This window comes from Shewanella sairae, assembly GCF_023283535.1.
Lineage (GTDB): Bacteria > Pseudomonadota > Gammaproteobacteria > Enterobacterales > Shewanellaceae > Shewanella > Shewanella sairae.
This window is the reverse complement of the sequence record NZ_JAKILT010000008.1, coordinates 57672-115342: the sequence shown is the minus strand read 5'-3', so window position 1 is coordinate 115342 and position 57671 is coordinate 57672. Positions and strand designations below refer to the sequence as shown.

At 42.5% G+C, this 57671-nt stretch carries 55 protein-coding genes and 1 pseudogene (2 of these 56 cut by a window edge); 33 read left to right on the top strand and 23 right to left on the bottom strand.

The window, feature by feature from the left end; genetic code table 11:
• From yceD to L2748_RS05145, 11 genes are all read left to right on the top strand, one after another.
• On the top strand, window positions 1–473 hold the 3' portion of the coding sequence (gene yceD / locus L2748_RS05195) for a 23S rRNA accumulation protein YceD (protein WP_220781045.1). Its footprint begins 52 nt before the window's first position; 473 of the gene's 525 nt are visible here — the last part of the coding sequence; its start codon lies off the left edge, out of view; its stop codon occupies window positions 471–473.
• A gap of 17 nt (window positions 474–490) precedes the next feature.
• Complete coding sequence (gene rpmF / locus L2748_RS05190) at window positions 491–661, top strand: 50S ribosomal protein L32 (RefSeq protein ID WP_020913118.1); 171 nt, start codon at window positions 491–493, stop codon at window positions 659–661.
• Window positions 662–676: 15 nt separating this feature from the next.
• Window positions 677–1705, top strand: a complete 1029-nt coding sequence (gene plsX, locus L2748_RS05185) for a phosphate acyltransferase PlsX (protein WP_220781044.1) — start codon at window positions 677–679, stop codon at window positions 1703–1705.
• A gap of 10 nt (window positions 1706–1715) precedes the next feature.
• Window positions 1716–2675, top strand: coding sequence for a beta-ketoacyl-ACP synthase III (locus tag L2748_RS05180; RefSeq protein ID WP_220781043.1), 960 nt, complete (start codon window positions 1716–1718; stop codon window positions 2673–2675).
• A gap of 53 nt (window positions 2676–2728) precedes the next feature.
• The gene (fabD, locus tag L2748_RS05175; RefSeq protein WP_220781042.1) at window positions 2729–3655 is read left to right on the top strand and encodes an ACP S-malonyltransferase; all 927 of its coding nucleotides are present in this window, start codon (window positions 2729–2731) and stop codon (window positions 3653–3655) included.
• A 9-nt stretch (window positions 3656–3664) separates the two neighbouring features.
• On the top strand, window positions 3665–4411 hold the full coding sequence (fabG, locus tag L2748_RS05170) for a 3-oxoacyl-ACP reductase FabG (protein ID WP_220781041.1): 747 nt from the start codon (window positions 3665–3667) through the stop codon (window positions 4409–4411).
• A 159-nt stretch (window positions 4412–4570) separates the two neighbouring features.
• Window positions 4571–4804 (top strand): acyl carrier protein, encoded by a 234-nt coding sequence (gene acpP, locus L2748_RS05165; RefSeq protein WP_011496723.1) that lies wholly within the window; start codon window positions 4571–4573, stop codon window positions 4802–4804.
• Window positions 4805–5046: 242 nt separating this feature from the next.
• Complete coding sequence (gene fabF, locus L2748_RS05160; protein WP_220781040.1) at window positions 5047–6285, top strand: beta-ketoacyl-ACP synthase II; 1239 nt, start codon at window positions 5047–5049, stop codon at window positions 6283–6285.
• Between the two features lie 230 nt (window positions 6286–6515).
• Window positions 6516–6884: a hypothetical protein gene (locus tag L2748_RS05155; protein WP_220781039.1), complete on the top strand. Its 369-nt coding sequence runs from the start codon at window positions 6516–6518 to the stop codon at window positions 6882–6884.
• 64 nt (window positions 6885–6948) lie between these two features.
• Window positions 6949–7449: an acyl-CoA thioesterase gene (locus tag L2748_RS05150; RefSeq protein ID WP_220781038.1), complete on the top strand. Its 501-nt coding sequence runs from the start codon at window positions 6949–6951 to the stop codon at window positions 7447–7449.
• Window positions 7450–7584: 135 nt separating this feature from the next.
• The gene (locus tag L2748_RS05145; RefSeq protein ID WP_220781037.1) at window positions 7585–8460 is read left to right on the top strand and encodes an NAD(P)-dependent oxidoreductase; all 876 of its coding nucleotides are present in this window, start codon (window positions 7585–7587) and stop codon (window positions 8458–8460) included.
• Window positions 8461–8548: 88 nt separating this feature from the next.
• Here L2748_RS05145 and cdd read toward each other — a convergent pair whose 3' ends face one another.
• Both cdd and sbcB read right to left on the bottom strand, forming a co-directional pair.
• Window positions 8549–9439 (bottom strand): cytidine deaminase, encoded by an 891-nt coding sequence (gene cdd / locus L2748_RS05140; RefSeq protein WP_220781036.1) that lies wholly within the window; start codon window positions 9437–9439, stop codon window positions 8549–8551.
• Window positions 9440–9536: 97 nt separating this feature from the next.
• Entirely contained in the window at window positions 9537–10949 is a 1413-nt protein-coding gene (gene sbcB, locus L2748_RS05135; RefSeq protein WP_220781035.1) for an exodeoxyribonuclease I, read from the bottom strand.
• 366 nt (window positions 10950–11315) lie between these two features.
• Here sbcB and rlmA point away from each other — a divergent pair, with 366 nt between their 5' ends.
• Window positions 11316–12122 carry a 23S rRNA (guanine(745)-N(1))-methyltransferase gene (gene rlmA, locus L2748_RS05130; protein ID WP_220781034.1) on the top strand — a complete coding sequence of 269 codons (807 nt, stop codon included), beginning with the start codon at window positions 11316–11318 and terminating at the stop codon, window positions 12120–12122.
• Between the two features lie 304 nt (window positions 12123–12426).
• Window positions 12427–12633: a cold-shock protein gene (locus L2748_RS05125; RefSeq protein ID WP_012155714.1), complete on the top strand. Its 207-nt coding sequence runs from the start codon at window positions 12427–12429 to the stop codon at window positions 12631–12633.
• Between the two features lie 212 nt (window positions 12634–12845).
• Here the strand turns inward: L2748_RS05125 and L2748_RS24420 are convergent, their stop codons facing one another.
• The 5 genes from L2748_RS24420 to L2748_RS05105 all read right to left on the bottom strand — a co-directional run bounded on the left by L2748_RS24420 (window position 12846) and on the right by L2748_RS05105 (window position 16783).
• A complete protein-coding gene (locus L2748_RS24420) occupies window positions 12846–12974 on the bottom strand; it encodes a hypothetical protein (RefSeq protein WP_276516287.1) in 129 nt (42 codons plus the stop codon).
• Between the two features lie 313 nt (window positions 12975–13287).
• Window positions 13288–14187 (bottom strand): ABC transporter ATP-binding protein, encoded by a 900-nt coding sequence (locus tag L2748_RS05120; protein WP_220781033.1) that lies wholly within the window; start codon window positions 14185–14187, stop codon window positions 13288–13290.
• Window positions 14184–14993, bottom strand: a complete 810-nt coding sequence (locus tag L2748_RS05115; protein WP_220781051.1) for an ABC transporter permease subunit — start codon at window positions 14991–14993, stop codon at window positions 14184–14186. The genes L2748_RS05120 and L2748_RS05115 overlap by 4 nt, the downstream gene beginning before the upstream one ends.
• A 157-nt stretch (window positions 14994–15150) precedes the next feature.
• Entirely contained in the window at window positions 15151–15834 is a 684-nt protein-coding gene (locus tag L2748_RS05110) for a YceH family protein (RefSeq protein WP_220781032.1), read from the bottom strand.
• 115 nt (window positions 15835–15949) lie between these two features.
• Window positions 15950–16783, bottom strand: a complete 834-nt coding sequence (locus L2748_RS05105; protein ID WP_220781031.1) for a CvfB family protein — start codon at window positions 16781–16783, stop codon at window positions 15950–15952.
• A 609-nt stretch (window positions 16784–17392) separates the two neighbouring features.
• On the opposite strand from L2748_RS05105, the gene speA reads away from it, so the two are divergent.
• From speA to L2748_RS05070, 7 genes are all read left to right on the top strand, one after another.
• Complete coding sequence (gene speA, locus L2748_RS05100; protein ID WP_220781030.1) at window positions 17393–19306, top strand: biosynthetic arginine decarboxylase; 1914 nt, start codon at window positions 17393–17395, stop codon at window positions 19304–19306.
• Between the two features lie 195 nt (window positions 19307–19501).
• Window positions 19502–20422 carry an adenosylmethionine decarboxylase gene (locus tag L2748_RS05095; protein ID WP_220781029.1) on the top strand — a complete coding sequence of 307 codons (921 nt, stop codon included), beginning with the start codon at window positions 19502–19504 and terminating at the stop codon, window positions 20420–20422.
• 25 nt (window positions 20423–20447) lie between these two features.
• A complete protein-coding gene (gene speB, locus L2748_RS05090) occupies window positions 20448–21377 on the top strand; it encodes an agmatinase (protein ID WP_220767540.1) in 930 nt (309 codons plus the stop codon).
• 137 nt (window positions 21378–21514) lie between these two features.
• Window positions 21515–22153, top strand: a complete 639-nt coding sequence (gene pdxH, locus L2748_RS05085; protein ID WP_220781028.1) for a pyridoxamine 5'-phosphate oxidase — start codon at window positions 21515–21517, stop codon at window positions 22151–22153.
• A gap of 496 nt (window positions 22154–22649) precedes the next feature.
• The gene (locus tag L2748_RS05080) at window positions 22650–23225 is read left to right on the top strand and encodes a YceI family protein (RefSeq protein ID WP_220781027.1); all 576 of its coding nucleotides are present in this window, start codon (window positions 22650–22652) and stop codon (window positions 23223–23225) included.
• Window positions 23226–23882: 657 nt separating this feature from the next.
• On the top strand, window positions 23883–24236 hold the full coding sequence (locus tag L2748_RS05075; RefSeq protein WP_220781026.1) for a DUF3802 family protein: 354 nt from the start codon (window positions 23883–23885) through the stop codon (window positions 24234–24236).
• Window positions 24237–24946: 710 nt separating this feature from the next.
• Window positions 24947–25822 carry a putative ATP-dependent zinc protease gene (locus L2748_RS05070; protein ID WP_220781025.1) on the top strand — a complete coding sequence of 292 codons (876 nt, stop codon included), beginning with the start codon at window positions 24947–24949 and terminating at the stop codon, window positions 25820–25822.
• A 76-nt stretch (window positions 25823–25898) separates the two neighbouring features.
• On the opposite strand, the gene L2748_RS05065 is transcribed toward L2748_RS05070, so the two are convergent.
• Both L2748_RS05065 and L2748_RS05060 read right to left on the bottom strand, forming a co-directional pair.
• On the bottom strand, window positions 25899–28508 hold the full coding sequence (locus L2748_RS05065) for a PDC sensor domain-containing protein (RefSeq protein ID WP_220781024.1): 2610 nt from the start codon (window positions 28506–28508) through the stop codon (window positions 25899–25901).
• A gap of 185 nt (window positions 28509–28693) precedes the next feature.
• Window positions 28694–30183 (bottom strand): annotated as a pseudogene (locus tag L2748_RS05060) (methyl-accepting chemotaxis protein).
• Window positions 30184–30626: 443 nt separating this feature from the next.
• On the opposite strand from L2748_RS05060, the gene pheS reads away from it, so the two are divergent.
• The 4 genes from pheS (at window position 30627) to lpxM (ending at window position 35332) form a co-directional block, all read left to right on the top strand.
• Window positions 30627–31610: a phenylalanine--tRNA ligase subunit alpha gene (gene pheS / locus L2748_RS05050; RefSeq protein WP_220761390.1), complete on the top strand. Its 984-nt coding sequence runs from the start codon at window positions 30627–30629 to the stop codon at window positions 31608–31610.
• A 16-nt stretch (window positions 31611–31626) separates the two neighbouring features.
• On the top strand, window positions 31627–34014 hold the full coding sequence (gene pheT / locus L2748_RS05045) for a phenylalanine--tRNA ligase subunit beta (RefSeq protein ID WP_220781021.1): 2388 nt from the start codon (window positions 31627–31629) through the stop codon (window positions 34012–34014).
• A 4-nt stretch (window positions 34015–34018) separates the two neighbouring features.
• Entirely contained in the window at window positions 34019–34315 is a 297-nt protein-coding gene (gene ihfA, locus L2748_RS05040) for an integration host factor subunit alpha (RefSeq protein ID WP_220781020.1), read from the top strand.
• Window positions 34316–34393: 78 nt separating this feature from the next.
• On the top strand, window positions 34394–35332 hold the full coding sequence (gene lpxM / locus L2748_RS05035; protein ID WP_220781019.1) for a lauroyl-Kdo(2)-lipid IV(A) myristoyltransferase: 939 nt from the start codon (window positions 34394–34396) through the stop codon (window positions 35330–35332).
• 68 nt (window positions 35333–35400) lie between these two features.
• On the opposite strand, the gene L2748_RS05030 is transcribed toward lpxM, so the two are convergent.
• The 10 genes from L2748_RS05030 to hisG form a co-directional block, all read right to left on the bottom strand.
• Window positions 35401–36504 carry a phosphoribosylaminoimidazolesuccinocarboxamide synthase gene (locus L2748_RS05030; protein WP_220781018.1) on the bottom strand — a complete coding sequence of 368 codons (1104 nt, stop codon included), beginning with the start codon at window positions 36502–36504 and terminating at the stop codon, window positions 35401–35403.
• Window positions 36505–36677: 173 nt separating this feature from the next.
• Entirely contained in the window at window positions 36678–37457 is a 780-nt protein-coding gene (locus L2748_RS05025) for a type 2 periplasmic-binding domain-containing protein (protein ID WP_220781017.1), read from the bottom strand.
• Window positions 37458–37809: 352 nt separating this feature from the next.
• Window positions 37810–38451, bottom strand: a complete 642-nt coding sequence (gene hisIE / locus L2748_RS05020; protein WP_220781016.1) for a bifunctional phosphoribosyl-AMP cyclohydrolase/phosphoribosyl-ATP diphosphatase HisIE — start codon at window positions 38449–38451, stop codon at window positions 37810–37812.
• Window positions 38452–38487: 36 nt separating this feature from the next.
• On the bottom strand, window positions 38488–39261 hold the full coding sequence (hisF, locus tag L2748_RS05015; protein WP_220781015.1) for an imidazole glycerol phosphate synthase subunit HisF: 774 nt from the start codon (window positions 39259–39261) through the stop codon (window positions 38488–38490).
• Window positions 39243–39980 carry a 1-(5-phosphoribosyl)-5-[(5-phosphoribosylamino)methylideneamino]imidazole-4-carboxamide isomerase gene (gene hisA / locus L2748_RS05010; protein ID WP_220781014.1) on the bottom strand — a complete coding sequence of 246 codons (738 nt, stop codon included), beginning with the start codon at window positions 39978–39980 and terminating at the stop codon, window positions 39243–39245. Before hisA ends, hisF begins: the two co-directional genes overlap by 19 nt.
• Window positions 39977–40705, bottom strand: a complete 729-nt coding sequence (gene hisH, locus L2748_RS05005) for an imidazole glycerol phosphate synthase subunit HisH (RefSeq protein WP_220781013.1) — start codon at window positions 40703–40705, stop codon at window positions 39977–39979. The genes hisA and hisH overlap by 4 nt, the downstream gene beginning before the upstream one ends.
• Window positions 40702–41796, bottom strand: a complete 1095-nt coding sequence (gene hisB / locus L2748_RS05000; protein WP_220781012.1) for a bifunctional histidinol-phosphatase/imidazoleglycerol-phosphate dehydratase HisB — start codon at window positions 41794–41796, stop codon at window positions 40702–40704. Before hisB ends, hisH begins: the two co-directional genes overlap by 4 nt.
• Before the next feature lie 97 nt (window positions 41797–41893).
• Complete coding sequence (gene hisC / locus L2748_RS04995) at window positions 41894–42958, bottom strand: histidinol-phosphate transaminase (RefSeq protein WP_220781011.1); 1065 nt, start codon at window positions 42956–42958, stop codon at window positions 41894–41896.
• On the bottom strand, window positions 42958–44271 hold the full coding sequence (gene hisD, locus L2748_RS04990; protein WP_220781010.1) for a histidinol dehydrogenase: 1314 nt from the start codon (window positions 44269–44271) through the stop codon (window positions 42958–42960). The genes hisC and hisD overlap by 1 nt, the downstream gene beginning before the upstream one ends.
• A 4-nt stretch (window positions 44272–44275) precedes the next feature.
• Window positions 44276–45175 (bottom strand): ATP phosphoribosyltransferase, encoded by a 900-nt coding sequence (gene hisG, locus L2748_RS04985; protein ID WP_220781009.1) that lies wholly within the window; start codon window positions 45173–45175, stop codon window positions 44276–44278.
• Between the two features lie 587 nt (window positions 45176–45762).
• Between hisG and L2748_RS04980 the strand changes: the two genes are divergently transcribed.
• Window positions 45763–47688 (top strand): DNA repair helicase YoaA, encoded by a 1926-nt coding sequence (locus L2748_RS04980; RefSeq protein WP_220783537.1) that lies wholly within the window; start codon window positions 45763–45765, stop codon window positions 47686–47688.
• On the opposite strand, the gene L2748_RS04975 is transcribed toward L2748_RS04980, so the two are convergent.
• Complete coding sequence (locus tag L2748_RS04975; protein WP_248957668.1) at window positions 47681–48106, bottom strand: hypothetical protein; 426 nt, start codon at window positions 48104–48106, stop codon at window positions 47681–47683. The two genes, L2748_RS04980 and L2748_RS04975, sit on opposite strands and share 8 nt — an antisense overlap.
• Window positions 48107–48465: 359 nt before the next feature.
• Between L2748_RS04975 and tsaB the strand changes: the two genes are divergently transcribed.
• The 7 genes from tsaB (at window position 48466) to rnd (ending at window position 55420) form a co-directional block, all read left to right on the top strand.
• Entirely contained in the window at window positions 48466–49182 is a 717-nt protein-coding gene (gene tsaB, locus L2748_RS04970; protein ID WP_220780828.1) for a tRNA (adenosine(37)-N6)-threonylcarbamoyltransferase complex dimerization subunit type 1 TsaB, read from the top strand.
• A gap of 202 nt (window positions 49183–49384) precedes the next feature.
• A complete protein-coding gene (locus L2748_RS04965; RefSeq protein ID WP_220780829.1) occupies window positions 49385–49702 on the top strand; it encodes a hypothetical protein in 318 nt (105 codons plus the stop codon).
• Window positions 49695–50405: a M50 family metallopeptidase gene (locus tag L2748_RS04960; RefSeq protein ID WP_220780830.1), complete on the top strand. Its 711-nt coding sequence runs from the start codon at window positions 49695–49697 to the stop codon at window positions 50403–50405. The genes L2748_RS04965 and L2748_RS04960 overlap by 8 nt, the downstream gene beginning before the upstream one ends.
• Window positions 50406–50641: 236 nt before the next feature.
• On the top strand, window positions 50642–51484 hold the full coding sequence (locus L2748_RS04955) for a class I SAM-dependent methyltransferase (RefSeq protein WP_220780831.1): 843 nt from the start codon (window positions 50642–50644) through the stop codon (window positions 51482–51484).
• An 8-nt stretch (window positions 51485–51492) separates the two neighbouring features.
• On the top strand, window positions 51493–52362 hold the full coding sequence (locus L2748_RS04950) for an alpha/beta fold hydrolase (RefSeq protein ID WP_220780832.1): 870 nt from the start codon (window positions 51493–51495) through the stop codon (window positions 52360–52362).
• A gap of 182 nt (window positions 52363–52544) precedes the next feature.
• Window positions 52545–54218 (top strand): long-chain-fatty-acid--CoA ligase FadD, encoded by a 1674-nt coding sequence (fadD, locus tag L2748_RS04945; RefSeq protein ID WP_220780833.1) that lies wholly within the window; start codon window positions 52545–52547, stop codon window positions 54216–54218.
• 89 nt (window positions 54219–54307) lie between these two features.
• Window positions 54308–55420 (top strand): ribonuclease D, encoded by a 1113-nt coding sequence (gene rnd, locus L2748_RS04940; RefSeq protein WP_220780834.1) that lies wholly within the window; start codon window positions 54308–54310, stop codon window positions 55418–55420.
• Window positions 55421–55537: 117 nt separating this feature from the next.
• Here rnd and minE read toward each other — a convergent pair whose 3' ends face one another.
• Genes minE through minC form a run of 3 tightly spaced genes read right to left on the bottom strand, consistent with a single transcriptional unit; the run spans window position 55538 to window position 57303 of the window.
• Entirely contained in the window at window positions 55538–55798 is a 261-nt protein-coding gene (minE, locus tag L2748_RS04935; RefSeq protein WP_220780835.1) for a cell division topological specificity factor MinE, read from the bottom strand.
• Between the two features lie 2 nt (window positions 55799–55800).
• Entirely contained in the window at window positions 55801–56610 is an 810-nt protein-coding gene (gene minD, locus L2748_RS04930) for a septum site-determining protein MinD (RefSeq protein WP_220780836.1), read from the bottom strand.
• Between the two features lie 27 nt (window positions 56611–56637).
• Window positions 56638–57303, bottom strand: coding sequence for a septum site-determining protein MinC (minC, locus tag L2748_RS04925; RefSeq protein ID WP_220780837.1), 666 nt, complete (start codon window positions 57301–57303; stop codon window positions 56638–56640).
• A gap of 120 nt (window positions 57304–57423) precedes the next feature.
• Here minC and L2748_RS04920 point away from each other — a divergent pair, with 120 nt between their 5' ends.
• Window positions 57424–57671, top strand: the 5' portion of a protein-coding gene (locus L2748_RS04920) for a YcgL domain-containing protein (protein WP_220780838.1). It continues 34 nt past the right edge of the window; the window shows 248 of its 282 coding nt (coding positions 1–248); its start codon is at window positions 57424–57426; its stop codon lies beyond the right edge, outside the window.

Sequence of the window (57671 nt, the reverse complement as noted above, 5' to 3'; positions counted from 1 at the left end):
GCCAACTTTCTTATGAGGGCTTGGTTCCAGGTAAGCAGTTAAAGCGATTAAATGAATTATGTGCCGGCGACTGTTCTGATGTGGCAGTGTCGCTTGAATGTGGCGTCGATATACAGGGGATAGTCTACCTTAACGGGAAGGCTGTGACGGAGCTCACTCTGGATTGTCAACGTTGTATGACACTATTTACCACTGAGGTTACGGTCGAGTTTAGTTTCGGCCTTTGTAAGACTGAAACTGAAATCGATGAGCTCCCGGATGCGTATGAGCCTATTGAGTGCAATGAAATTGGCGAAATTCGTCTGCATCAATTGATCGAAGATGAATTGATAATCGCTATGCCTCTAATTGCCATGCATGAGAATGAAGATTGTCATCTTGGTAAGCAAGATATAGTGGTAGGCGAGATCGAACCCGCTCAAGAGGAGCGTCCAAATCCGTTTGCAGTGTTAGAAAAACTGAAGAGCAAGTAATCTAGGAGACAGGGCCAATGGCTGTACAACAGAATAAAAAATCTCGTTCAAAGCGCGGTATGCGTCGTTCACACGATTCTTTGAGCACAGCTCAACTATCTGTGGATGCAACGAGTGGTGAACTTCACCGTCGTCACAACGTGACTGCGGACGGTTTCTACCGTGGTCAAAAGGTTATCAACAAGTAATTTGTTGAGACCCTTATGACAAATCTGACGCTTGCGTTAGATGCGATGGGGGGCGACTTTGGTCCCCGCATCACAGTGCCTGCATCTTTGCAGGCACTTCGCTCAACCCCCTTTCTAAAAATTGTACTCGTGGGCGATAAGTCCCAAATTGACGTACATTTAGCATCAGCTGAACCCGATATTAGAAGCCGTATTGAGATCAAACATACAACTGAAGTGGTTGCTATGTCAGATCGACCTGTTCACGCGTTAAGAAGTCGTAAACAAAGTTCTATGCGAATAGCCATAGAGTTAGTGCGTGATGGTCATGCTCAGGCGTGTTTAAGCGCTGGTAATACCGGTGCGTTAATGGCGATGTCCAAGGTATTGCTTAAAACGCTGCCGGGTATCGATCGTCCAGCATTAGTGAGTTGTTTACCTGCTGTAAATAATACGCCTGTCTACTTGTTAGATTTAGGTGCTAATATTTCTTGTGACTCTGAAACCTTATTTCAATTCGCTGTAATGGGTTCGGTGCTCAGTGAAACGGTTGATAAAACGGTTTCTCCAAAGGTTGCTTTACTGAACGTAGGCATCGAAGAAATTAAAGGTAATGATCAGGTCCAACAGGCTGGTCAATTACTGCAACAAATACCTCAAGTAAACTATATTGGTTTTATTGAAGGTGATGAGATTTACTCTGGCAATGTAGACGTGATTGTTTGTGATGGTTTCGTTGGTAATATCACTTTGAAAACTTCAGAGGGTATTGCGCGTTTGTTAGTCCATCAACTTAAAAAAGGACTAGGAGAAGGCTTTTTTGTCCGTCTTCTCGCAAAAATCATCGCTCCACGTATACGTTCTTTGTTAAATCAGATGAACCCCGACCACTACAATGGCGCAAGTTTGATAGGATTGCGCGGAATCGTAGTAAAAAGTCATGGGGGCGCAGATGAAGCTGCTTTTTTGCAAGCCATAAATTTAGCAGTAACTGAAGCGCAACGTCGACTCCCACAGATGATTGAAGATCGTCTTGAGTCGATTCTTTTAGACATTAATAGCTGATAAATTCCTTATGCATACAAAAATTCTTGGTACTGGTAGCTATCTACCGGTACAGGTGCGCAGTAATCTTGATCTTGAAAAAATGGTTGAGACTACCGATCAATGGATCGTAGAACGTACTGGTATTTCAGAACGTCGAATCGCAGCAGCGGATGAAACCGTTGCGACTATGGGGTATCAAGCTGCATTAAAAGCCATCGAGATGGCGGGTATAGATGCAACTGAAATCGACATGATTGTTTGTGGTACCACAAGTGCTAGCAATGCTTTCCCTGCAGCGGCTTGTGAAATCCAGGCTATGCTAGGCGTGCACACTATTCCAGCGTTTGATATTGCAGCGGCTTGTTCAGGTTTCGTATATGCGCTATCTGTTGCCGACCAGTTTGTAAAATCAGGTGCAGCTAAGAATGTATTGGTGATTGGTGCCGATGTGCTGTCACGCTTATGTGAACCAGAAGACCGCTCAACCATCATTTTGTTTGGTGACGGTGCTGGTGCTGCGGTTATTGGACGCTCTGACGAGCCAGGCATTATTTCAACGCATATCTTTGCTGATGGTCGTCAAGGTGACTTGTTAAAATGTTCTATTCCACCGCGCAAAGGGGAAACCTCTGAAGCTGTTGGTTATATGACAATGAAAGGCAACGATGTATTTAAAGTTGCCGTGACTCAGCTATCTCATGTGGTGACAGAAACACTACGCCATAACAATGTTGATAAATCTGAAATCGACTGGTTAGTGCCGCACCAAGCAAACTTTAGAATTATTAAGGCGACTGCCAAAAAGCTGGATATGAGCTTAGATAAGGTGGTGTTAACGCTTGCTAAACACGGAAATACGTCTGCTGCATCTGTGCCAATTGCACTTGATGAAGCCGTTAGAGATGGACGTATTCAGCGTGGTCATTTAGTTTTACTTGAAGCCTTCGGTGCAGGATTTGCCTGGGGAAGTGCTTTAGTTCGTTTTTAATTAACGCTCGAATTTATTTTAATAAGTAGACGCGGATTTAAAGGTAGATAAATATGGAAAATACGGCTTTTGTATTCCCAGGGCAAGGTTCGCAAGCATTAGGCATGTTGGCCGAGCTTGCACAATCACAAGCAATTATTGGTGAAACCTTTGCTCAGGCAAGCGGTGTATTAGGTTACGATTTATGGCAATTGGTTCAAGAAGGGCCTGTTGAAACATTAAATGAAACTGATAAAACTCAGCCTGCTTTATTAGCTGCTAGTGTCGCCATTTACCGCGCATATTTAGCATCAGGCAAAGCTGCACCAAGCATTATGGCTGGCCATAGCTTAGGTGAGTATTCTGCACTAGTTTGTGCTGGCGTGATTGACTTTGAAGCTGCAATTAAACTTGTTGAGCTACGCGGTCAATTAATGCAACAAGCTGTGCCTGCTGGTACTGGCGCGATGTTTGCCATTATCGGTTTAGATAATGACGCGATTGCTAAAGCGTGCCTAGAGGCTGCTGAAGGCGCTGTCGTTAGCCCTGTTAACTACAATAGCCCAGGTCAAGTAGTTATCGCAGGTGAAAAGGCCGCTGTTGAGCGCGCCGCCGCCTTATGTAAAGCTAACGGCGCTAAAATGGCCGTAGCGTTACCAGTGAGCGTGCCTTCACATTGCCAACTAATGAAGCCTGCTGCCGATAAGCTTGCTCTAGCATTAGCGGAAATCGCATTTAACGCGCCCACGGTGCAGGTGATCAACAATGTTGATGTTGCCAGCCCTCAAACTGCAGCTGACATAAAAGATGCACTTGTGCGTCAATTATATTGTTCAGTACGTTGGTCGGAAACTGTTGAGTTAATGGCATCAGAAGGTACGACTAAGTTGTTTGAAATGGGACCAGGAAAAGTGTTAACTGGTCTGACTAAACGTATTAATCGCTCGCTTTCAGCGCAAGCTGTAAACGATGTTGCATCATTAACGGCGTTGACCGAATAAGGAAATCTGATGAGTATAAGTTTTGATCTGACTGGTAAAGTAGCCTTAGTTACTGGCGCGAGTCGTGGTATTGGCCGTGCAGTAGCAGAAACCTTAGTTTCAGCAGGTGCGGTGGTAATTGGTACAGCTACTAGTGAGCGTGGCGCTGAAGCGATTCAAGCTTATTTAGGCGATAAAGGTCACGGTCTTGTTTTAAACGTAACTGATGGTGATTCAGTTAAAGCTTTGTTTGAAACGATTAAAGAAAAAACGGGTGATGTTGATATTTTAGTCAACAACGCCGGTATTACTCGTGACAATTTGTTAATGCGTATGAAAGATGACGAATGGAATGATATCCTAGATACTAACCTAACATCTCTATTCCGCACCTCAAAAGCGGTGATGAGACCAATGATGAAAAAGCGTCATGGACGTATTATCAATATTGGCTCTGTTGTAGGCACAATGGGCAATGCAGGGCAGACAAACTACTCTGCAGCAAAGGCTGGTTTGATCGGATTTACAAAATCTCTTGCAAGAGAGGTTGCATCTCGTCAAATTACAGTTAATGCTATTGCTCCTGGATTTATCCAGACTGACATGACAGATGAGCTGACGGAAGACCAGCAAAAGGCTATTATGTCGCAAGTGCCAATGGAAAGGCTTGGTCAGGCGCAGGAAATTGCTAACGCAGTCCTCTTTTTAGCGTCAGACTCTGCTGCTTATATCACTGGAGAAACTCTTCACGTGAATGGCGGCATGTACATGGTTTAAAGGGAACGGCAGGCTGTTACCGCCTAGTTGGGGTGATCTGCATCAACTGCAAGCTTGATTGTGGTTAGACCACGAAAGTTAAGCTTGCAATGTCTGCCAAATTCAATAAACTACTCGCAATCTTGCGCAAGTGCGTAATTTGAATAGGAAAGAAAACTAATGAGCAACATCGAAGAACGTGTAAAGAAAATCATCATCGAGCAACTAGGTGTTAAAGAAGAAGACGTTAAATCAGCAGCATCTTTCGTTGACGATTTGGGTGCAGATTCTCTAGACACTGTTGAGTTGGTTATGGCTCTAGAAGAAGAGTTTGACACCGAGATCCCTGATGAAGAAGCTGAAAAGATCACTACTGTTCAAGCAGCGATCGATTACGTTTCTAAGAATCAGTAATCTAGAATTCTTGAAAACAGGCGGCAATTATGCCGCCTGTTTTTGTTTGTAAAGCCGCTGGTTGATGCAAGCTTTTACTCTTCGCTTTCTCAATACTTATTGACCCAAATAAAGTATTACTCCAACCAGAACTGGCTTATACCTCATGAACACATATGTTCACGTTATAGGTATGGTAATTGGTAGTTCAAACTCTTTGCAGCTATCATCGTTATTCATTTTTAAAGTAAAAAGGTGACCGCGTGTCTAAACGTCGAGTAGTCATAACGGGCTTAGGCTTAGTTAGCCCTGTGGGAAATACAGTAGACTCTTCTTGGAAAGCACTGGTTTCAGGCAAGAGTGGTATTGCACCAATCACTAAATTTGATGCGAGCGAATTTACGACTCGTATTAGCGGCTCAGTAAAAGACTTTGATGTTGAGCAATACATGTCTCGCAAAGATGCACGTAAAATGGATTTGTTTATCCAGTACGGCATGGCTGCAGGTATTCAAGCTGTCGAAGACTCTGGTCTTGAGATGGATAAGCTTGATCCTGCACGTGTGGGTACCGCTATTGGTGCTGGTATGGGCGGTATGCCACTTATCGAGCAAAACCATTCAGCTATGCTTAAAGGCGGACCTCGCAAGATTTCACCTTTCTTTGTACCTAGTACCATTATCAACATGATTGCCGGTCACTTGTCGATTAAATACGGCATGACAGGTCCAAATTTCGCGGTAACAACGGCTTGTACTACAGGCGTACACAATATCGGTTTTGCTGCGCGTACAATCGCTTATGGCGATGCTGACGTTATGGTTGCCGGCGGTGCTGAAGATGTCACTTGCCCATTAGCCGTTGGTGGTTTTGGCTCAGCTAAAGCCTTATCAACCCGTAACGATGACCCTGAAGCAGCGAGCCGTCCGTGGGATAAAGACCGTGATGGTTTTGTTATCGGTGATGGCGCTGGTGTGATGGTGGTTGAAGAATACGAGCACGCCAAAGCTCGTGGCGCAACTATTTATGCTGAGCTTGTAGGTTTTGGTATGAGCGGCGATGCGTTCCATATGACATCACCACCAAGTGACGGTGCCGGTGCTGCTGCAGCCATGGTTAACGCGATAAATGATGCAAAAATTGGTCGTGAAGAGATTGGTTATATCAATGCTCACGGTACGTCGACTCCTGCTGGCGATAAAGCAGAAGCGGCAGCTGTTAAGTCAGTGTTTGGCGATCACGCCTATGACTTACTTGTAAGCTCGACTAAGTCAATGACGGGTCACTTACTGGGAGCTGCGGGTTCAGTTGAGGCCATCATCACGATTTTGGCATTGAAAGATCAGGTGATCCCACCAACACTCAACCTAGACAACCCTGATGAAGGTTGTGATTTGGATTTTGTACCGCACACAGCTCGTGATTACAAATTTGACTATGGTCTTTGTAACTCATTTGGTTTTGGTGGTACTAACGGTTCATTACTGTTTAAAAAAGTGTAAGCCTAAAACCTTATATCCAAAGCGCCGAAAGGCGCTTTTTTATTATGTGGGCTTAACTAAATCATGAGCTGCTTCACATAATTTAGGCGTTATATTAACGCTTGATAACGCCAAGATTAACCTTAGTTAATGTGCTGAAAAGCCAGTAGAATATACGTGTTTTTAGGCAGATACTGCGGCATCAGCTCATGTTAAGAGCGCAATGTATATCTTACCTAAGGAACACGAAAGTGCTTAATCCAATTGTTATTCCTATCATGCCTATCTTAGGCATTATCACCGCTAATATTAATGAGCTTATTCGCGGTGAATCTTCTGCGCGTCTACCGCAGCTGCAATTGGGCGTAAAAACCTTCAATGCAGCAGTTGCTGCTTTTAGCATTGTTTGGTTTGCACTGCTGATCACTGCCATTGATGTGAGTAATGCCAATAGCGTTATTGCGGGTATTGAAGTGATGGGGTTATTTTTAGCTGGTATCGCTATCTATACCATATCTAACGGCGGAAAATATTTTGGCGCGACAACTCAGCTATGGGTTTATCGTTTAGCTCTGCCTTTGGTGTTAAGTGGTAGCTTTTTAGTCGGTCAGTTTGGCTAAACGTGCCGATGTAAAGAATTTGGCGTAAGATACTCAATAGTCAGTTAACGCATTGAGGTCCGATATGGCCGGTTTAGAGAGACAATTAACATTAAGGTTTTTGGCAGAGCCTGCAGACGTTAATTTTGGCGGAAAAGTACACGGCGGCGCCGTGATGAAATGGATTGACCTTGCGGGTTATGCATGTGCAGCAGGGTGGAGCGGTAAGTATTGTATTACCGCTTATGCAGGCGGTATTCGATTTGTTAAGCCTATTCATGTGGGCAACATCGTTGAAGTGACTGCAAAGGTGATTTATACCGGTCGTACTTCAATGCATTTAGGCGTTGATGTAAAAGCGGGTGACCCTAAAGATCAAGATAGGCATTTAACCACTCACTGTGTATTAGTGATGGTAGCGGTTGACGATGAAGGTCAACCGACCGAAGTACCTGATTGGAAGCCGGAACTGCCAGCGGATATTGAACTGCGAGAATCAGCAATACGATTGATGGAAATGCGCAAAAAGATTGGTGCAGAAATGCAAGCGCACGTCGATCTCCAGCCTTCGTTACAAGTACCCTAAAGTGCCGAGTTTGTTCATGCACAGAAGCTAGCCTTTGGGCTAGCTTTTTTTTTCTAGTTTCCCTGTTATTTTTCAAACAAGCCTTTAGAATGGCTTCAAAATATAAATAATCTGACTCTACAAATAGGAAGTGAAATGGCTAAAGTTGCATTTATCGGTTTGGGCGTAATGGGTTACCCAATGGCGGGACATTTGGTTAAAAATGGCCATCAAGTGACTGTTTATAATCGCACTGAAGCTAAAGCAAAAGCGTGGGTTAACGAGTTCGGTGGCGAATATCAATTGACTCCCAAAGCGGCTGCTGAAGGACAAGATATTGTGTTTGTTTGTGTCGGAAACGATGATGATTTACGCCAAGTGACTTTAAGTGATACAGGCGCATTAGCCGGCATGACAGCAAATAGTATTTTAGTTGATCACACAACCGCTTCCGCCGATGTCGCGCGTGAAATTGCTGCAGTCGCCGAATCACTTAATATTGGCTTTATGGACGCTCCGGTATCTGGTGGTCAGGCTGGGGCAGAAAATGGCGTATTAACCGTTATGGTTGGCGGAGAACAAGCAACGTTTGAAGCTGCAAAGCCGATTATGGATGCCTATGCTCGATGCGCTGAAAGGCTTGGTGAGGTAGGTGCTGGTCAACTGACTAAAATGGTCAATCAAATCTGTATCGCAGGCGTAGTACAAGGTTTAGCTGAGGGATTACATTTTGCGCGCAGCGCAGGCCTTGATGGCGAAAAAGTGGTAGAGGTGATAAGCAAAGGTGCCGCCCAGTCTTGGCAGATGGAAAATCGTTATCAAACCATGTGGCAGGGCGAGTATAACTTAGGGTTTGCGGTAGATTGGATGCGCAAAGATCTTGGAATTGCACTAACTGAAGCGCGTCGCAATGGCTCACATTTGCCTTTAACAGCATTAGTCGATCAATTCTATTCAGAAGTGCAAGCTATTGGCGGTGCACGTTGGGACACATCAAGTCTATTAGCAAAACTTGAAAAGAACCGCGGTTAATAGTTTAGCTGCAAAGAGCGTTTAATTTATTAAAAAAGGACCACATTCGTGGTCCTTTTTACTTTGTGATTAACACACTACAGATTGCTTATTCTGGCTCAACCACAATATGCTCGAGCTCAACGACTGCAACGCTATGCAATGCATCCATAGCTGCACCCACTAGTGATACAACACCTTTAGATGATTCAATCAATACAGCGCGATTGATCTCGCTAAAGTCACGGTTATGGCGCGCCATTGTCGATAATGCCATTTGCATTGGCTGCATAGATGGATTAAATGCTGCGTTTTCGGCATAGCGTCCACAGTATGTTGCACCATCTTTAGTTTCTAGTACCACAGCTGCGTAGTTTTTAGTGTACGGTGCGTAACTGAGGCTTGCATGATCAAGTGCTTCGATGATCATAGGATCGTTCGAGTCTAGTGTCAGCGTATGCAACTGCTTACTTAACAAAGGTGCGGTGATATTGAGGTCGCTTGGACCGAATGCATAGGGCAGATAATGCGATAGTGGCGCTGTGGCTTGGTCTGGCAAATGAATATTGACCTTACTGCCTTCTACTAGCTCGTTAATAAACTGACGGCAATGTCCGCAAGGTGAAGCATTAACAATAATGTCCTCAATTACGCTTTCGCCACTCAACCAAGCATGGCTGATTGCGCTTTGCTCGGCGTGTACTGAATGAAACAATGCTTCGCCAGGTAGCTCAATATTCGCGCCCATATAAATATCGCCACTCTTACCTTTGGCAATGGCACCGACATAAAACTCACTGATTGGTGGGCGTGCTAAAGCTGCTGCAATAGGTAATAGTGCTAAAAGTAATTCATCGAGCTCCATTCCTGTTTGCTTTTGTAGCTCAGCAAGCTGTTGTGCATCAATATGACCCGCAAAATCTTGGTCAAGCAAGGGCACGATTGCCGTTGCTAGTGTTTCAGGTAACTTAGCTATGCTTTTTAAAAATCTGTCTTGCATATGCTATTTCCTTTTTTGTTAACGCTAATGAAATATCATTCTAGTAAGCTTGTTACAACTAGAATGCGACGGAGGTCTCATTTTTTGCTTAGTTAGTTTATAGGCTTCTAAGATAATGACACAAAGCTTGTAATAACTTTTGCTTAGATTCATCTTGCTCAGTTTCTTCAAGCAAGTTTTCTAAGCGAATAATATAGTCTGGATCATTCAGTCGGCCTTGGCAGAATTCGCGCCAGCGGTATTGCTCTGAGTCGCTTAGCGTTTCAGGGTAGTTACGCGCACGATATCGATACAGCATTTCAGCAAGGCGCTCATCGTCAAAATCAAGCTCAATTGCCGCTAGGTTGCTTGGTTGAGTGTTACGGATGATCTCAATTTTTGCTTTGTCTGCTGAACTAAAAAAACCACCACTATATAAAGCTTGGTCGGCGTCTATAGCCCTTTCTTCGTGTTCAACGTCAAATACTGCTACTAGTTTTTCTCTAAGCTCAGGATGTTGTTTTAACTTCTTATATTGGGCTCTTGCAAAGGCTTTATCGAAGTCCAGTCTCGCAGCATTCTCATCTGTTAAGGTATTTGCCGGTGCTATAAACGGGCTCTTATTGATGTGGATTTGTTTTAAACCAATAGGTAGTTCATCAGGCGCTAAATCGCTGCGGCGGGTATACATGCGCTCACGTATTTCTTCAACGCTAAGCTCAATAAGCGGAGACACATCCATAGCCAAGTTAACGCAAATCACAGCGTTTTTGTTAGTGGAGTGGTAGGCTACAGGGGCGATAATCGTGGTACAGCCATTTAGCGCACTGATCTTAGAGCTAACATGTACTAGCGGTTTCATGTCTAGCACATCAATTAACTTAGATACTGCTTGTTTTTGTCTAAGGCTAAAATAATAGTCAAACAGCTTAGGTTGCACACTCTTGATTAGCTTAGCCATGTCGATGGTGGCATAAACATCAGACATAGCATCATGCGCTTTCTCATGACTTAAGCCATTGGCAACGGTGAGTTGTTCTAGCTTAAAACTAGGAGAACCGTCTTCTTTTTTTGGCCAATTAATGCCTTCAGGTCTAAAGGCATAGCAAGCTCGAACTAAGTCAATAATGTCCCAGCGGCTATTGCCGTTTTGCCACTCACGCGCATAAGGATCTATAAAATTACGATAAAAACCATAGCGCGATACTTCATCGTCAAATCGTAGCGAGTTATAACCAACAACACAGGTTTTTGGCTGACTGAATAGACCATTAATTTTATTCATAAACTCGGCTTCTGGCATCCCTTTTAGGTTAGCTAGTTGCGGAGTAATCCCGGTGATTAAAATTGCTTCTGGTGACGGTAGGTAATCATTGGCGACCTTACAATAAAAAGTTTCTGGCTCACCGATGATATTGAGATCCATATCCGTGCGTACGCCTGCAAACTGAGACGGCCTGTCTTTGGCTGGGTTGGCCCCAAAAGTTTCATAATCGTGCCAGAAGAGGGTGGGTTGGTTATTCATAGACATAGAGTGTTGTGGCTATTACAAGCAATAAATGCGTTCATCATAGCACTGCCTCGATAGGAATGTCCTAGTTTCCTTAATACAACTCAAGTACTTTGCTGGAGTTTGCAGCAGTTTTATCCGCTGGTTCAAAGTGGGTTGCCGTAGTAGAATAAGCGTCCTTTTTAGACCTGTGATAACAAGCATCATTTCCCTAAGCGAACGATTGGCTTCAAATGACTCAAACGATCTAGTTGTCGAGTGATTAAATGGCATTTGCTTATTGTGTTTTAGATTCTCTGCTTGCACGTCTAACAGATTATTATCCGGCTATATTTGTACGTGTCATTTAATAATACGTGCGTCAGGCTTTGCCGTTTGGAGATTGAAATGATTTACCGTTGCCCTTTATGTCAGCAAGCATTATCTAAAGAAGATAAGACTTGGTGTTGTCCTGCCAACCATAGGTTTGATTGTGCCAAAGAGGGCTACGTTAATCTGTTACCGGTACAAAAGAAGAAGTCCAATGATCCGGGTGACAATAAAGAGATGATGTTTGCTAGACGTGAATTTCTTAATAAGGGCTATTACCAAGTATTGAGTGATAAAGTAAACCAGCTTGCTAATGAGTATGCTCAAGATGCACGTTTTGGTGTTGATATTGGTTGTGGTGAAGGTTATTACTCAAACCGTTTAGTAGAAAGCTTACCAGAAGGCTTTAGCCTTTATGGGGTCGATATTAGTAAGTCGGCGCTAAAGTATGCCGCTAAGCGTTATCCTAAAATTTCATTTAGTGTTGCTAGTGCGTTTGATATGCCGTTTCCGGACCAGAGTTTCGACTTTATGTTGAGGATTTACGCCCCTTCATTAGATAAGGAGCTTAAACGTGTAATTAAGCCCGGTGGGATTTTGATTACGGTATGCGCTGGCCCAAGACACCATTACGCTCTGAAAGAGCTTATTTATGATAACCCGAAAGAGCATACTCAAGAATCGTCGCAGATAGATGGCTTTGAATTGATCCATCAACAGCGAATTGAGCAACAGCTGGCACTGACCGATGCGGCAGACATTAGTCACTTTTTACAAATGACACCTTATAACTGGAAATTAACAGAAGAAAATAAATTAGCCTTGGCTAAATCAGGTTTGAGCTGTGAACTCGATTTTAAAGTAGAAGTCTTCCGAGCCTTATAAATCAAAGGTTACAGCTTGCTGGTTATTTCTTAAGCAGTTATGGGCGAGTAAGTTTTAATTTGCAGATGTGTGTTTTTTGATCCATTTAGCAAGCTTTAGAATTATAAGTAAAAACACCTTAAATTCCGACACGAATGAGTGTTGACTTATGATGAGAATGGTTTATAGTGTTTGCAGCTTGAAGGTTAGGCTTATTTTTATGTGTTCAATACGACAATGTTCGTCCTGTTAACATTAAGTAAACCGGCATTTTCCAGCTTTACCGCCGTTAAGGCTTTAATTTATATTTACAGGATTCAATATTATGTCTCAAGTTACTGGCGTTGTTAAGTGGTTCAACTCTGATAAAGGTTTCGGATTTATCGAGCAAGAGTCTGGTCCAGACGTATTCGTACACTTCCGCGCTATCAACTCTGACGGTTTCAAAACTCTTGACGAAGGTCAAAAAGTTCAGTTTACTGTTACTCAAGGTCAAAAAGGCCCACAAGCTGAGAACGTAACTGTAGTTTAAGTTACCAGCTTGATTAGCACTAGCTAATCACACAGAATTTCGAAGAGCCGTAGTTTACTACGGCTCTTTTTTCGTTTAAATATACTGTTTTTCATTATTTTCCGCTATTAATAAGATCTTACTCTTATGTCTCTGGCAGTTTCCTCGTTAGATTAAAATTAAACAGACTTTCTGGTTAGCTTTAGCCGAGTCAGCATTAAGCTCTTATTTGTTTAGCCAAACTTCCTGTTTTGCTCCCAGCCCATCAGCTCATCAGCCCAACCACTGCTGCAATCTAGCAAGGATTCTATTTGGCTAGCATTAGGTGCATTAGGTGCATTAGGTGCATTAGGTGCGGTCATCTAGTGATACCAATCAGTATAGTAATTTGATCTACTCAGAGCGATTTTTGGCAAACTGATTCAAGGAGGATAGCCGAAAGAATGGTCTTGTATGTTCCCGACACGCAATAGACATTCCCGCCATCTGTGGAGGTCGGGTGTGGTGAATGTCATTAAAGCAGGAGCACTTAATGACCTTGTCTCAGTGCCGCTAAACTCTCGCTGAGCGACCAAATCTCTATACTAATTGGTATTCTCAACTGATGATTGAAGCTATCTAATAAAAAACGGCGCAATTAGCGCCGTTTTATATCAATGTTTATTTAGACGGTGTTTAGGAGAATAACTTTTCTTCTAACGTGCGTCCTTTTAGCAAGGCTTTATATTGCCAATTACGTTGTTTAAAGAGGTTAAGTAGTGCGATTTCAATGCCATAAACTTCTGCACTATTATGCTTAATCAAGAATTGGTTTGATTGTCTTTCTTCGATAGAGCTAATGTCAGCGAGGTTTAATACGGCTTCAATTAACGCACTAGGCTCACAGTGCTGCATGGTTAAGGTTATATAGTCGTCATGCTGGGACTCATTCATCGATACTGATTGACGCAGTTGTCCATGCTCCAGATAAAGCACTTGATCACATAGCTTTTCCAGTTCATCTAAATTATGTGAGCTGATAATGAACGTCGTGTTGGTTGATAACGACTTTACCAGTTCACGGATCTTCTTAGCGTTAGCTGGATCAAGCCCGGCAGTGGGCTCATCAAGTAGAACTAGCTCAGGCGTTCCCATTAATGCTTGTGCAATGGCAACTCTTTTAGCCATACCATGGCTTAACGAACTAGGCTTTTGTTTAGCACTGCTGGCTAAATCAACTAAATTAAGCACGCGCATGGCTTCGGCTTTGGCATTTTTATCGCTATAGCCTTGTAGTGTCGCAAAAAAACTTAACTGGGTGAGTACGTCTAGATTAGGATCTAATGTTGCATCTTGTGGCAGTGATGCTATACGTCCAAGTAACTCGGGCGAACCCGGCTTATGACCGAGTAAGTTCACCTCTCCTGCAGATGGCGCTATATAACCGCATAGTAGGCTAAAAAGAGTGGTTTTACCGGCGCCATTTGGACCGACCAATGCAATTGGGCTACCGGCATGTAAGGTTATATCAACTTGATTTAATGCTTTTTTATCGCCATAGGATTTAGATAACCCTTTGCAGTTAACTAAATTCATAGTGCACTCCTATTGATATACATTTTGCCTAAAAATAACAGTACTGCAGCTTGAATTAATGCGACTGGTGCATACATAAAGGTTTGCAAACCTTGTGTATTTATCATCAAAGAGATCTGTGCGCCTGGTAGAGCCCATTTCAACTCGCTAATAATGGGCAGGTAATTATTAATAATCGCGATGCTAATCGACATCGCAGCCCATACTAAAATGGCATAAATGGTCGCTTGGCGTGCAGAGTTGGCGTACAAAGATAAAATTGCCATTAAAGCGGTATAGGGCAGTAGTACAATCATTAAGTTCATTGTGACGATTAAGCCCGAACTGATTGCTGGTAGTAGCAGACTCATATCACGAGTAATAGCCAGTAAAATGGTCGCGATTACAGTGAGTGCTAGCAGAAGACATTGCAGCGCCATATGTCCTATAAAGCGACCGAAAAACAAGCTGTCTCGACCCACTCTTAAGGACAAAAATCGAAAGGTTCCACGGGCCTTATCGGTAGCAAATTGATCGGCAGATACAAAAATACTAAATAGCGGAAAGATATAAAGTGCTGCAATCCAGTAAACGGCAAGCTCTGCAACAGGCCATTTGAACAATTCACTTAACGTGTTAGGACCGAAAACGCCTTCGATGATCCCTCTAAAGTCAGGGTTGATTAAAAAGCTTGATGCACCGCTAATCGGGTAAAGTAAAATCAATAGCCAAACCAGTGCGAAGGCAATAAGGGCGATAAGCCCACGAGGGTTAAATAGCATTTTTTTGATTTCAAACTTTGCAATTAACAAAGTGTTTTTCAGCATGCTATTTTTTGTGGTTGTTTCGGGGGCATTGTTTTCCAAACGGATCCCTTAATATTAAATACAAAGATTACAAATAGGTTAACACTGATTAGAACTCAGCGTTAACCCTAAGTTGATGGTAAACATTAGCGATAGTTAACAATAGAAGGACGGGGGATTACTCTAGTAAGTCAGCAAGCTGAGCTTTTAGTTCAGCTAACTCTTGTTCAAGTTTAGTGACTCGCTCTTCAAGTGCCTTGTTGCTCTCTTGCGCAGCATGGGCAGTTAATGGCTCTGAAGCTAGTTCTGATTCTTGTATACTCATGCTGTGTAAAGCGGGGGGGGATTGCTCATCATCATTTAGTGGAGCAAATAGCTGACGATAGCGGGCTTCGCGTTTGCCTGGCTCTTTTGCCATTAGCGTGACTAACGGCGACTCTCGCCTTTGTAGGTCCTGCAATGTGGCTTCAGCTTCACTGACATCACTAAACTCATGTAAACGGTTGCTACGAGTTCTAAGCTCCCCCGGAGTTTGAGGGCCTCGGAGCAGCAACAAACAAATGACTGCAAGCTCTGACGATTTAAGCTGAAGATCGCTAAACTCGGTATTACAAAAGCGGTGCTTATACTTGACTACGCGACTGCCAAACCCCGATTGTTCTGAAATCAGTCTTTTTTTACTTAGGCTATCTAAGGTGTTTTGTACCTCAGATTCACTGAGATTTAACACGGGTTCGCGGCTGGTTTTTTGATTACAACCTGAGGTTAAACTGTTTAATGAAAGGGGATATTGCTCGGGCGTAGTGATCTCTTTTTCAAGCAAAACGCCAATGACGCGAGCTTCGTGTAAAGTCAGTTCCATAATAACCTCTTAATAAAAAAGCATGACTTTGTTATAACAGAGCCATGCTTTAATACAAAGAAAGTTTTCGCGGGTAAGCCTTGTAATTGGTTGTTTTACAAGCGATATGGCGCTATTACTCTTCTAAACGGATACCGTCTGGTGAGATTGTGATCTGTTTATTCTTATACAGACCGCCAATACTCTTTTTAAAGGCTTTCTTGCTCATCGATAATTGAGAATAGATGACTTCGGCATCCGTTTTATCGTTTAACGGTAAGAAACCGCCGGCTTGCTTAAGCTTGATCATAATTGTGACTGAGTGCTTATCAAGCTCTTCTTTTGCGCCTTTTTGTAAGATTAAGTCAATTTTGCCGTCACTACGCATGCGTTTAATATAACCTTTCAGCTTTTGACCAAAGCTGAGGCGGGTATAAACTTCATTGCGGTATAGCACCCCCCAATGGGTGTTATTAATAATGGCTTTGTAACCAAGATCGGTAGAACCACCAATTATTAGGTTAACCTCTTCATCATTGCGGAATTTTGGCTCAGTTAAATCTAAGAACTTATCGACTTTAGCTGACGCTACAATACGGTCATCGACATGGCTAGTATAGATGTAAACTAAATAAGATTTACCCACCTCGATGTCTCGGTGTTGCTCACCGAAAGGCAATAGTAAGTCTTTTTCTAAACCCCAATCTAAAAAGGCACCATAAGGACCGTTTTCCTTTGCTTCTAAATAAGCAAATTGACCAACTTGTGCATAAGGGCGCTTAGTTGTTGCAATGATCATGTCTTCTGAATCTAAATAAAGAAATACATTAATCATGTCGCCAATTTGGCATTCCTTCGGTACAGCTTTACGAGGAAGGAGGACCTGGCCCATTTCTTTAGCGTCTAAATAGACACCAAAATCAACTTGTTTGACGACTTCGAGCTTACAGGTTTTACCTATCTGGATCATGATGTTCTCTACTTTAAAAACAGTAACGATTAATTTCAGCTGCGATTATAGTGGAAAACAATTCAATATGCTTTAGCCCACGTAAACTAATGCACTAACAAGCAGAATTTACTGTAATTAATTGCGGTGATTTATCACATTTTGAGGGTGAAACAGTACGTATTGTTATCACCCTATTATAAGGTGACAATAATTTAGCGTTTAATTAGCACATGAGTATTGCAATCTAATGAGTCTCAAGGTTTAATTGCGCCGCAAAAAATTCAACCATAAAAATAGAGCGATTCGTCGAGACATTTTTCAGATGCTGATGCCGTACGTGGTAAGCTAATTTTTAAAGTCATAAATAGACTTTTATGGATAGGGTTTTACATGCTAGGTTTAAAGGCATAGATTTATTAGTTACCATAAAAGTTCAGGGAGCCTTGGGTTTGTTGGGTATGCCTTGAACCTCAATACTCATAAAGCAGCGTGGCTGCCAGAGTATTAGATTGGATAGTTTGTACTTTATAGGTAAATCAGAATTATACTGATTTAATCAATCGCAAGTTGATGTAACCCTGATGGGGCTCAACTTATTTGAATACAAATAGACAGGTTAGGACAAATATGAGCAATTGGTCTATTGATGATGCGCGCGCAAGTTATAACGTAAACCACTGGAGCCAGGGGCTTTATGGCATTAGTGATGACGGTGAGGTGACTGTATCACCGGATCCAAGTCGTCCAGATTGTAAAATTGGTTTGAACGAAATGGCTAAAGACATGGTTAAGTCTGGCGTGGCTTTACCTGTACTTGTGCGTTTCCCGCAGATTTTGCATCACAGAGTTAACAGTCTGTGTCAGGCGTTTAATCAGGCGATTCAAAAGTATCAATACGAGAATGATTACTTACTTGTTTACCCTATCAAAGTTAACCAACAGCAAACGGTTGTTGAAGAGATTTTAGCTAGCCAAGTAGAAAAAGAAGTGCCGCAGTTGGGCCTAGAAGCAGGTAGTAAGCCAGAGTTAATGGCTGTGCTTGCAATGGCGCAAAAGGCAAGCTCGGTTATTATCTGTAATGGTTATAAAGATAAAGAATATATACGTCTTGCTTTGATCGGTGAAAAGCTTGGGCATAAGGTTTACATCGTTCTTGAGAAAATGTCTGAGCTAAAGGTGGTTCTTGAACAAGCTAAAGAGCTTGGCGTTACACCTCGTTTGGGCTTACGTGTGCGCTTGGCTTTCCAAGGTAAAGGCAAGTGGCAAGCAAGTGGTGGCGAAAAATCTAAGTTTGGTTTGAGTGCTGCGCAGGTCTTGCAAGTGATTAACTCACTTAAGCAAGAAGATATGCTTGAGTCTTTAGAATTGCTGCATTTCCACTTAGGTTCGCAAATTGCCAATATTCGTGATATCCGCCAAGGCGTGAGCGAAGCAGGCCGTTTCTACTGTGAACTTATGAAACTCGGTGCTCATGTTAAGTGTTTTGACGTTGGTGGTGGTTTAGCGGTTGATTACGACGGGACGCGTAGTCAAAGCAGTCACTCAATGAACTACGGTTTAACTGAGTACGCTAATAATATCGTTAGCGTGTTAACCGACATGTGTAAAGAGTACGAGCAGCCGATGCCGAGAATTATCTCAGAATCGGGCCGTTACTTAACCGCGCACCACGCTGTTTTATTAACAGACGTAATCGGTACCGAAGCTTACAAGCCTGAAGATATTCAACCGCCAGCAGATGATGCGTCTCAATTGCTACACAACATGTGGCAGTCATGGGTAGAAGTGAGTGGTAAAGCTGATCAACGTGCGCTGATTGAGATTTTCCACGATTGTCAAAGTGATTTGACTGAAGTGCATTCTTTATTTGCAGTGGGTCAATTAGGACTCGCTGAGCGCGCTTGGGCTGAGCAGGTTAACTTACGCGTATGTTACGAGTTACAAGGTAGCATGAGCTCAAAGTACCGTTTCCACCGCCCAATTATTGATGAATTGAATGAAAAGTTAGCAGATAAATTCTTCGTTAACTTCTCACTATTCCAGTCATTACCGGATGCTTGGGGGATCGACCAAGTATTCCCTGTAATGCCATTGTCAGGCTTAGATAAAAAGCCAGAAAGTCGCGCTGTAATGCTAGATATTACCTGCGACTCTGATGGTACTGTTGATCAATATGTTGACGGACAGGGTATCGAAACAACGCTACCAGTGCCGGCTTGGACTCAAGAGAGCCCATATTTAATCGGTTTCTTCTTAGTCGGTGCATACCAAGAGATCTTGGGTGATATGCATAACCTATTTGGCGATACCAATTCAGCTGTTGTGCGTTTAGATGATGATGCTCGCACGAACGTTGAGTCTGTGCTTGCTGGTGATACGGTTGCAGACGTTTTACGTTATGTAAATTTAGATGCTGTATCGTTTATGAGAACTTATGAAGAGCTCGTTAACAAGCATATTGCAGAAGAAGAGCGTGCGAACATTCTTGAAGAGTTGCAGCTAGGGCTTAAAGGTTACACTTACCTAGAAGATTTCTCTTAATAGAAGTGTTATCAGCGTTTTCGGGTGATTCGAAACGTTAAAGCAGTCTATTTGTTATAACCAGCTTTAAGTTCGCTTGAAGCTGGTTTTGTTTTAAGTCAATCATAGTGCTTGGTGAGCGATACGGTTACACTTTATCGGAGCGATTATCCGTTTGGTATAGCAGTCAGCAAAGATAGTGGGAGCCATGATAGGATGTTTTTTGAAGGTTCGGAAAAGAAAATCGAGCTACAGATCAAGCCTGGGAGCATATCTCTAAGAGCGTTGCCGTTGCAATTTTGGCATCAAGCTTTAAGTCTTGCTAACGCTGAAATTTTATCGAACCTGTCAAATGATTATTGTGACGCTTATGTGCTCAGTGAGTCGAGCTTATTTGTTTGGGAGCATAAACTACTGTTAATGACTTGCGGTAATACCCGTTTGATCGACACAGTGGTATTTATCATTGAAAAACTCGGTACTGACCATATATCAGACGTAAGCTATCAACGAAAAAGTGAGTTTTTATCTCACTTACAGAGTACGCGTTTTGAAGATGACATAGATAGACTGCCAATAGCACTAGCTGGAAAAGCCTATCGGATTGGACATTTAGATACCCACCATCATTATTTGTTTCACAGCAATCAAACGCAACAGCTACAAGGTAGCGCGAGTTTGTTGATGTACCACATAAAAGGTGAGGTCGCTGATTATTTAAGGCAAGCATCGCAAACGAGTACTCAGATCCGTCGCTTGTTAGCACTCGATAGTTTATTACCAGAGTTTACGTTTGATGATCACCTATTTGAGCCTTTTGGCTATTCAATCAATGGATTGTTTGAAGATAAATTTATAACGATACACATCACACCACAGGAGCGTAGCTCCTATGTGAGTGTTGAAACAAATTTGGATTTTATACAACATCCGTTCAATATTTTCTCAGCCTTGCTGAATATATTGAACCCCAGCAGTTGGGACACGATTGGATTGAATATGCAGATAGCGAACTTAGGCTTCCCTTCCCATAGAAGGCTAGCGAGTTGTGATCTACAGTTAAATCAATTCAATGGTTTTAATTACAATCACTATACTCAAGCGGATACAGAGATACTGTTAGCTGAAGTATTGTGACTCTAGACACTTTTATGGAGTATTTATGACCACTATTGCAGATAAGCCTGATTATTCGCTTTATTCAAATGCATTTGGTTACTTAAGACAACCACTAGACTTCAAACCACTTGAAGGCGATGCAGATGTTGTGGTTTTAGGCTTGCCATTTGACATGGCTACTACCGGTCGTTCTGGTGGTCGTATGGGCCCTGGTGCGATCCGTAATGCATCTGTGAATCTTGCATGGGAAGAAACACGTTGGCCTTATCAGTTTAAACTTAGCGAGCACGTAAAAATTGTTGATGCGGGCGACTTAGTTTACAACTGTGGTGACTCGGCAGATTTTACTCAACGTGTTGAAGACTTCGCGACAAAAATCCTAGAAGCTGATAAAGCAATGTTAAGCTTTGGCGGCGATCACTTTGTGACTTTGCCTCTGCTACGTGCTCACTACAAGAAGCATGGTAAAATGGCGTTATTGCACTTTGATGCGCATACCGACACTTATAGCCAAGGCAGTAAGTACGATCATGGTACGATGTTCTACCATGCGCCAAACGAAGGCATTATCGCAGCAGAAAACTCAATTCAAGTGGGTATTCGTACTGAGTACGACACAGCTAACCACTTATTTAAAGTGATTGACGCTGCAGCGGCAAATGAAATGACGGCAGACGAAATCGTTGCGCAAATTCGTGAACGCGTAGGCGACATGCCTTTATATGTGACCTTTGATATTGATTGCTTAGATCCTGCTTTTGCCCCTGGTACAGGTACCCCTGTTTGTGGTGGCTTAACAAGCGATAAAGCAATGAAGATCATTCGCGGTCTTAAAGGCATGAAAATCGTAGGTATGGACGTGGTTGAAGTGGCTCCTGCATACGATAGCGCAGAGATCACTGCACTTGCTGGTGCAACTCTAGGCTTAGAAATGCTGCATGTTTGGGCTGAGTCAAACGGTAAAATTAAGTAACCTTTTTTGTTACGTAACAAGTGAAGCGCCACTTAAACGTTAATTAAAACGCTTAAGTCTAAGGCTTAAGATTGTTATGATAAAGAAGCACTGTTTACAGTGCTTCTTTTTTTATGCCGTTTTGCAAGGGATCTAGGATGTCAAAGATTAGCGATATCAGACGTGAATACACATTAGGTGAACTACATAGCGAAGATGTACCAAATGACCCAATGGTGCTGTTTAATGCTTGGCTAGAAATGGTTCGCGATTCTAAAATTCAAGATCCAACTGCGATGTCGGTCGCGACTGTTGATGAAAAAGGTCAGCCATTCCAGCGTATTGTGCTGCTAAAGCGTTTCGATAATGATGGCTTTGTATTTTTTACTAACCTTGAAAGTCGTAAAGCGCAGCATATTGCCAATAACGCACAAGTAAGCATTTTATTCCCTTGGCATAGTTTAGAAAAACAGGTCGCTGTGACAGGTGTGGCTGAGCCATTATCAAAGACAGAAGTATTGAAGTACTTTATGAGTCGACCTAAAGAAAGCCAAATAGCAGCTTGGGTCTCTAAGCAATCGAGCCCAATTAGCGCCCGAAAAGCATTAGAATCTAAGTTTGCTGAGATGAAAGCAAAGTTTGCTAATGGTGATGTTCCTCTACCTAAGTTTTGGGGCGGCTATTTGGTTCGTCCAAGCAGTATTGAGTTTTGGCAAGGTGGCGAGCACCGTTTACATGACCGCTTTATCTACACTAAAGTGGCTGACGAGTGGCAGCGTAACCGCTTAGCGCCATAATCATTGATATCTAAAACCACACACTGTGTGGTTTTTTATTTTTAGCCCTAAACCACCGACTTCAGCAGGTGGTTATCATCAATTAGGCTTTACCTGAAATTACATCAATCAAGTTGATGACTAAGGCTCTGTTCAACGACTTATAAGTTCATTTAAATAGAGTGAGTAAGCTCCCTTTAGCGGGCTTGCTTTATAACGGCTAGCAATATCATCGTCTTTAGAGAGCGGGTTTAATAGCGCTTATTGTTTTAACTTAGTTTCTCGGTAAACATTGCTTAGTCAGAAGTTAACAGTCTGCCTACTATTTAGTTTCTTCTCAAATTCGACGCCAAATTTAGTGTAAAACGTAAACATTGCCTAAAATAAATGATGGATGTATGACGTTAAATGGAAAAACCACTTCGCCATCTGCTGAAGCATGTTAAATTAGTGCTAGCTTAATTATTGATGGTTATCACAATTTAAACATTACTATCTAACATAAGAGGGAACGGACATGAAGAGAATCATTATTGGTTTACTGCTATTACCTTTATCATTTGTGGCTTCTGCGGGGACATGGAACGTTGAAAACGATAGCTCCAATGTGAATTTTATTTCAATTAAAAAAGGTGACATAGCCGAGGTGCATCACTTTAAGTCGATAGCGGGTACACTCAATGAGCAGGGGCAATTTAGTTTTTCAATCTCATTAGCGAGTGTGGCGACTAATATAGACATTCGAAATGAACGTATGCAATCTTTGCTTTTTGAAGTAGATAAGTACCCTAAACTGACATTGTCAGCTAAGGTCGATCCCAAGTTAGTGGCTGATTTAACGGTTGGTTCAGTAACGGTAACATCGGTTGATGCCGAGGTTGATTTACATGGTCAAAAACAAAAAATGACCTTTACAGTGAGTATTGCCAAGCTGTCAGAGTCTCATATCTTAGTCGCTAGTGTTATGCCTGTGATTGTGAATGCACAGAGCTTTGGATTGACATCTGGTGTGGAAAAGTTGCGTGAGATCGCTGGACTGTCTGCGATTAGCAAAGCTGTTCCAGTTTCATTTATGCTTAACCTAAAAAAATAGTCACACCTTGGCTAAGCGCTTTTAGTCTAAGGGCTATAAATCCTAGTGCACTCATATAAAGTGCACTCATATAAAGTCCACTGTATGTGAGTGCACTGAATTTAAGTGCATTTCATCTTGGGGGTACTTAAGATAAGTACAGTTGCTTGGTTGTAATACCAATCAGTATAAGAATTTGATCAGCTCAGAACGATTTTTGGCAAACTAATTCAAGGCGAATAGCTGTAATAATGGTTATTCCCTTATAAATCTATTCAACGCAGAAGTAGGCAGCCAAAAACGTTCCAGACTGGCGAGTTTTAGCGATTCTGATGCTGTGTTAACGAACTTGAACGTAGAACAACTGTGCCCTTCGCTCGTTGCCTTGCCTCAAAACCGCTAAACTCTCGCTGAGCGACTAAATGTTTATACTGATTGGTATAAGGCGAATATTGGTGGAATAATAAGGTTAAACAACGAGCCGTTAGCAAGATTGGTTTACCGAACCAAAAAGCTTGTTGAAACAAAAGTGGTTCTTATCGTGCCTTAGTCATATTCTCGGTACCAAGTTGGTCTAGATGATTTCAATTACCCCCAAACTCAGCTAGTATCTCGTCTAGATATCAATAATATTAAGTAACTAAAACTACTTAATAATTTAATGTTTTTAGGTTAAGTATGGTCACCGATAAAGACGGGTATATTCATCTCGTTCAGTATTTGACTGAACATTTAGGCATTTTTGCCAACTCGCAACATCAAAGTGCATCAGATGACACCGTAATGGAGTTATTTGAGGAACAACTCGCTGCTCAGATTATAATGGTTTGTGGGCAGAACCCTTCGTTAACATTCGCACAAAGAAACTTAGTGATCCGTGAAGTTGACTCAATCGTTTATGATTTGGAAGAGATCTTAGCTCGAGTTGCCGATCAGAAGGCGACCGCGGAACAAACATTGTTTATCACAGAGTTTTCTTGTTTGATTAAGAATTTATTCGATCAAGAAATTGCTAAACTCATAGCGGCTTAGCCTTCAGTATTTCATATTTAGTTACAGTCTTTTAGCTTTCTTCGCTTGTTGGCCTTTACCTAAAGGCCTACTGTTGCTGTATTGGTGGAGGAGCAAGCGATGCTTTATTTGGTCAATAAATCTCAAAATAGGCAGCATACGCTGGTATACCTTTGTCTGCTGGCTTTTTGGTTTTGTTTAAGGCTGTTTCGTAATAATGCATTTGATTTAGGTTGGGGCTTTTTCCCACTTGTTATTTCATTGCCTTTTTTGCCATTTATTTTAGTTTGGTTAGTCGTGCAATTTTATCGGCACGTTAGTGTATTTAAACAAGCAGCTAGTCCAAACTGGCATCTTTATCATGGCCTCTGTTGCCTTGTTTTGTTTGTTCTGTTTGTATTCAACTTTATTTTTTAGCTGATTACCGCACCAATTCACCGTGCTGAGGTGCTAACACCAATCAATATAAACCTTTGGTTGCCAGTCAGGAACGGTTTAGGCTGCCTACTTCTGCGTTGAATAGCGTTATAAGGGAATAACCATTATTGTGGTTATCAGCCTTGAATTAGTTTGCCAAAAATCGTCCAGAGTAGATCAAATTCTTATCCAGATTGGTATAGTATTGGCTCAGAGCAAGCTCCTATACAGCTTTTTTGTGTAATAGTTTCTGCAATAACATTCATTCTTATCAATAAATCAATTTAAGATATCAAACGTATAAAGGGATCACGATGCTAAAAAAAGTAGGGTTATGTGTACTGATTTTAACTTCACCACTAGCGGCTGTAGCTGCGGATAAAGCGGTTATAGGTTCAACGGCCAAAATGTCGGTAGCTCATGCAGATCTTTCTTATGTTGCTCGTATTGATACCGGAGCGGGAAATACCTCATTACACGCTTTTGATATCAAGGTAGAAGGCGGTAGCGCCAAAAATATGAAAGACAATGTCGGTAAAATGGTTTCTTTTACAACTGAAAATAATGCCGGAGAGCAAAAGCGTTTAACGGCGAAGATAGTTAAAACGTCAACGGTGAGTAACTCCCAAGGTAGAGAAACCCGTTATATGGTTGACTTAGATGTAGGTTTTAAGGGCAAAGAGCGAACTGTTAGAGTCAATTTGCGTGATCGCAGCCACATGGATTATAAGCTTTTGATTGGTCGTAATTGGTTAAAAGACCGTTATGTTGTTGATGTATCAGAAAAGAAAATTATTGGCCCTACAGCTTCTATCAGTATTGTGGAGTCTGGTTTAAAGTTTAAGACTCGGATTGATACTGGCGCAGTAGAGAACTCGTTGCATGCTTTTGATATGAAGATTGACAATGAAGATCCTGATATGGAAAAAAATGTCGGTAAGATCATTCATTTTACGACTGAAAATGAGAAAGGTGAGTCTCATGTGGTGAAATCACGCATTGTCGAAACTTCGTTAATCCGCAACGCACAAGGAAGTGAGATCCGTTATATGGTTGAGCTTAATATCGGTGAACCGGGTCAAGAGTATAAGGTAAAGGTTAACTTAAGAGACAGGAGTAAGATGTCTTATAAGTTACTTATCGGAAGAAATTGGTTACAAGGCCACTACATTGTGGATGTATCTAAATAAAAAGCTATCAATCAAGCGGCGTATATAATGGATATATACGCGGCTTTACTCATAGGTTTAGTCTGAAATTGAGCGTTTAAATTTTTATTTGTAACTCATAATTTATCACTGTACTAGCTGCGCTATCTTTAGCGCAACTGATTGATACATTGCCGTTAAATTCACTTTTTAGCCATACTGAAAGCGCAGATAGCGTGCCTAACACTTCATTTTGATTTAAAGCTAGCTGTTGTTTTGATAACTGCTCATCGGTAAAGCCTTTACCGTTATCAACTATTGTTATGTTGATCATTTGGTTTGTTTTGTGTAATTGAATATTTATTTGCTGCTTGCCTGCTTTCTGAGGAAAGGCGTCAGTCAGAGTGTTGTTTATGGCGCGGTAAAAAATCAGTAAGAATTGCCAATGGATCCCTTCAACAATAAGTCGACTCTGACCCTCGATAATTAAATCAATATTTTTGGCCGCTGATTTAGGCTGTAGCAGTGCGACAATGTGTTGTAGCAGAGCGACTAAATCAATCGGTTTTGCTACATAGTCTTGGGCAGAAAAAAGATACTCCAAATGACGTAAGCGCTCGGTTTGTTCTGCCAATGAATGGGTAAAGTCATTAGTGCCTATTTCGCCTTTAGACAGGCGATATGCCTTAGCGGCTAAATCATCTTGTTTTCTGAAAATCGGCTTTACTATGGTTGCCACTAATGATGGGTATAATGCTTGGTTTTCAAGTTTAACCTTTTCGAAGTTTTTGTCTCTATTGTGGTTAGCTTTAACTGCAACACTTTCGTTTTCAAGCCGTTTATTGGTTTGTTCTAACCTTTCAATAAAACGTATATTATCAGTAGTTTCTCTGCGTAATATTTCAAATTGCGCTGTCTTTTTAAGTTCTTGCTCTTTGGTTGAGGTAATGTCGAAAGCAATTGTACCAACTGCATGGATCTGTTTTTGTTGATTGAAAATAGGGAACTTAGTGACCAAATAGACATGTTGTTTGTTTGCGGCTGGAAAGCTCTGTTCGTAGCTTAGTTCCATTTTGTTTTCTATAACAGATAAATCCTTTTGCGAATTTATGATGGCAATGTTTTTGGGCATAACCTGCTGAACATATGCGCCTATAACCGCTAATCTTTCTCGTTTTATGGCATGGCAAAACTGATCATTTACCAAAGTTAGCACGCCATCAAGATCCGTTATAAATATTAAATTATGTGCTGAGTTTAATACGGTATGAAGCTGCTCCGTTTTTTGCTTTAACTCATATTGAGCTTGTTGTTGAACGTCTAATTGTTGCTCAAGGGCTAAATTGGTTGCATCTAGGCTTGATAGCGCAATTTCTAATTGGCGGGTCCTCGAGCTAAATGCTTTAGCAAGCATGCCGATCTCATCATTACGATTACTTGATTCGAGTTCTATTTTAGCAGGATTACTGTCATTTAACGCAGCCACCATACGACTAATAGGCGCAATAAATAGCTTATTTTGCAGAATGAATAACAACATTAACGCGAGTATTTGGATACTGACTAAATAGATGCCAACTGACCCAGCTATTGATTGTGGACCTTCAGTGATACTCGATAGTGGGGTGACGAGTATGATTTTCCAATAAGTTCCTGGCATTAAAAAAACAGTCACTAATACGGGCTCTTTTAAACGAGGCTCATGCTTTAATTGCATGCTCAAAATGACTTCGACTTTCTTTAATTGGTTATTTGCATTGTTATTAATCAAGGCTACTAACTTATCTTGCTCGTGCAGAGGGACGTTTTTAATAATGTCGTTAAGCTGTTCTTTTTCATAAACGTTAGCACTGTTTGTTTTTTCGATAAACTGTTTATCAATAGCCTCTAGTTGGCGTTGCAGAGGAGCTAGCTCCGGATGTGTATCTGCAAAAATTGAAAATGGCTGAAATAGCTCTTGCAGCTTTACTGTTGGGCGACCATCTATATCGGTATGAGGATAAGACAATAGCCGGTTTTGCTGATCAAGCGCAAAAACATAGCCACCTTGACTTGATGTGGCTGTATTAAAGAAGTCATCTAGACTGGCAACTGCAACATCAACAGTGGCAACACCTATGAACTCATGTTGAGACCACATAGGCACTGATGCGGTAATCATGGCATTTTTTGTAAAAGGGTCAACGTAGGATTTTGACCAGTAGGTAGTATCTGTAGGGTAGAACTTAGCCGGAATATACCAGCTTTCATTAAAGTAAGCGCTTATGTTCTCTGCATTGTAGTCGTTTATTTTAATCAGCTCATCGGCGTAGTTTCTAGACCAAAAGTAGCTGTTTTTCTGTTTTATTTTATTGAATATAAAGGGTTCTGGCCAGACGCCTCCCCCAAGAATGACCTCTTGTTGCCCCGACTGGTTCAAAATTGCGGGTACGAGATTGTTTAGTTGCTGCGGATTTTCTTGATAACTTTCAGCGAGAGCGCCAATTGTAACGGCAAGATTTTCAATTCGACTGGTTTTTTGTTGAAGCTTAGCGACGATAGTTTTACCAAGGTTGATACTTAGCTCTGTTTGATTATCGACTAATCTATCTTTTTCAATAGACTTCAAAAACCATACACTAGCAATAATGATCACAGCCGCTATCACAAGCTGGATCAGCATAAATTGCATAGGGATACTTTTGCGCCAGTTGGTTAACTTGGACTGCTTAGTTATCGTTTTTCTCATGGAATATGCTTACTCGCATCGTGAATTGCTGGTTTTTGTAAAAGGAAAGCAACAGCGTATTTATGTTGAACTAAGTATACAAGTTTTGTTGTTTTTTTGTAAAACAGACTAAAGAGGTGTCGAAAGGGGGGAGTCACCTTAATGCCAATGGAAGTAAGGTGACGCTTAGATGTTTTTAAGTAAGTTTAAAGCTTTAATCCTACTAATAGTTTGTCAAGCTGCTCAGTCGTTGCATGTAGTTCATTACAGCCTGAAACTGATTGGTTTGCAGAAGCTTCCACATGTTGAGATTGATTACGAATATCCATTAAATTAGTGGCAATCTCATTTGCTACAGCCGATTGTTCTTCGGCAGAGGTCGCAATGAGTACGCTCATTTCATAAACTTTTGCACTGTGATGAGCAATGCCTTGCAGATCTTTACCTGTATCTAGTACATGCATCTTGCTATCTTCAGCTTTTTCTACTGTGCGGGTCATCACTTGCTTAAGATTAAGGGCGCCAGCTTGCAGTGATTCAATCATTGCTTTAATTTCAACCGTTGCTGCTTGCGTTCGGCCCGCTAGTGTGCGTACTTCATCTGCCACCACCGCAAACCCTCGGCCTTGTTCACCAGCACGTGCCGCTTCAATCGCAGCGTTTAATGCGAGCAAATTAGTTTGCTCAGAAATTGCGTTAATTGTGGTAACCACTTCGTCAATCTTGGCGGCATTTTCATTCAGGTTGTTGACTGCATCGGAAGCATCGCCAATCTCATTAGACAGCGCTGCGATGGCATCGACTGATATGGCGATGTCACGCGAACCAGCATCGACTTGCACATTCGCTTCTTGGGTTTCAGTAGAAGACAGCTCTGCATTACGGGACACTTCAGTTACCGCTGCCGTCATTTGTTCCATCGCTGTCGCCAATGAATCAATATGTTGACGTTGATTAACGGCTAAAGATTGCCCCTCTGTTGCTGTGTTTCTAAATTCCTGAACAACACTGCGGATTTGTTGATTCGCATTTGTCATCTCAGTCACTAATTTATGCTGGCGTTCAACTAGAGTATCAATGCTGATTGCTAAAATACTGAATTCATCTTTTACTGGGAAAAAGTTTAAGCGTCCGGTTAAGTCTCCATCAGCGGCTCTTTTTAATGCCATGACATTGGTATAGAGGGCGCCGCCAACAAAGCTAGAAATATAATAGTTAGTGAGCAAAATGATTAAGATTAAGCTGGCTAAACCTAAGTAAATTTCATAGCTATGATTAACGCTATTGTTTAGCGGGGTCGTCACATGGGTGATTAACCCATTGAGACTAATGTGACTTACGCTGTCAATATGTTGGTTGTTGATAATGCTATCTCCGCCATTTTGAGCTTGCATCGTAAACTGACGAGGTGCTGATTGTAAATTGCAATGTTGCCATCAACGGCGCCGAGAAATGCTTTTAGGTCTGTTTCAGACATATGTTGCGATGCGATATCAATGACGTCATTGAATTGCTGATTAAATATCTGCGCTTGTGCGACTTGAGCGTCAAGCTGGTTTTGCTTGTGAACACTGTTAAGTAAAACCGATAAACCTATTAATGCAATGATAGGGATAATTGCTAATACTGAGAATTTTGTTTTTAGTGACATGTGGATTAGGTATTTATCCACCCAGCGGAACTTAACTTCTTTCATAATGTTCTCTTATTGATAATAACGCCGACCTTGTTATTTATCGGTCAGAAAATAAGATTCTGAATTAGATTTTCACCCAAAGTGTTTGTTAGCTTTATTTTTAGCCATTGCAAGGTGTAACTTATTGAAATTCTGTATATCAGAAATCCAATAAGTGACTTTCTCTGTACTGCTGGAGCAGTAATTGTGGCGATTAAGTGGTCTTTTTTTGTTGTTTTTCACAATTTCTTATTAGAGATTACAGTTTGATTAAACAAGTTTGAATCACTCGCCTTAATGGATAAGGACTAAACAAAATAAACAGTTAGGCTATAAAAAGGTGAATTAATCCTAGTCAAATGTGGCTGTCTAACGTAAAATTTTAGTCTTTTTCTATTTTCACTAAAGAAAATACGTTAGCCCAAAAGTCGTAGGTCGAAGACTTACTCGCACTGGAAGAGATGATGTCACAGTTAACAGAGATCGTAGAACAGGCTTTAGCCGCCATCGAAGGAGCTACAGATTTAAAAGCTCTCGATGACCTCCGTGTCGATTACCTTGGTAAGAAAGGTCAAATCACCGACATGATGAAAATGATGGGAAAACTTCCTCCTGAAGAGAAGCCAGCTTTTGGTCAAGCAGTGAACCAAGCTAAGCAGGCGGTTCAGCAGCAACTTTCTATTCGTATTGATGGTCTTAAAGCAGCAGAGCTTGAAGCGCAGCTGAAAGCTGAAAGCATTGATGTAAGCTTGCCGGGTCGTCGCATTGAAAATGGTGGTTTACACCCTGTTACTCGTACGATTGAGCGCATTGAAGCTTTCTTTGGTGAGCTTGGCTTCGTTGTTAAAGACGGCCCTGAAATCGAAGATGACTTTCATAACTTCGATGCACTGAATATCTCTGAGCACCATCCTGCTCGTGCTGATCATGATACGTTCTATTTTAATCCTAAAGTGATGCTACGTACGCAAACATCAGGCGTGCAAATCCGCACCATGGAGCATGAGAAGCCACCTTTACGTATTATTTCTCCAGGCCGTGTATATCGTAACGATTACGATCAAACTCATACACCAATGTTCCATCAGGTTGAAGGTTTGCTTGTCGCTGAGAACGTTAACTTTGCCGAGCTTAAAGGCATTTTGCACGACTTCTTACGTAACTTCTTTGAAGAAGATCTAGAAGTGCGTTTCCGTCCATCTTACTTCCCATTCACAGAGCCTTCAGCAGAAGTGGATGTTATGGGTAAAAATGGTAAGTGGTTAGAAGTATTAGGTTGCGGCATGGTACATCCAAATGTACTTCGCAGCGTGGGTATCGATCCAGAGAAGTACTCAGGTTTCGCATTCGGTATGGGTGTAGAGCGTTTATCAATGCTTCGCTACGGCGTTAACGATTTACGTTCATTCTTTGAAAACGACCTACGCTTCCTGAAGCAATTTAAATAAACGGAGCTGTAATAGCATGAAATTTAGCGAATCTTGGCTTCGTGAGTGGGTTAACCCAAGTGTTAACCGCGAAGAATTATCACACCAAATTACCATGGCAGGTCTTGAAGTTGATGGCGTTGAGCCAGTAGCAGCAGACTTTAGCGGTGTTGTAGTGGGTGAAGTGGTTGAGTGTGGCCAGCACCCTGATGCTGACAAGCTGCGCGTAACCAAAATCAATGTTGGCGGCGACGAGCTTATCGACATCGTATGTGGTGCTGCAAACTGTCGTTTAGGCCTTAAAGTTGCGGTTGCTATGGTTGGCGCTGTGCTACCAGGCGATTTCAAAATTAAGAAAGCTAAACTACGTGGTCAACCATCATTCGGTATGCTGTGTTCGTTTGGCGAGCTAGGTGTAGATATCGAAAGCGATGGCATTATTGAATTGCCATTAGATGCACCAGTAGGTCAAGACGTACGTGAATACCTTGATCTAAACGATGCGGTAATCGACGTTGACTTAACGGCTAACCGTGCTGATTGTTTAGGCATGGCGGGTCTTGCACGCGAAGTGGGCGTATTAAACCGTCAGTCAGTCACTGAGCCTACATGGCAAGCCGTTGCTGCAACTATCGCTGATGAAGTTAGCATTGACGTGCAAGAGCCACAAGAGTGTGGTCGTTACTTGGGCCGCGTTATCAAAAATGTTAACGTCAAAGCCGAAACTCCACTATGGATGCAAGAGAAATTGCGCCGTAGCGGTATTCGCTCTATTGACCCAATTGTTGATATCACTAACTTTGTGTTGATTGAATTTGGTCAACCAATGCACGCATTTGACTTAGCTAAGTTAGATGGTGGCATTCAAGTACGTAAGCCTAAGTCTGAAGAGAAGTTAACGCTACTTGATGGCAATGAAATTACCATCCCTGAAGGTATGTTGATTATTGCTGACCAAGCCAAGCCATTAGCTCTTGCTGGCGTATTTGGTGGTGAGCACAGTGGTGTAACCACTGAAACAACCGATATTTTACTAGAATGTGCATTCTTCGCGCCTTTAGCTATTTTAGGTAAAGCGCGTAAGATTGGTTTGCATACTGATGCATCGCACCGTTTTGAACGTGGTGTTGACCCAGAGCTGCAACAAAAAGTAATGGACCGCGCAAGCCGTCTAGTACTGGATGTTTGTGGTGGCGAAGCCGGTCCTGTGGTTGAAGCAAAGTCTGAAGATAACCTGCCAAAGCCTGCACAAATCGTATTACGTCGTAGCAAGCTAGACAAAACGCTAGGTCACCACATTGAAGATAACGATGTGACTGAAATCCTAGAGCGTCTTGGTTTTGCTGTTGAGGTGAGTGAAGGGCAGTGGAATGTAACGACTGCAACTTACCGCTTTGATATGGCGATTGAAGAAGATTTAATTGAAGAAGTTGCCCGTATTTACGGTTACAACAATATTCCAAATATTGCGCCAATTGCGCAATTGAGCATGTCTGATCATAAAGAGTCAAACATCAACATCAAGCGTGTGCGCAGCATGTTGGTTGCTCGTGGTTTCCAAGAAGCTGTGACTTATAGCTTTGTGGATCCTAAGCAACAAGAGTTGATTCACCCAGGTGCAGAAGCAATGATCCTACCGAACCCAATTTCGGTTGAGATGTCTGCAATGCGTCTATCTATGTTCACCGGTCTTTTGACTGCTGTAGGTTACAACCAAAGCCGTCAACAAAACCGTGTCAGACTGTTTGAAACAGGTTTACGTTTTGTCCCAAATGAAACTGCAGAGTCAGGTGTGTCACAGCAACCTATGCTTGCAGCTGTCATTGCGGGTAATCAAAATGATGAGCATTGGACAATGGAGTCAAAAACAGTAGACTTCTTTGACCTAAAAGGTGACTTAGAAGCAGTCATCGGTTTAACTGTTGCTGATGCTGAATTTAGTTTCAGAGCGGCAACACATCCAGCGTTACATCCGGGGCAATGTGCTGAAATCTTAAGAGATGATCGCGTTATTGGTATTATAGGTACGGTTCACCCAAGCCTAGAAAAGCCATTTGGCCTTAACGGAAAGACAATTATTTTCGAGCTAGAATTAGACGCTTTATTGCACGCTAATTTGCCGCTAGCCCAGACTGTATCTAAGTTTCCAGCAAACCGTCGTGATATCGCCATCGTAGTAGATGACGCTATTTCCGCCGATGATGTTGTAAAAATGATAAGAAAAGTTGGCGAAAATCAGTTGGTTGGCATAAACTTGTTCGATGTATACCGAGGTAAAGGTGTAGAGGAAGGCAAAAAGAGCCTTGCAATTGCACTCTTATTACAAGATAACGCTCGTACACTGGAAGAGAAAGAAATCGCAGAGATGGTAGAAGTCGTGGTTTCTGCTCTGAAAGACGAGTTCAACGCATCGTTGAGGGACTAAAAGTATGGCACTTACCAAAGCCGAAATGGCAGAACATCTTTTTGAAACGCTAGGCATGAACAAGAGAGTAGCGAAAGAGATGGTAGAGACGTTTTTCGAAGAAATTCGTCAAGCTCTTGAAAGTGGTGAGCAGGTCAAGCTATCTGGCTTTGGCAACTTTGACCTGAGGGACAAGAATCAAAGACCGGGAAGGAACCCAAAGACGGGAGAAGATATCCCAATTTCCGCACGTCGCGTAGTGACGTTCCGTCCAGGACAGAAGCTGAAAAGCCGAGTCGAAGAGGCTAACGCGAAGAAGTAATCGCATTAGTGTCGTGATGAAGAGGCCACTCATTAGAGTGGCTTTTTCTGTTATTTACTTGCTGTAGAGGTTTTAGACTTGTCTAGAAAGCCTAAGTATTTTGACCGACGTTTTAACTTGAGTTTGTTACATCCAAAGTATTGGCTTACTTGGATCGCAATTCTGGTTTTAGTCATATTTGGCCTTATGCCTGCTTGGCTACGTGATCCGATTGCTCGTACATTGGCCAAACTGGTGATGCACATTGCGAAAAAGCCAATTAAAGTCGCCAGAGCAAATTTGACCACCTGTTTCCCTGATAAAACAGCTGCTGAGATTGATGCGTTAGTTAATGATAACGTTGAAAACTTTGTGATGATTCTATTGGCGCAATCTGAGTTGATGCTTAAGTCTCGTGCTCACATGCGACGCCGAGTGCAATTGCATGGGTTTGAACATGTCGAAAAAGCACGTGCTGCGGGGCAACCAGTGATTTTCATCATGCCACATGTGTGGGGCATCGAATATGCAGGTTTACGCTTAAATTTAGACCTTCCTATGGTTTCAATGGCTAAAGCCCATAAAAATGGCTTATTTAATTGGTTTAATAACCGTATGCGTAGCTCTCAAGGGGGCAATATTTACATGCGCGAAGCGGGGATCCGTGCGTTATTATCTGAGTTAAAGCAAGATAACAGCTTCTTTTATCTACCAGATGAAGATCTTGGCCGAGATAAAAGCGTGTTTGCGCCATTTTTGGGCACCACTAAGGCGACATTGCCTGTGGTGGGTCGGTTAGCTCAAGCGGGCAATGCTCAAGTTATGCCTGTTAAAATTGGTTACGATAAAGCTAAACGTCGCTTTGACTTAACTGTTATGCCTGCAATTGATCCTGAAACTATGCAAGGTAAAGAAAATGAAGCTATCGCTTTGAATAAAGCGGTTGAGCAAGTCATTTTGGCTTACCCAGAGCAATATATGTGGTTCTTAAAGGTGCTAAAAACCCGCCCTGAAGGCGAAGCATCGATTTATCCGTAAATGATTGAGCTGAAGATGTTCCACAAAAAAGCCGCAATCATTTGCGGCTTTTTAATTGGCTCAACCGTTTAGCCAATCAGTTGGTATTCTTTGCTTAGAATATCAATGATTTCTTGTTTCGGGTTATCGCTGATGTGTAGTTTCTGACCGATGATTTTTTCTGCAATACCCACATAGGTATTAGAGATATCCATCATGACTGATTCTGGTAGTTTGTTATCCGCCGCTAACGCAAAACGCTCTTGCATGCGATTCTTGTTTAACAAGATATCTGGATCTGGGAAGTGGTTGAGTAACCATTGACGGAAGCCTTCTTTAGACTGCTCAATGATTTTTCCATCACGGTGCGAAGAACCATCCCAAATACGTGAGCTATCTGGTGTGCCTACTTCATCCATATAAATTAGCTTTTCGTTGCCAGCCGCATCGTTGACGTAGCCAAATTCAAACTTGGTATCAACGAAAATCTGATCGTGCTGCGCTAATGCATCACTAATCACATCAAAGCCTTCTTTAAGCAGTTTTTCATATAAATCGATATCAGATTCATTGCTGAAATTAAAGCCTTTAACGTGACGCTCAATGTCGCTACGCGATACGTTAACATCATCAGCTTCAGGTACGCCTTCAAGGCCAGTTAATACACCTTTAGTTGACGGGGTGATTAACAACTCTGGAAGCTTCTGATCTTTTTCTAAGCCTTCAGGAATCGTAATACCACAGAACTCACGCTCACCTTTAGTGTATGAACGCCACATAGAACCGGTAATGTATTGACGAGCAATAGCTTCAATCATTACAGGACGCGCTTTTTGTACGATCCATACTAATGGGTGTGGAATATCTAAGATATGGCTGTCAGCAAGGCCTTTTTCTTTGAAAAGTTTAAACCAATGGTTTGAAATAGCATTAAGTGCTGTACCTTTGCCGGGTACACCATTTAAGCCATTCTCACCTTGCCAAACGCAATCAAATGCTGAAATACGGTCACTGATCACCATAATGGCAAGTGGGGCATCTGCTGGTACATCGTAACCTTTATCTTTAATTAACCGAGCGCTATCTTCTTCAGTTAACCAGTAAACACTGCGAACTTTTCCTGAGTGAACAGGTTGGTTGGTACGAATTGGAAGGTTGTCATTTACGACTAAAACTTTATCTGCAAGATTCATAGGGCACACTTTTATTATTGAGAAGCTTAATTTTAGTGGCGCAGATTGTAACAGAAGTTGCGAAACGCAACACCCTAGGGAGTGCCGTTTTAGCGCTTTTAAAAACAGTGTTTTCTATTGTGTAAAATCGTGGTTTATCTAGCCTAGAAATCAATATTTTATGCTGTTATAAGTTACTGATACCGATTAATTATCGCTTCTAATTGCGCATTGGCTTTCATGATGATTATCTGATCGTCTATCCAATCAATTGTATCTTGACTAACCTCATCACCAAAAGAAAGGTGTATATCTAATGAGGGGGTGATCAGCGGAACGTCTGTTAGTTTTAGGCTGGTTCTGTCGATATTATGTTGTTTCAGTGCGTAACGAATTCTACTATCCATTTCAATAAATACATCATCTCGTTTACTTGTCAGCGCCTTCAGTGCACTTTGGTGGCTTTTGACATCGACTTTTTTGATTTGACCTGTTTTGATAAAAGGCATAACGCCTGGGTAATCAAATCCTTTGAGAAGAATAACTGTTTTGCCAAATAGATCTTCAACCTTAGCATAGTGGGTAGGGTCATCATGACGTTGTACGAGAGAGTGGCGTGCTCTAAATAATGCTTGTTTTGAAAGGCGCTTGTTTTGCGCCCAATGTTGTTTTTCAAGGCGCCACAGCGGCGAACCATAACTAATCCAATTGGTATAAGTATTCTTTTCAATTTCATGTATGTAGCGTTTAAAAGGCATGACATGAGTCGTAATGGTCAGGTTTTTTTTATTCGCTAAGGCGGCAACAACATCGCTGATGATGCCTGAGTTTGCTTGGTAATTAGAGCTGTTAATCTGAAACGGCTCAGCCTGATTGGCAATAATAAGATAAGTGAGTTCGTTGGCTGAGCTGTTATGTGGCTGGAGCCAAGATAATATTAATAAGGTTGTCAAAAGTGGATAGCTTAACTTCATACTTCTTCACCTAACATCGATAGGGCTGCTTTAGCATATTCATTTATTTGTTATTGTTTTATTCAGACCTTAATTTCAGTCGTGGTATCACCTCGCTCAATACATAAGCTTGTAATGAGTAAATTTTATGCTAGCGCATTCCTATGCATAATGCATGGGTTATTTAAGGATAATAGTTTATTTAAATGAATATGTTGCGCATTCAACTCTTGCTCTTGCATGGAGGTATATCTAGTACTTGCCGCGTTATTATTCCCAAATGTTCAAGTTGACGTAGTGCAATTGAATATTAGGTTTGCGCTGTAATGAGGCTAGGGCGCAACTAGATGGATACGCCCTGCATATTTAGCGGCTATTTTGCTTTGTTGTGTCTTTTCATCAAATTTAAGTTGATGTCTTGCATGTTGAGTTCTTGATCTTCAAGCAACACTAGCAGGTGATAGATAAGATCAGAGGCCTCATCAATCAGCTCTGGCTTGTCATTGGTCGCTGCAGCGAGTGCGGTTTCTAAGCCTTCTTCACCTACTTTTTGGGCAATACGCTTTGTACCGCGTTCAAATAGATGAGCGGTGTAGCTTGATTGCGGGTCTTGGCCTTTACGTGATGCAATCAATGTCGACAGGTTGTCAATAAAGCTGTGGGCTTCGCCATCAGTCCAGCAGCTTTCTGTGCCTTTGTGACAAGTCGGCCCATTGGCAATAACCTGTACTAATAAGCTGTCATTATCACAATCTTTATCGATAGCGACTAAGTCTAAGGTGTTGCCGGAAGTTTCGCCCTTGGTCCAAAGTCTTTGTTTACTACGACTGTAAAAAGTCACTTGCTTGGTTGATAGGGTTTTATCTAACGCAGCTTGATCCATATAGCCAAGCATCAGTACTTTTCCGGTTAGGTGATTTTGTATTACAGCTGGAATTAATCCGCCGGTTTTATCCCAATCGAGCTGACTGATTAAGTCAGCCCCCTTGTTTGTCTGTTGCGTAAGCGTGCTCATATTTGTTCCTTAAGTCCTGTAATCGCCTGGTTTCACTTAAACGCGAACGGCAATATTGTTGCTTTTTAGGTAGCGCTTTAAATCTTGGATATCGATGATACCTTTATGAAACACGCTTGCTGCGAGGGCTGCATCAACGTTAGCCTCGGCAAACACATGCCTAAAATGCTCCATAGTACCGGCGCCGCCAGAGGCAATGAGTGGCACATCGCAGATAGCTCGAATCATTGAGAGTTGCTTAATGTCGTAACCTTGCCTTACACCATCTTGATTCATTACATTCAGCACGATTTCACCGCAGCCTTGCTTTTGCACCTCAGCAACCCAGTCTTGGGTGAACCATTGCGTATCTTTAGTCGCCGCTTCATCACCGGTAAACTGCTTTACTTTGTAGCTTTCTGTTACGGCGTCATAATAAGAGTCAATGCCTATTACAATGCACTGTCGCCCAAATTCATCTTGTAAGCGGGCAATCAGGCTTGGATCAGTTAATGCTGGCGAGTTAATTGAAATCTTATCAGCGCCAAAGGCGAGCTTCTCTCTTGCCTGCTCTATGGTTCTTATGCCGCCAGCAACGCAAAACGGGATGTCAATCTGCTCAGCGACGCGGCTTATCCAAGACTTATCAATGACCCTATCATGGGCGCTGGCGGTGATGTCATAAAATACCAATTCATCGGCGCCTTCTTCGGCATAGCGTTTAGCTAGAGGCACTATGTCGCCGACGATTTCATGATTACGAAATTGCACCCCTTTAACCACTTTCCCCTCTTTTACATCGAGGCAAGGGACTATACGTTTGGCCAGCATCTAATTGCCTCCTCGACGTTAAATTGTTTTATTAATAGGGCTTTACCAATAATAATCCCGCTGGCGCCGCTCTCTTTTACCGCATTGACATCGTCTAGAGTAGCGATACCACCTGAGGCTTGCCATTGGATCTTGGGATAACTTGCTGCTATCTCACGGTACAGCGCGGTATTGGCACCTTGCAAGGTACCATCGCGGCTAATATCAGTGACTAAAGCATGCTTTAAGCCTACGCATTTAAACTCTTCAACCAATGACTCTAAGCTCTTACCGCCGCCGCTTTGCCAACCTGATACCGCAACAATCTTCTCGCCTTGCTGATTAATATTCACATCAAGGGCGAGGCAAATGGCATCACTACCATATTTTTCAAACCAGCTTTTGACTAGCTCAGGCTCTTTTACTGCCAATGAGCCAATTACTACTCGGCTAACACCAATTTCAAGCAGTTCATTTAATTGCGCTTCGGTGCGAATACCGCCGCCAACTTGAATTGGCGTATTTAGGTGGTTGACTAATTCTGCAATTAAGGCAGTTTGGCGCTGGTGTGGATCTTTCGCGCCAGTCAAATCGACAATATGCAGTAAATTAGCGCCTTGAGCTTGATAGCTTTTTAGCTGCTCAAGAGGGCTTAAATTAAATGTGGTTTGCTGGGCGTAATCACCTTGGTAGAGGCGAACCACTTGTCCGTCGATAAGATCAATTGCCGGTATAATCATAATTTCGCCTCATTTAATGGGTTATTGCTCGCCAATGACTTAGTAGACGATTGGGCAAAAGTGTCTTTATTCATATATAGAAAGTTTTGTAGCATTGCAGCGCCAACGTCACTGCTTTTCTCTGGGTGAAATTGCAGGCCAATAAAATTATCTTTGGCAATGGCGGCGCTAAATGTTTCACCGTGCTGTGAGGTTGCGATGGTAAAATCACTTAATGGCGCGCGGTAACTATGGACGAAATACACATAACTGCCGGCACTGATCCCGGCAAATATCGGATGGCTTGATGGTGTTATTTGATTCCAGCCCATGTGCGGAAGCGGTAAACCTTGGCTATCAAGCTGCTTAATATCGGTGGCGATGATATTCAAGCAAGGGCAATCTTCACTTTTGCCGCCGCGCTCTTTTGAAGATCGAGTTAGCATCTGCATGCCTAAACATACGCCGAGTACCGGCTGTTTTAGTGCTTGAATGACATTAACTAAGCCACGGTTTTTCAGCGATGCCATCGCCGCAGCGGCTGTGCCTACGCCGGGTAAAATGATTCGCTCAGCGTTTTTTATCATTTCGACATCATCACTAACAAAAAGACTTTCGCGTTCAATATCCGTCATTAAGCGCTCAAAAGCATATCTAACTGAGCTTAGATTGGCGCAGCCGGTATCGATAATAACGGTGTTGCCAATAATCTCGCTTGGACGGCGAGTGACATTTACTTTACTCATAGCACACCTTTACTTGAGGGAAGTGAATCGCCTTCAATAGCAACCGCTTGTCTTAACGTACGTCCCAGTACTTTAAATAAGCTCTCTACTTTGTGGTGATCGTTATCGCCTTGGGTGCTAATGTGTAACGTACAGCGCAATCCGTCAGCAAATGAACGGAAAAAGTGTGGCACCATCTCAGTGGCCATTTGGCCGACAAACTCACGCTCAAACTCGCCTTCAAACTTGATAAAAGGACGGCCTGAAATATCCAGTAAACAAGCAGCGCTAGCTTCATCCATCGGGATCGCTTGCTGGAAAACATCACCTGCTTGGGTGTTACCAAATCGGGCTATACCACGTTTATCGCCTAGTGCTTGACGCAGTGCATCGCCAATGGCTAATGCAGTGTCCTCAACACTGTGGTGATCATCAATCTCTAGATCGCCATCGACTTTTACATTCATGGTGAAGTTGCCGTGAGTTGATATTTGCTCAAGCATGTGATCAAAAAAGCCGATGCCAGTGTTTATCTCTCCTTTGCTAGTTGAATCTAGGTCCACGGTAACCTGAATATCGGTTTCTTTAGTGGTACGAACAACTGTTGCAAGGCGATTTTTGCTCAGTAGTTTATCTGCAATCGCGTTCCAATTAAGGCTTTGCGGGTTATATTGCAGACCAAGGATCCCCATTGAGTCGGCAAGGCCCATATCAGTCTCGCGGTCGCCAATAACGGCTGACTGAGTAAAATCAATTTTGCCTGAAGTGAGGTAGCCTTTAACCAAGCCTAATTTCGGCTTACGGCAACTGCAGTTCTCATCATCAAAGTGCGGACAAATAAGCACATCGTCAAACAGCACACCTTGGCTATTTAAGATCTGCATCATCATATCTTGTGGTGCATCAAAATCATTTTTTGGGAATGATGGTGTGCCTAAGCCGTCTTGATTACTGACCATGACCAAACGGTAGCCTGCATTTTGTAATCTAAGTAAAGCAGGAATGAAATTAGGCTCAAATACCAACTTTGCCAGGCTATCAACTTGTTTGTCGGTTACCGGCTCTTCGATAATGGTGCCGTCACGGTCGATAAATAATATTTTCTGTTTCATTGCGCGTCTGCCTTCCAAATCTTGTTATTTAAGCCAATATTGACTGTGGTTTTGTTATTGTTAAATGCCATTTGAACTTAGCTCATTGCTAATGTGGTTATGACTTAAAAAGTGCAATGAGATAGTCGGTCTGTGCCTGATTAGTGAAGCTAAAACGAATGGCTTTGCTTAAACGCGGATCGCTGTAACTTCTAGCAATTACGCCTGCGCTATTGAGTTTTTGCTGTACAGCCTGTTTATCGTCAAACTCTGCGAGTACATAGTTACCATGGGCTTTAATCACTTTTGCGCCAAATTTTTCCAGTGCGCTTGCTAATCGTGCGCCTTGCGCTTTCATTTCACTAACCTGCATGGCCATGGTATTAAGGCCGTTAGTGCTTAACGCTTGAGTGGCGAGTTCACTGACTGGCAGTGGCACAGGGTAGGGGGCAATGACCCGCATACAGATCTCGATAATATCGGGATTAGCAAGTAAAAAGCCGCAGCGGGCGCCCGCTAACGCAAATGCTTTTGATAGGGTGCGCAGCACCACAAGGTTATCAGTGCTAGCAACTAATTCTGCAACGCTATACTCAGGGCTAAACTCGATATAAGCCTCATCCACGACCACGATGGCATCGGAGCAGTTTTCAATAACTTCGATAATCTTTTGCTTGGGAATAACGCTGCCAGTTGGATTATTAGGGTTACAAATAAACACTAATTTAGCACCATTAACTTGGGCGAGATAATCTTCTGGTAGCTGAAAATCTTCGGTTAACGAGAGCGCCTTGACGCCCACATTGAAGGTTTTTGCACTAATGGCGTACATGCCGTAAGTCGGGCCAAAAGTGGCGATACTGTCTTGACCTGGGATACAAAAAGCGCGAATAAGCAGCTCAATAGCTTCATCAGCGCCGCGGCTGCTAACAATGCTATCGGCATTGACGCCACTATAAGCACTGTAGGCATTGATCAGCGCAGGTGGCTGACACTCTGGGTAACGGTTAAGGCCAGTTATATCGCTGTTATTAAACGGTGACTCATTGGCATTAATCCAAATGTCTCCTTGGCCACCTATACGCCTTGCAGACTGATAAACTTCAAGCTCCAACAGTTCAGGCCTGGCTAAGCGCTGAGCTAAATTAACCACGGCTGCACCGCTCTGGTTGAATGTATTCATCATGCCTCCTTTACCGTAGTATTAGCATCGAGACTAGCGACGCGCACGGCAATGGCATTTTTGTGGGCATCAAGCTGCTCAGCTTCAGCCAATACCATGACACTGTTACTTAACGCTTTAAGTCCATCTGCTGATAGCTCTTGCACGGTAAATCTGCGGCTAAAATCGGCGAGTGACAAACTCGATACGGTTTTACTGTAGCCGTAAGTCGGTAAAACATGGTTGGTTCCGCTGGCATAGTCGCCCACAGATTCTGGTGTATAAGCGCCGATAAATACGGAGCCTGCTGCGCGAATGCTTTTCAGAACTTGTCGAGGTTGCTCTGTTTGAATAATTAAGTGCTCAGGCCCGTATAGGTTAGAGACTTTAGCGGCCATCGCCATATCGTCAACGATAATGGTGCGGCTACACTTTAGCGCGGCGGCAGCTATTTCTGCTCGTGGTAGCAGAGCCAATTGTTTGGTTAACGCGAGACTGACTGTGCCTGCTAGTTTCTCGCAATCTGTCACTAACATCACTTGTGAGTCGGCGCCGTGCTCTGCTTGAGATAACAGATCGGCGGCGACAAACTCTGCATTTGCTTGTCCATCGGCAATCACTAACACCTCAGATGGACCGGCAGGCATATCGATGCTGACGGTACAGCGATTATCTTGACTCACCGCGCGCTTGGCTTCGGTGACAAAGCGGTTACCTGGGCCAAAAATCTTATCAACTTGTGGCACCGACTCCGTTCCCAGTGCTAATGCGGCAATTGCTTGGGCGCCGCCGATTTGATAGATCTCTTCAATGCCGCATTCATTAGCTGCGTAAACAATAGCGTCATTAATTGGCGGTGGGCTAACTAATACTCGTTTGCTGCAACCTGCTATTTTGGCTGGTAGCGCTAGCATCAGTACCGTCGAGATCAAAGGCGCTGTGCCGCCGGGGATATACAATCCCACACGCTCTATTGCTTCAGAGCGCAGCTCACAGCGAATACCAGGCTGGGTTTCAATATCAATGTTCGGCTGCAGCTGTGCTTGGTGAAAGCGCTCAATATTAGCTTTAGCTTGGGCAATAGCTTGTTTTATCTCAAGCGATACAGCGGCGCAACTTTGCTCAATCTCTGTTTGTGAGAGTCTTAGGTTATCAATATTGACGCCATCAAATTTTTGATTAAGTTCAAATAGCGCACTATCGCCTTGAGCAGAGACAGCATCAATGATTTGAGCAACACTTTGCTCTAGATTACTATCGCCAATAAGCGGTGAGCGCGCTAATGCATCGCTTTTTGCTGGTGGAGTAAGAGATTGCCAATTGAGAGTTTGCATGGTGTTACCCCATCATTTTTTCAATTGGCATGACCAAAATCGAGCTGGCACCCAGTTGGGTTAGTTGCTCCATGGTGTCCCAGAACAAATCTTCTGTGCTGACGGCGTGGATGGCAACGCGATTAGTGTCATCATTAAGTGGCAATACTGTTGGATTTTCAGCACCTGGCAACAGGGCGACAATTTGATCTAAGGTTTCAGTCGGAGCGTGTAATAAAATGTATTTGCTTTCTTTTGCGCGAACCACACCGTTAATGCGCGACAAGATTTTATTGATTAGCGCTTGCTTGTCATCGGGCTGTGATTGGGTTGATTGAATGATACACGCCATCGAACGGTAGATAACTTCGGTTTCATATAAACCATTCGCCTCAAGCGTGGCACCGGTAGACACTAAATCACAGATCCCGTCTGATAGTCCTGCGCGTGGTGCAACTTCTACTGAGCCTTTAAGCATACAGTCACGGTAGTTAATGCCTTTTTCCTGCATATAACGGCGCAGTAGGTTGGGGTAAGATGTGGCGATTCTGAGGCCTTCAAGTGAGCTAGCATCTTGGTAGCTAAACTCATTCGGTACTGCCAGCGATAAACGACAAGCGCCAAAGTCGAGCTCACGTAGTTTGATACACTCAGCTGGCTTACCTAAGCTTTGGCGCTCAATCTGCTCCTCTTCTAGTACGTTTTCGCCAATGATGCCTAAATCGACGACGCCGTCCATCACTAGGCCTGGAATATCGTCATCACGTACACGTAACAAGTCGATTGGCATATTGTCTGAGTGGGCAATAAGACGCTGTTCGTTAACGTTAAATTTTACACCACAGCTCTTTAACAGCTTTTGTGACTCTTTTGAAAGGCGGCCTGATTTTTGAATCGCTATACGTAATCTTGTTGACTCTGACATGGAATACTTCCTATTAGTTAATTTAAAAAATCTTATAAAACAAATCGTTAAGATAAAACCAAAAAACCCTTGGAATTCCTTCCAAGGGTTTTTGATATTTTTAAATCAACCGCCGGAAGGAAATAGTCCTTCGGCAGTGAGCTTCCGAAGGCTACCGCATATGGTGGTGATGGATAGTGTTCAGAAGCTGTGTCATGTTCATGTCTCTTATATAAAATAATGTTACAAACGAATGGCCAATGATATTGCTACAGGGCCGAAAAATGCTTAGCTAATTTTTTAAGCCGTTTGTTGTGCTTGGTATTTAAACTAATCAGTTTTAAAAATGATTGCAAGCGCTTATTTTGGCAGATGAGTAAACTTCATCTAAATGTCATTTTAAGTTGTTATTCAGTAGTAGTTACAGATTTGCTTAGTCATTTGTTCTTAAATCGAAACAATAAGCCTTGTGATGTTGTTTTGTAGCTAAGCTAACTTGGAGTAAACAAAACTAATGTTATCGCTGCATTTACGATAAACTCTGCATACTTCCACAAATGTTAGCCGAGCCGATGGCAAGCTAGTTTACATAAAAGGTTTGTTACTGTTTGAGTGCTAAATTAATTCAACAAGTTGCCGCTGCATTTTCTAGCCAAGGTGTATTAGCTCAGTCGATAAAAGGGTTTAATCGCCGAGATGTGCAGGCTGAAATGGCTGAGGCTGTCGCGTCTTCGATAACCAGCAAAAGTAATCTGGTCGTCGAGGCGGGGACTGGCGTCGGTAAAACTTTTGCTTATTTGATCCCAGCATTACTCAGTGGCAAACAAGTCATTGTCAGCACCGGCAGTAAAAACCTGCAAGAGCAGTTGTTTTATAAAGATCTACCTGCATTATTGGCTATGTTAAATCTCACACCCAAAGTGGCGCTGCTAAAAGGGCGTAATAATTATTTATGCCAGCATTTGATGGAAAAAGAGTTAGCGGGTGCGAGCTCAATGGATACCCAAGTACTCGATGATCTGCTGCGGATAAATCAATGGGCAGGCCAAACAACGGATGGTGATATTGGTGGGTTAACTGCAGTGACTGAAAACTCTGCTGCATTGCCACTGGTTGTGAGTGCTAAAGAAACCTGCGTCGGTCAACGCTGTGAGCATTATGATGATTGCTTTACCCGTAAAGCACGGAATCGCGCCATGGATGCAAGAGTTATCGTGGTCAATCACCATCTTTTTCTTGCTGACAGGATCCTAAAAGAGACCGGCTTTGCAGAGTTATTACCCGACTCTGACGTGGTGGTATTTGATGAAGCGCATTTATTACCAGATATTGCGGTGACCTATTTTGGTCAGCAGTGCGCAACAAGGCAACTGGCTGATCTATTTGATAAGTTAATTGAGATCTATCGTTTTGAGCTAAGAGATGCCAAGCAAATAGAATTATTAAGTGCTCGCTGCTCGGCGATGCTAAATGAATGGCAACAACACTTATTTGGCATTGGCGAAACTGACTGGCGTCGTTTGTTAGCCAATAAAGAACTGTCTGCGCTTTCATGGGGACTATTTAAAGAGATTAAGGCACTGCAAGCGGTATTAATTGCTCATGTGGGGCGCAGTGACAATCTAGATGATGAGATCCTAAAGCTTGATGCTTTAGCCAATAAGCTGGAGCTATTTTTCTTATGTGAGAACAATCAAGCGGCATACAGTATCGATTATGGTCATCGTTATTTAGTGCTGCGTATTGCGCCAATTGATGTAGCTAAGGAGTGTCGCAAACTGTTTGAGTCGAATGTTGCCTGGGTTTTTACTTCGGCAACATTACAAATTAACCGAGATTTAAGCTTATTTACCCGTCAACTGGGTTTAAATCAATGCCAAAATATGTTGCTTGAAAGCCCGTTTGATTACCGTAACAACGCGCTTTTTTGCGTGCCACGGCATTTAGCCAGTGTCAGTAATCATCATGCGGCGCTGAATCAATTTGTCGATGTTTGCGTCAAAGCGGTCAATGCAGCTAAAGGGCGCACCTTTATCCTGTTTACCAGCCATAGAATGCTGAATCTAGTGGCGCCAGCGTTACAGCGCAGGGTGACGTATCCTTTATTGGTTCAAGGTCAGGCAAATAAGCAAAGTTTACTTAAAAAATACCGTCAACTTGGTAATGCCGTGCTACTAGGCACTGGTGCATTTTGGGAGGGCGTTGATGTGCGCGGCAAGCTACTTAGCTGTGTGATTATCGATAAACTGCCTTTTATCTCTCCTGATGACAATTTATTTAGGGCGCGCAGCGAAGCGATTGAACGAGAAGGTAAAGATGCCTTTAGTGAGATCTCATTGCCACAAGCGGTGATTACGCTTAATCAAGGCGTTGGGCGCCTGATCCGCGATGAAAAAGATAAAGGGGTGCTGATATTGTGTGATAACCGTATCGTCAATAAACCTTACGGGCAGGCATTTTTAAACTCATTACCGCCAATGGCAAGAACCCGTGATTTAGATAAAGCGACTGCTTTTCTTGAACAAATTAAGTGATAAGTAAAATCGTAAGATAGATTGCACATAGTAAAATCAGTGCCAGTAAGCAGCGCCGTCTGTAGGTTAACCCTTGGGAGTTGAGTAAGCTTGGAAACAGTAGAAAATTTAAAGGATTAAACAGAGTTTTATAGCTTACAATCGCGACACCGGGTTGACGACCTCGATATAACATTTTAGAAAAGTAATATAGAAAACGAAACAGTAGCACAGGAAAACTTACATAAATGAGCAGTGTTAATGTCAGCTCAACGGTCATTTCATACTCAGATAAAGTCAGCGTAAGGCCTTTATTCCAAGCGTCTTCTAAGCTATTAGAAAACCATATCAACATAAAAACAGTCATTAACAGTGAGAAAATGACAAATAGCAAAGAGTAACGAAAGAGGCGAAACCAATTTATGCTTATGTGGCGCATTTATTTCTCCTTTGCTGCATTCGTTGGTTGTTTGGGGAAAATGCTTACCCATTAAATTTAGAGTAAATTATACTGTTCAGCCTATTTTTACTCGATTCATCAAGTTTGCGACGGCTTTCTTGAGCGCTCAACTTCTTGGTGATAATAAGCTCAGTCGGCAATAACCCCCCTAGCCTGGTAATTTGGACTTAATCCTTTGGTTTAAGTTGAGGTATAATCGGTTAATTACTATTGACTAAGCTTAGTGACTAATGTGTTTACGTGCTTGGTTAAGCTTTTCATTATCGCCTTTTCTAGCGTGCTGAATGTGCTCGCTTGCGATATAAAATTATTTAAATTATAGGTTTGGTAAGTAATTCATGACAAAAGAATCTAACGATACGACACAGCTGAGTATTTTAGCACTCGATACATGTACTGAGTCGTGTTCAGCAGCTGTTTGCCACCAAGGCAATATCTTTAGCGAGCAAGCTGATGCGCCACGTGAACATAGCCAACGCTTGTTGCCTATGGTGAAGTCGGTGCTAACTGATGCAGGTTTGAAGCTTCAAAATGTCGATGTCATTGCTTACGGGAGAGGACCGGGTAGTTTTACCGGTATTCGTATTTGCACCAGTATTACCCAAGGATTAGCTCTTGGCCAAGAATTGCCCGTTATTGGTATTTCTACCTTAGCGGCAATGGCACAATCAGCTATCGAAAACGGCGCAACACAAGTACTTGCCGCTATTGATGCGCGTATGGGGGAAGTGTATTGGGGGCAATATATAGCCGTTGACGGTTTAGCGACCTTAGTTAATGAAGAAGTGGTGAGCGCGCCTGCGGATATCGTGTTGAGCCTAGATCTAACTCTGCCGATTGCTGCTTGCGGTATTGGTTTTGATGCTTATCCTGAAATACTTGCACATAGTGAAACCATCTCTTTATGTGAATCGGCAAAATTCCCTGAAGCGAAATTTATGTTGGCACTTGCTCAAGATGGCGTGAATAAGGGCCTCAGTACTAGCGTTGATGAGCTTACACCGGTGTATTTACGTGACACGGTAACTTGGCAAAAATTGCCAGGTAGAGAATAAGCAGCGTAGTTAGTCATGATCTACAAGCACTTTAGTTTTGATTAACTTTAAAAACCTAATCAAAAGTAATACCTTGTAGATCATTATTTAAGTTAAAGTCATAACTTAAAAGTTGCTGTTCAACATGAGTGATAGTGAATTGCCTTTTAAATAAGGTTAGATTAGCGAGTGAGTGATGACTAGCTAAGTTAAGGAAGATGTCATGCTGATAAATGCCAGCCAGCTTGCAACAACGCATCAGGCTGCAAAAATTGAGGTTAACAAGTCTGTTGCTAGCCAGCAAGCTCGGGCGATCGCACCTGAAACAGTTGAACATTCTGCGGCAATTAATCCACAGCAAACGCTGGTGGATGTGTATCATGAAGATGTAGCAACACTGCAATCTCGTTTAGGTGCCCATGTTGAGTATGAAAGTCAAACCGGCGGTCAACGCGGCGCGGTGGCTGAATATTTGATTAATCAGCACGCAGCAAAGCGTGATGAAATCCAGCAAATGGTCGGCATTGACACTTATGCATAGTCGATACGCTGACGTTGCCGATAAATCTTCGGGCATTCAGCCCTCAGGCGCACCTGGGCGCACCCGCTTTTTTATTGAACTCCTCATCGCTTTTCTTGTAACACGTATTCCCTTTGTTAGTGTGCCTTTCAAATGGTTAGAAAGTTACTTCCATGAAGTATCACACGCATTGGCAACGTTGTTTTCTGGCGGCGTAGTGAGTCATATTCAACTTTTTCCTAATGGCGCAGGGCTTTGCTTTAGCCAAGGAGGTTGGCCATTATTAATAGGCTTTGCGGGGTACTTTGGCGCAGCCCTTTGGGGTTACCTTATTTTTATGTTCGCCACTTGGCCTAAAGGGATCCGAGTCAGTTTTGCCGTATTAGGCGGGGCTGTTGTGCTGACGATATTACTATGGGCACGAGACCTTTTGACTATAGCTATTTTAGCGAGTCTTGCGGGCTTATTCCTATTGCCACTAAAGCTGCAATTGAACCGGTTTCTAGCGACTTTCTTAAGAGTAATTGCACTGATGATTATTTTAAATGCGCTAGCGAGTCCCATGGTGCTTTTAGGTCTAGAAGGGCAAGGCGATGCTAATATGCTGGCGGGTGAAAGCTGGCTACCTGCTTGGTTCTGGGTCGGAGTTTGGTTAGCGACAAGTGCATTGATGCTATTTTTATGCTGGCGCAGAGTTGACAGCGCAGCCAGTCGTCGTGATTAACTTACTCGATTTAAGCGTGCTGGCTATAGGCCCTCTTAAGTTAGCAACAGTGAATTAAAACGACACGGGCTGATAAAAGTTTCCGCTTAATAACAAACTAAGCTTGGGTATTACTGTTCTGCCATTCTAAAATCTCATTCCCTTCGCAATACTAAAATGTAAATCTCTGTTTATATGGGTTGGTTTTTTGTTAACTGACTGCTAGGTTGATGCCTGTCATATAAGGGAGATTGATAATGAAAAAGAAAATTGTTGCAGCGAGTATCTTACTGGCTAGCACCTGCAGTTTATCACTTTTAAGCACCACAGTTAGTGCTCATGGTGATGAGGCACATAGTTATTCAGCATTACAAACCGCAGTGTATAGTGATTTTAGACAAGCCAAAAACAGCGCTCGAGATGAATATCGTCATCCACAGCAAACCTTAAGTTTTTTTGAAATCCAACCAACCGATACAGTTATCGAGTTATGGCCTGGCGGTGGCTGGTACGCAGAGATCTTAGCACCATACTTGGCAAGTGAAGGGCATTATGTTGCGGGCAACTTCGATACCAATCCAAGTGATGAAAAACTCAAAAATGGTTATCGTGCCAAGTCAGGCAAAAAATTTGCTGCTTGGTTAAGTGACAATAAAGCAAAACTTGGCGCTGCGAGCACTGTCACATTCGACCCACCTAGCTATTACGCTATGGGTGAAGATAATAGCGCTGATGCAGTACTGACTTTTAGAAACTTACATAACTGGGCGATGAAAGGGTATTTAGGGCCAGTGTTTGACTCAGCCTACAAAGTGTTAAAGTCAGGCGGTACTTTTGGTATTGTTGAGCACAAAGCCAACCCTGGAATGGACGCTAAAACCGGTTATATGGAACAGGCCGAAGTGATTAAACTTGCTGAAAAAGCAGGCTTTACTTTTGTTGCGAGCTCTGAAGTTAATGCCAATGCAAAAGATACTAAAGATTATCCGAAAGGGGTGTGGACATTACCACCACGTTTAGCGCTTGATGAGCAAGATAAACAGAAGTATCTCGATATTGGTGAAAGCGATAGAATGACGCTTAAATTTATCAAAAAGTAATTGTATAAATGCACTTAGTCTGCGAACCCGATAACGAAATAACCCTTAAGTTACCCCATATTACCTTAGCGGGACGATTATGGGGTTCGCCGGACAAACCACTGTTATTGGCATTACATGGTTGGCTAGATAATGCCAATAGCTTTGAGCCACTGAGTCATTATCTCGCCGATTACCAAATATTAGCTATTGATTGGCCTGGTCATGGCGGCTCACAGCATAGACCCGGTGCGTACCCTCTGCATTGGGTTGATTACCTCTACGATTTAGATGCCTTACTTGGCGTGCTGGAAACCCAACCTGTGGCAATGATAGGCCATTCTTTAGGCGGGATTATTGCTTCAGCTTACGCCGCGGCTTTTCCTGATAATGTGGCTAGATTGGTGTTAATTGAAGCGCTTTCACCTTTGTATGAGAGCGAAACTAAATCTAAAACACGCCTGCAAAATAGTTTTATAGGCCATAGACGATTTTTGGCGACACAAGACAAACCTGTCAATATTTATCGTGATATTGCTATTGCAGCGAATGCACGGCACAAATTAACCGCATTAGACCTGCAATGGTGCGAATTATTGACTCAGCGCAATATGCAAAACCTTGATTCTGGGGTATGCTGGCGCAGTGATCCTCGCTTAAAATTAGATTCCCCTTTAAGACTGACTTTTTCTCAAGTCGATGCCTTAATGCAAGCCCATACAGTCAATACTCTATTAATTTCTGGTAGCGGAGGTTTTCCTCAGTTGCGAGAGGCGATCCCGATGGCGCATCGCTGGTTTGAGCGGTTACAAACTGTAGAGCTTGATGGTGATCATCATCTGCATATGGGGAATGCGGCACAAGTTTCTGAGGCGATTAGAGACTTCTTAACCGCCTAGAAAAAAGAGGCTAGGTTTTTTGTGTCATTTATGTGATGATAATCAAAATTTAAACGCTTGTATGATTTGTTGGCGTTGACTAAAAATATAAAGAATAGACAGTGTTTTAGCTTGCTTCTTGGCAAGCTGCTAACGACCATTGCGGGTTTGATTACTGCAGGTGGAGATATTAGGAGATTTTTGTGGACCAACTTTGGATTAATAATCTACCAGATGATGTGCCTTCTGAGATTGATGTAGAGCAATATGCATCGCTTGTTGATTTGTTTGAAACATCCGTCGCTAAAAACGCGGATCAGCCTGCGTTTGTCAACATGGGCGCGACGTTAACTTATCGCAAGCTAGAAGAGCGCAGCAGAGCCTTTGCAGCTTACCTCCAAAATGAGTTGAAGCTAAATAAAGGCGACCGCGTCGCCATTATGATGCCGAACCTTTTACAATATCCTATCGCACTGTTTGGTATTTTACGTGCAGGCATGGTGGTGGTAAATGTTAACCCACTTTACACGCCGCGCGAACTAAAGCATCAGCTAAACGATTCAGGCGCTAAAGCCATTGTTGTGGTGTCGAACTTTGCTCATACGTTAGAAAAAGTGGTTGCCGACACGCCAGTTGAAAGTGTTATTTTAACTGGATTGGGTGACTTACTCAGTGCGCCAAAGCGCACCCTGGTTAACTTTGTTGTTAAATACATCAAGAAAATGGTGCCTAAGTACCACCTCCCACAAGCAATCTCAATGCGTAAGGCATTATCGAAAGGTCGACGTATGCAGTACGTTAAGCCGACGGTAAAGAAAGATGATTTAGCTTTTTTACAATACACTGGTGGTACAACAGGTGTTTCTAAAGGCGCAATGCTGAGTCACGGCAATGTGGTCAGCAACCTGCTACAAGCAGATGCGGCCTATGGGCCAATGCTTGAGCAAGGCAAAGAGTTTGTTGTTACGGCATTACCGCTTTATCACATCTTTGCATTGACGGTGAACTGCTTACTGTTTATCCATAAAGGCGCTAATAACTTGCTGATCACTAATCCAAGGGATCTGCCAGCATTTATTAGTGAATTAGAAAAACATCCATTTACTGTGTTGACTGGCGTTAATACTCTATTTAACGCGTTAGTGAATAACGAAGATTTCGCTAAACTTAATTTTAGCGAGCTTAAGTTATCGATTGGCGGCGGTATGGCTGTGCAGCGCGCGGTTGCTGACAAATGGCAGGGCCTTACCAAAACGCGTTTACTTGAAGGCTACGGCCTAACAGAAGCGGCGCCTTTGGTTACATGTTGCCCTTATAACCTTGATGGCTACAATGGCTCAATTGGTTTCCCTGTGGCGAATACCGATATTCAAGTGCGTGACGATGATGGTAACGTATTAGCGCAAGGTGGCACAGGTGAGCTATTTGCCAAAGGCCCGCAAGTAATGGTGGGTTATTGGCAGCGTCCTGAAGAAACAAGCAATGTTATCGATAATGATGGCTATTTAGCCACAGGCGATATCGGTTATATGGACGAGCAAGGTTTCTTCTTTATCGTTGACCGTAAAAAAGACATGATCTTAGTGTCAGGCTTTAACGTGTTCCCAAATGAAGTCGAAGAAGTCGTTGCTCTGCATCCTAAAGTGGTCGAAGTCGCCGCAGTGGGCGTTCCTCACGAGGTGTCTGGTGAGTTAGTTAAGGTATTTGTGGTCGCAAATGATAAATCTTTGACCAAAGAGGACGTGATTAAGCATTGTCGCGTGCATTTGACGGGCTATAAAATCCCTAAGCTGGTAGAATTTAGAGATGAACTGCCTAAAACCAATGTAGGTAAAATCTTACGTCGGGAATTAAGAGATGAGGCTAAGCAAGATTAACCTCATTAGTCATTAAGTGGTGATTGCCACTTTTGATTAGACTAAAGCCGGCGATTGCCGGCTTTTGCATATTTATGGAGTAGACAACTTTGTTAGCGTTTCAATATATTGAAGATGATGCCAGTTTAGCGGCCCTTGTAGAGCAATACCAAGAAGCTGATCTATTGGTGCTAGACACAGAATTTGTTCGTACTCGCACCTACTATGCAAGATTAGGTCTTATTCAAGCCTATGACGGTAAAACACTCGCGCTAATCGACCCATTAGCGGTCAGTAATTTGCATCTTTTTTGGCAATTACTGAAAAAAGAAAGCAGCGTCAAACTGCTGCATTCTTGCAGTGAAGATTTAGAAGTATTTGCACACTATGGTCAGTGCCAGCCAACGAACCTGTTTGATAGCCAAATCGCAGCGAGTCTTGCAGGTATGGGACACGGTTTAGGTTATGCCAAGTTAGTAGAGCAGACCTTAGAGGTCAGTTTAGATAAAGGCGAGTCACGTACAGATTGGATCAAACGTCCACTGACTGAAGCTCAGCTAAACTATGCGGCTAATGACGTATATTATCTTTATAAGCTTTACCCACAATTAGTTGAAAAGCTTAAAGAGCAAGGCAGGCTCGATTGGATTGAGGAAGAGGGCGTACGTATGACCCAAGGACGCCTTGATTTACCTTGCCCTGATACAGCGTATTTAAAAGTGAAAAATGCCTTCCAGCTGACGAGCAATCAACTTGCGGTGCTGCGCGATTTAGCAAGCTGGCGTTTAAAGCGTGCATTACAAAAAGATTTGGCGTTGGGCTTTGTAGTAAAAGATCATGCGCTGATTGGTCTTGCTAAGAAGCAACCTAAAAATAGTAATGATTTATACAAGCTAACAGAGCTTACCGAGCAGGAAAAACGCATTCACGGTAAAGAAATTTGCCGTATTATTAGTAATGTTAGCTTCGATAGCCCGCCTAAACCATTAGATGTGATAGCGCTTAAAACTGGTTATAAAGTTGCGTTTAAGACCATTAAAAATTGTCTTACAGCACAAGCTGAAGCCCATAATATACCGATTGAACTATTAGGCTCAAAAAAGTTTATTCACGAATACTTAGAATGGGTTTGGGCGGGTAAGCAAGGAGATAAGCCGCTTATCTTAACTGGATGGCGCGAAGCGATTGTCGCTGAGCCGCTCTATGCACTTAAGCTACAATAATATCTGTTAAGTATGAGAGTCTAGACTTAAAATAGACAAAAAAGCCCGCAGTAGCGGGCTTTTTGTTAGTTTAACTTGGCATTAATCGCGTTTAGTTATCCAATCGCGAAAGCTTACTTAGTTTTGCTCAGGGAGCGTGACATTAAGCTCAAGTACTGACAAGTTTTCATCATTTTGATCTAGTTGTACAGAGACTTGATCTGGGCCTACTTGGACATACTTACGGATCACTTCAATGATCTCTTGCTTCATTTGCGGGAAGTAATCCGGCGCCTCGCGCTCACCACGTTGGTGGGCGACGATAATTTGCAGTCGTTCTTTAGCCGTGACAGCCGTGCTGGGCTTTTTATTCGTTTTAAAGTAATCAAGTAGGGACATATTTAGCTACCAAAAATTCGTTTTAAGAAACCTTTCTTCTCTTCCGTAAGAAATCGGAAAGGCAGTTCTTCACCTAATAACCTATCTACAGCATCGCTGTAGGCCATACCTGCGTCACTTTCTTGATCTAGAATGACAGGTACACCAGAGTTAGAGGCTTTTAGTACGGCTTGTGACTCAGGGATCACGCCGATTAATGGAATCGCTAAGATTTCTTCTACATCTTGCACACTTAGCATTTCACCGGTAGTTACTCGCGCAGGAGAGTAGCGAGTAAGCAGTAAGTATTCTTTTACAGGCTCTAAACCGTCTTCAGCGCGTTTAGATTTACTTTGTAGCATGCCTAAGATACGGTCTGAATCGCGAACAGAACTCACTTCAGGGTTCGTCGTTACAATTGCTACATCAGCGAAGTAAAGTGCCATCATGGCACCGGTTTCAATACCTGCTGGTGAATCACAAATAATATATTCAAAATCTTTAGCAAGATCTTCTAAGACCTTACCAACACCTTCTTTGGTCAACGCGTCTTTATCACGGGTTTGTGAAGCTGGTAATACGAATAATTTTGGTGTGCGTTTGTCTTTAATCAATGCCTGATTAAGATTCGCTTCGCCATTAATCACATTGACAAAGTCATACACCACTCGGCGCTCACAGCCCATGATTAAGTCTAAGTTACGTAGACCAATATCGAAATCGATAACCACGGTTTTATGGCCTTTCATCGCAAGACCTGTGGCAATTGCAGCACTTGAGGTGGTTTTACCCACGCCACCTTTACCCGATGTGACAACAATAATTTGCGCCATTTATAATAATCCTTTCAATTTTGCGCTCTACAGAGGCAATGATTCAACCGTAAGCGACTCGCCTTCTAGGCGAATACAACCGCTTGGAGCGGCTCCGTTTTGCTGAAGATTTTCAGTCAACCAGTATTGTCCTGCAACCGATACCAGTTCTGCTTCAATTTTTTGTGCCATGATAACTGCATTTCTGTCGCCAGCGGCGCCAGCCATCGCTTTACCACGTAATGTACCGTATATATGGATACTGCCGTCGGCGATAACCTCTGCACCGTTACCTACTGCGCCAATAATGATTAGGTCAGCATCTTTGGCATAAATTTGCTGCCCAGAGCGAACATTTTGCTTAACAATTTTGGTTGTTTTAGGTAACTGAGGTTGTGAAGAGGCTTCTTTTCCAGATTTTACCACCGCTAATCCAATCGACTTAGCCTTTTTAGTCAATTGTGCTGATGCGCTAGTGATACCCACAATAATCAATTGGCGACTGGTTAATATTTCTTTTAAACCAAGAATGTCAAAATCATTGTTTTGTATACTGCTTAAGTTTACGACTAAAGGAGCACCGATGAAAAACTGCGGCGCGATGGCGAGTTTAGCATCTAGCTCAGCCGCAACTACTGCCATATCATCATTGTTGATATGCAGCACAGAAAGAGTAAAAGAAGAGCCTTTTAATTCTAGGCTAGGTGTTTGCATTCCTATATTGCTCTCTAGAAAAGTTCAGCACGAGGCCGATATCCATTAAATTCCTAACCGTCCATGTTATAGTGTGCCCTCGTAACTGGCAAGTTGAATAGTTTGGAAATTGAGTCGTATATGATCTGTGCAGTATATAAGAGCCTAAGAAAGGCTGAAAGTTACCTTTTCGTTGAAAAACGTAATGATTTTGAACGCGTTCCTGAAGCATTAATGGCCATGTTTGGCGAGCCGCAACTGGTGATGATGTTACCCATAGAAAAGCGAGACCATTTAGGGTTTGCCGATATTCATAAAGTAAGATCTGAACTGAAAGAAAAGGGATTTTATTTGCAGCTCCCCCCTCCAGTTGTTAATTTACTTGAACA

What these genes read in the sequence shown, in the direction of transcription:
- rpmF (WP_020913118.1), top strand. Translation starts at nt 491, where the DNA reads ATGGCTGTACAACAGAATAAAAAATCTCGTTCAAAGCGCGGTATGCGT.
- plsX (WP_220781044.1), top strand. Translation starts at nt 677, where the DNA reads ATGACAAATCTGACGCTTGCGTTAGATGCGATGGGGGGCGACTTTGGT.
- L2748_RS05180 (WP_220781043.1), top strand. Translation starts at nt 1,716, where the DNA reads ATGCATACAAAAATTCTTGGTACTGGTAGCTATCTACCGGTACAGGTG.
- fabD (WP_220781042.1), top strand. Translation starts at nt 2,729, where the DNA reads ATGGAAAATACGGCTTTTGTATTCCCAGGGCAAGGTTCGCAAGCATTA.
- fabG (WP_220781041.1), top strand. Translation starts at nt 3,665, where the DNA reads ATGAGTATAAGTTTTGATCTGACTGGTAAAGTAGCCTTAGTTACTGGC.
- acpP (WP_011496723.1), top strand. Translation starts at nt 4,571, where the DNA reads ATGAGCAACATCGAAGAACGTGTAAAGAAAATCATCATCGAGCAACTA.
- L2748_RS05150 (WP_220781038.1), top strand. Translation starts at nt 6,949, where the DNA reads ATGGCCGGTTTAGAGAGACAATTAACATTAAGGTTTTTGGCAGAGCCT.
- L2748_RS05145 (WP_220781037.1), top strand. Translation starts at nt 7,585, where the DNA reads ATGGCTAAAGTTGCATTTATCGGTTTGGGCGTAATGGGTTACCCAATG.
- cdd (WP_220781036.1), bottom strand. Translation starts at nt 9,439, where the DNA reads ATGCAAGACAGATTTTTAAAAAGCATAGCTAAGTTACCTGAAACACTA.
- sbcB (WP_220781035.1), bottom strand. Translation starts at nt 10,949, where the DNA reads ATGTCTATGAATAACCAACCCACCCTCTTCTGGCACGATTATGAAACT.
- rlmA (WP_220781034.1), top strand. Translation starts at nt 11,316, where the DNA reads ATGATTTACCGTTGCCCTTTATGTCAGCAAGCATTATCTAAAGAAGAT.
- L2748_RS05125 (WP_012155714.1), top strand. Translation starts at nt 12,427, where the DNA reads ATGTCTCAAGTTACTGGCGTTGTTAAGTGGTTCAACTCTGATAAAGGT.
- L2748_RS24420 (WP_276516287.1), bottom strand. Translation starts at nt 12,974, where the DNA reads ATGACCGCACCTAATGCACCTAATGCACCTAATGCACCTAATGCTAGC.
- L2748_RS05120 (WP_220781033.1), bottom strand. Translation starts at nt 14,187, where the DNA reads ATGAATTTAGTTAACTGCAAAGGGTTATCTAAATCCTATGGCGATAAA.
- L2748_RS05115 (WP_220781051.1), bottom strand. Translation starts at nt 14,993, where the DNA reads ATGCTGAAAAACACTTTGTTAATTGCAAAGTTTGAAATCAAAAAAATG.
- L2748_RS05110 (WP_220781032.1), bottom strand. Translation starts at nt 15,834, where the DNA reads ATGGAACTGACTTTACACGAAGCTCGCGTCATTGGCGTTTTGCTTGAA.
- L2748_RS05105 (WP_220781031.1), bottom strand. Translation starts at nt 16,783, where the DNA reads ATGATCCAGATAGGTAAAACCTGTAAGCTCGAAGTCGTCAAACAAGTT.
- speA (WP_220781030.1), top strand. Translation starts at nt 17,393, where the DNA reads ATGAGCAATTGGTCTATTGATGATGCGCGCGCAAGTTATAACGTAAAC.
- L2748_RS05095 (WP_220781029.1), top strand. Translation starts at nt 19,502, where the DNA reads ATGTTTTTTGAAGGTTCGGAAAAGAAAATCGAGCTACAGATCAAGCCT.
- speB (WP_220767540.1), top strand. Translation starts at nt 20,448, where the DNA reads ATGACCACTATTGCAGATAAGCCTGATTATTCGCTTTATTCAAATGCA.
- pdxH (WP_220781028.1), top strand. Translation starts at nt 21,515, where the DNA reads ATGTCAAAGATTAGCGATATCAGACGTGAATACACATTAGGTGAACTA.
- L2748_RS05080 (WP_220781027.1), top strand. Translation starts at nt 22,650, where the DNA reads ATGAAGAGAATCATTATTGGTTTACTGCTATTACCTTTATCATTTGTG.
- L2748_RS05075 (WP_220781026.1), top strand. Translation starts at nt 23,883, where the DNA reads ATGGTCACCGATAAAGACGGGTATATTCATCTCGTTCAGTATTTGACT.
- L2748_RS05070 (WP_220781025.1), top strand. Translation starts at nt 24,947, where the DNA reads ATGCTAAAAAAAGTAGGGTTATGTGTACTGATTTTAACTTCACCACTA.
- L2748_RS05065 (WP_220781024.1), bottom strand. Translation starts at nt 28,508, where the DNA reads ATGAGAAAAACGATAACTAAGCAGTCCAAGTTAACCAACTGGCGCAAA.
- pheS (WP_220761390.1), top strand. Translation starts at nt 30,627, where the DNA reads ATGTCACAGTTAACAGAGATCGTAGAACAGGCTTTAGCCGCCATCGAA.
- pheT (WP_220781021.1), top strand. Translation starts at nt 31,627, where the DNA reads ATGAAATTTAGCGAATCTTGGCTTCGTGAGTGGGTTAACCCAAGTGTT.
- ihfA (WP_220781020.1), top strand. Translation starts at nt 34,019, where the DNA reads ATGGCACTTACCAAAGCCGAAATGGCAGAACATCTTTTTGAAACGCTA.
- L2748_RS05030 (WP_220781018.1), bottom strand. Translation starts at nt 36,504, where the DNA reads ATGAATCTTGCAGATAAAGTTTTAGTCGTAAATGACAACCTTCCAATT.
- L2748_RS05025 (WP_220781017.1), bottom strand. Translation starts at nt 37,457, where the DNA reads ATGAAGTTAAGCTATCCACTTTTGACAACCTTATTAATATTATCTTGG.
- hisIE (WP_220781016.1), bottom strand. Translation starts at nt 38,451, where the DNA reads ATGAGCACGCTTACGCAACAGACAAACAAGGGGGCTGACTTAATCAGT.
- hisF (WP_220781015.1), bottom strand. Translation starts at nt 39,261, where the DNA reads ATGCTGGCCAAACGTATAGTCCCTTGCCTCGATGTAAAAGAGGGGAAA.
- hisA (WP_220781014.1), bottom strand. Translation starts at nt 39,980, where the DNA reads ATGATTATACCGGCAATTGATCTTATCGACGGACAAGTGGTTCGCCTC.
- hisH (WP_220781013.1), bottom strand. Translation starts at nt 40,705, where the DNA reads ATGAGTAAAGTAAATGTCACTCGCCGTCCAAGCGAGATTATTGGCAAC.
- hisB (WP_220781012.1), bottom strand. Translation starts at nt 41,796, where the DNA reads ATGAAACAGAAAATATTATTTATCGACCGTGACGGCACCATTATCGAA.
- hisC (WP_220781011.1), bottom strand. Translation starts at nt 42,958, where the DNA reads ATGAATACATTCAACCAGAGCGGTGCAGCCGTGGTTAATTTAGCTCAG.
- hisD (WP_220781010.1), bottom strand. Translation starts at nt 44,271, where the DNA reads ATGCAAACTCTCAATTGGCAATCTCTTACTCCACCAGCAAAAAGCGAT.
- hisG (WP_220781009.1), bottom strand. Translation starts at nt 45,175, where the DNA reads ATGTCAGAGTCAACAAGATTACGTATAGCGATTCAAAAATCAGGCCGC.
- L2748_RS04975 (WP_248957668.1), bottom strand. Translation starts at nt 48,106, where the DNA reads ATGCGCCACATAAGCATAAATTGGTTTCGCCTCTTTCGTTACTCTTTG.
- tsaB (WP_220780828.1), top strand. Translation starts at nt 48,466, where the DNA reads ATGACAAAAGAATCTAACGATACGACACAGCTGAGTATTTTAGCACTC.
- L2748_RS04965 (WP_220780829.1), top strand. Translation starts at nt 49,385, where the DNA reads ATGCTGATAAATGCCAGCCAGCTTGCAACAACGCATCAGGCTGCAAAA.
- L2748_RS04960 (WP_220780830.1), top strand. Translation starts at nt 49,695, where the DNA reads ATGCATAGTCGATACGCTGACGTTGCCGATAAATCTTCGGGCATTCAG.
- L2748_RS04955 (WP_220780831.1), top strand. Translation starts at nt 50,642, where the DNA reads ATGAAAAAGAAAATTGTTGCAGCGAGTATCTTACTGGCTAGCACCTGC.
- L2748_RS04950 (WP_220780832.1), top strand. Translation starts at nt 51,493, where the DNA reads ATGCACTTAGTCTGCGAACCCGATAACGAAATAACCCTTAAGTTACCC.
- minE (WP_220780835.1), bottom strand. Translation starts at nt 55,798, where the DNA reads ATGTCCCTACTTGATTACTTTAAAACGAATAAAAAGCCCAGCACGGCT.
- minD (WP_220780836.1), bottom strand. Translation starts at nt 56,610, where the DNA reads ATGGCGCAAATTATTGTTGTCACATCGGGTAAAGGTGGCGTGGGTAAA.
- minC (WP_220780837.1), bottom strand. Translation starts at nt 57,303, where the DNA reads ATGCAAACACCTAGCCTAGAATTAAAAGGCTCTTCTTTTACTCTTTCT.